The organism is Streptomyces sp. NPDC037126 (genome assembly GCF_055605965.1).
On sequence record NZ_JBVJTD010000038.1, the window covers coordinates 1 to 51,229 of the forward strand.

A 51,229-nucleotide genomic window follows, 5' to 3' on the forward strand; every position below is an offset into this window, starting at 1 on the left:
TCCTTGCCACCGGAGAACAGGATCACCGGGTTCTCGAACTCGCCCGCCACCTCGCGGAAGATGTGCACCGCCTCGGACTCCAGCGCGTCCAGGTGAACCGCTGACACCTTTACCGGCATGCATACGGTCACTCGACCAGCCGCCTTCGCTTGAGCAGGTCAGTCAACATCGCCGTCGACTCGTCGACCGACTGGCCGTGGCCCTGAATGATCAGGTCAGGGGCTTCCGGTGCCTCGTACGGGTCGTCGACGCCGGTGAGCCCGGTCAGCTCGCCGGTGGCTTGCTTGGCGTACAGCCCCTTCACGTCGCGCACGCTGCACACCTCGACTGGGGTCGCCACGTGTACTTCCAGGAAGGGGGTGCCGCTTTGGCGGTGCCGCTCGCGTACGCTCTGCCGGCTGTCCTGGAAAGGTGCGATGACCGGCATCAGTACCAGGACGCCGTTGCGAGCGAGTACCTCGGCGACCATGCCTACGCGCCGAACGTGGGCGTCTCGGTCGGCACGCCCGAAACCGAGCCCTTCGGAGAGGGTCGCACGCATGACGTCTCCGTCCAGCACCTCCACGCGTCGACCGAGGGACTTCAATTGGAGTGCCAGTTCGTTGGCGATGGTCGTTTTACCTGCGCTGGGGAGTCCAGTGAGCAGGACCGTCGCTCCCGGCCAACACGTACAGAATTTGGACGTCATTGCGTTCATCCCCCTTCTCGGCGTCGAAATTATCGATACGAATCAAGGTAGTAAGGGCCCGGTGACCCGACTCCGGTCGTGTCGTCGAAACCGGTGAGGGCCTGCAGCTTGGCTGCTCCTTCACCGTCTCGTCCCGTCGTCACGACGTAGGTGGTCGTCGGCCCGCTTCCGTTACGTTGGTTCACATATCTCTTCACCGCCCAGGCCACCGGTTGATCAGCTCCCAGCGGGGCATCGGTCACGTCGTGATAGGCGGAAGTCCCGTAACGGCGATAGATCGCGGGATTGGCGAATCCAAGGGGCTTTCCGCTGGCCTGCTGAGCCAGTGCCTGAATCCCTGCGAAGAGCGGACATGAGAGGCTGGTTCCGCCCGAGCGGCTTTCGGCGTACTTCACGGTCTTGCCGTCCGGCATGGTGACGGTCTCTCCGACGAGCATTCCGGTGACCGGATCAGCATCAAGGGCGACGTCCGGGACGACACGCATGGACCGGGAGCTTTCTGTGCCGTCGGGCAGGTGACGGCTGAGCGTGGAAGGGACCACCGATTGCTGGTACCAGGGTTGCGGATAGAGAACGCTCGTTCCGCCGCCTGTTCCTCCCGACCAGTTCTGTGGGTAACTGCCGGGGAGCGACGCCGACCTGGATGTGTCCCCGTTCTTCAAGGGCAGTCTGTACTGTCCCCAACTGGTCTCGTATGCGTAGGTGTTGTCTGCGTTGAGCATGAGGGAGGTACCGCCGACTGCGGTGATCAGAGGATCTGAGGCCGGGTAGTCGACCTGGAGGCGTTGGGAACCACTGCTCCGCCCGGCGGAGGAAGAGGGGTCGTCGTAGCCGGCGTCCCCTGAGGAGAAGTAGAAGCCGATGCCTTCGGCCACGCCTTGCTCGAAGATGCGGTGGGACACGAGCTGGTCCTGCACGGCATAGCTGTCAGTCGGTTGGCCCCAGGAGGCGCTGACGATGTCGCTCAGGTGTAGATCCACGATCTGCAGCAGAGCGTCGTTGAATGACGCAGGGGAGCAGTCACGTGCTCCGAGGTAGACGATGCCGGCGTCCGGAGCCATGGCGTGAACTGCTTCCACGTCCTTGGTTTCTTCGCCATACCAAGTCCGAGGACCGCAGGTTTTTACTTGGCTCCATTCCGAGCTGAGTATCTCGCGGTATTGTTGGGCTCGGAGCGGTTCTTGATGCAGTTTCGAGTATTGGCTGAGATCCGATTTCATTGTCGGTGAAGCGTATGCACCGACCACCGCCACCGTGACTCCCTTACCGGTCAGGCGCGAGGTTCCCGCTCCATAGGCCGTCCGCAACTGTTGGGGTGCGTAGCCGCACGGAGCCCAAGGCAGTTGGTGACCGTTTTGACCGATGATTTTGGAGTCGAGCTTTGTCTCGGGGGAGTTACAAGGCTTGGGCCACCAATTCTCTTTCGGAGGCGTCATCAGGGAGGGGTCTGGCGAGGTGTCGTCCACCTGGTCGAGGCCTGTGATGGTCAGGACCGATTTTTCGAGCGATGCAGGAATCCTGGGCTGTTCCACGGGGGCGAATCCGCGCATCATGCCGCCGGCATAGGAGTGAAAGGACACCGAGAAGGCCTTCTCGGCAGCGCTCACGGGTCCGCTGGCCGTCACATAGTGATCGGTCTGGTTCGTGATCTTCATTCCTGCTGACGTGAGCCACGACGTGACGGCGGACGTCTGTGCGGCGGTTGGGCCGAAGCGCTGCTCGAAGGCTGCCGGTGACAGAAAGTGCCGGTAGAGCGGATCCTCGGGGCTTGAGACCGATCGCTCGTACTGATCCAGCTCGCTCTGCTGACGACCCGAAAGCCAGATCCGGGCCTGCACCGACTGATTCTTCGGGGCTGGCCCGTGGTCGTTCCGGTGTGCTGCCCAGGCGGCTCGCGCGAAGGGCACCGGCTGGCTTCCCGTTCCAACGTCGGCCAGACCGCCTGGCCCCAGCACCAAGGACGCGGCGACAACCGGCAGGGCTATGGCGCCGGCCAGCCGAGCGGACCTCCACCACTTCTCACGCACGCTCATTCATCCCTTCGGCCATAGCCTCATGGCCGCGTCCGAACATCGCGGTGTAAATTCCCCCGCGAGTCACGAGGTCCTCGTGTTTGCCACGCTCGCTGATCTTTCCTCGATCCAGAACGATGATCTCGTCCGCGTTCTGAGTGGTGGACAGGCGGTGAGCGATCGTGATGACGGTCCGTCCGGCAGCGAGGGTGTCGAGCGCTTGCTGCACGGATCGCTCGGTCTGGGTGTCGAGGGCACTGGTCGCCTCGTCCAGGATCAGCACTCTGGGATTACGAAGCAGGGTGCGTGCGATCGCAATACGTTGTCGCTCGCCACCCGACATCCGCATGCCACGCTCTCCGACCATGGTGTCGTAGCCCTTTGGCAGCCCGACGATCAAGTCGTGGATCTGAGCCGCCCTGGCCGCCTCGATCAGTTCGGTGTCCGTGGCCTCCGGCTTGGCAAAGCGGAGGTTTTCCGCAACGGAGGCGTGAAACAGGTACGTGTCCTGGGCTACGATTCCGATGTTTGTGGCCAAGGTGTCGAGACTGAGGCTCCGGATGTCAACGCCGTCCAGCAGTACGCGGCCGGCGGAAACGTCATACAGTCTCGCGGCCAGGTATCCGATGGTCGTCTTGCCGGCGCCGGTCTCTCCGACTATGGCAAGGCTGTTGCCCGCCTCGACGGTGAAGTTGAGGCCGCTGAGTGCCAACTCGCCTCCGGCGTAGCCGAAGTCGACGCCCTCAAAAACCATGGTGCCGCGCACCTCGTCCAGGTGCACAGGCTGAACTGGATCAACGATCGTGGCCGGCAGGTCCAAGTATTCAAAGATGCGCTCGAACAAGGCGAGCGACCCCTGCAGGCTGACCCCGATGCCCAGCAGCGACAGCGCCGGGTTGAACAGTCCCTGTTGAAGTGAAACGAAGGCGATGAGGGTGCCGAGGGAGATCGCGGCATGCCCGCGGGCAGCTGTCATGCCGCTGGACCAGTAGATGAACACGGGCATCATCGCCATGATGGTCTGGATGATCGACTGCCGCCAGCGTCCGGCCATGTTGGACTCAACCTGCAGATCGCTGAGGGTCTTGGACTCCACGGCAAATGCTTCGGTCAGTTCCTTTGACCGCCCCATAGTCCGCGCCAACAGCACGCCACTGACGGACAGCTGCTCCTCCAACATGGACGACATCAGAGACATCTGCTGCTGACGCCGGCGCGTGTAGGCCCTGCGCAGCTCCCCTACCCGTCGGCTGATGAGCACGAAGAGTGGCAGAACCGACAGGGAGAGGAGTGCAAGGCGCCAGTCCATGACCAAAAGGGCGATGAGGCTGGCGACTACTGTGGTGACACTGGAAACCAGCGAACTTGCTGTGCTTGTCACCGTCGCCTGCATGGACCCAATGTCATTGGCGATCCGCGACTGTACCTCGCCGGTGCGCGTGCGAGTGAAGAACTCCAGCGGTAGTTCCTGCAGGTGGGAATAGACCGCTGTGCGGAGGTCATGCATAACCCGCTGCCCCACGAACGTGGAGATAAATGACTCAAGCACCGATATGGCACTCCCAGTAATGGAGGCGAGTGCCATACCGAGCGACAACGCGGAGAGCAGACCTACACGCCCCTGGGGCAGGGCTACATCAAAGAGCTCCCGCACCATGAGGGGCACCGTAAGAGCGATGAGAGAGGCGCTGCCTATGAGCAGAGTAATGACGAGCAGCCGTCCACGGTAAGGGCGAAACAAGCCCAGGATTCGCCGCAACGGGACCTTGTGAGGACTCTGCCCTGCGCCCGCGTCTATCACCGCGCGATACTCCGTCCTGCATCTCCGAGTTTCTCTTGGGCAAATTGCCAGATAAGTCGGTTGAATTCATAGCGCCCAGGGCTCCGCATCTCGACCAGGCTCGCTTCAACCAGCCAGTCCAGCGCTTCGGCGAGAATCTCGTCATCAATCTCGGCGCGCGTTCGGGATCTGACTATCTCCGCTGCCTCAGCAAAGGTGACATTTCGGCGCGGCGCACCCCCGAGCGCGGCGAAGACTCGGGCGGCCTGCGCGGGAAGTGCCTCATAGGACGCAGACAAAATCCCACGCATGCTGGACCGCGGGTCGCCGGGTGTCTCGAAAATGCTGAGCAAGCTCCGCGTCCCGACCAGTCGTGCCGCTACTTCTCCTATTGAGCTGTGTGGCTGGCTTCGGACACGCTCTGCCAGTACTCGCACAGTCAGAGGAAGGTGGTCACTCAGATCGAGCAGCGAAGCCGTCACCTCGGGCTCTCGTTCGATCCTTTCCTCTCCCACCACAGCCGCGAAGAGTTCGTACGATTCCGAGGCGCTTAAAGAACTCACGTGGAAGCTGCGTACTCCGTCACGCACCAGGAGCCCTGTCATCGCATTCCTGCTGGTCACCAGAACCAGGCTCTCCGATGCTCCGGCGAGGAAAGGGCGAACGTGGTCCGGCGTTGCGGCGTTGTCAAGGATGATCAGCGCCCGCCTCTTCGCCAGAGTCGTCCTGTAGAGGGCAGAGCAATCCTCATAGGCCAGCGGTACCGCGTGGTCTGGCACACCCAAAGAGCAAAGGACACGCCGCAGCTCTGGTTGCTGATAGGGCTCGTGCAGCCCCGGCTCTACGTAGACGACTCCGTCCGGGAACTGAGTTGCTACGCGGTGAGCCCACGTCAGAGCCAGGGCTGTCTTTCCGACCCCGGGAGCCCCGGTGAGAAGAGCTGCACTCGAGTTTCGGCGTTTGAGCAACTCGTCCAGTCCGCGGATGTTGTCGGCGCGGCCTACGAAGGTTGCCGGCGCGGCTGGTATGTATCTGGCTTGCTGCTGCACGGCATCGCGTTCTGTACGATCAGTTCCGAGTCTATCCGTGGGACTGCTGTGTTCTGCATCCGAGCGGACGTAGACGGCTCTGATCAGGTCGTTGGACTCCGCTTCGCTCAACCGCATCGCCGCTGCAATACTCTCCAGCGAATGACGGTACGGGCGAAGCGTGAACCCCCGTTCAATGTCCCGAATGGCTCGCACACTGAGTCCTGACACGTCGGCCAGAACTTCCTGCGTCATGCCCGTTGCCGTTCGGAACGATTTTATCTTTTCTCCAACGTTCCCCACGAGACCGAATTTACATGGACGTGACCTTTGACTTGGCGATGTCTTGGCAAAGTTAGGGGCGGGAACTGGTCAAGACTGAGGTATTAAGGGTTGGCGACTGAACTGTCGCTCAGTTTCCTCAACTTACCCTCAAGCTCGGAGGCGAGGTCCTCAATGCGCTTTTCAACGGCACTGTCCATCGTTCTCGCCGGGATCTCCGTTTGGAACGGCTTTTTCCTGCTCGGGTCCTTCGAGTAATACTGCCCGACCTGGGTGGCTTTTTCCATTTCGGCATCGGTCAGTGCCGCACCGAAGTGCCGCGTAACTTCCCGGAGCGACGCGCCGAGGTCAGCCCGAATGCGGTCATAGGGCAGGACGAAGGCGCCCCTCTCCCCCAGTTCAACGCCCTTTGCCGCGGTCGTCAGCCAGGCAGCAAGGCTTACCGCTTGCGGGGTCGGCAGATCCGTGAGGCCGGCTTCCAACATCAGTCTCCGCCCTGGGGCGAACATGTCGTGGTTCACACGGCCCTTGCCGTTGGCCCAGAGTGGAGGCGCCGCAATCTCCGACGCCATCACCTCGAGGCAGGGCCGCCAGAGAAACACTTGCGCTGCCTGGGGGAAGCTCTTCGCCCAGAGCGGCTCTGCGAGAATGTTCCAGCTCGCGAACTTCCAGACCTGGTGCTTCTGTTCGGAGGCTGTCGGCGGCAGGCAACTGCGCTGCAAGGCTCGTACCAACTGCTCGCTGTCGGTGTCGGCCACGTCCCCAGACAGGGCTTTGGCTGCCGTCGCAGACAGAAAGGGGGACTCCTTCAGGACCATGAATTGGGGCAGTGCCGACAGAGCATTGGCAATCAACGTCGACCCGCAACGCCCGGTGTGGAAGATCATCCCTTTCACAGGCAGCGACGGTTGGTCACGCAGAAGGTCGCAAATGTCCTTCCATTCACCGGCCATCGCAAGCGGACGTGGACGTTCGCGCAGTCTGCGTTCGATGGTGTCGATCATGAACGGCTCCGTGAACTGCTCCCCCGACATGTCGAGGCACCCCACGGTTGAACTGTTCGTGTCGAAGTCGTACATGACCATCGAGCGCCTGTTGAGAGGTGGCATGCGACCTTCCGGCAGATGTTGTGGGAGCCCGTTCACTATCCTGTCGCTGCTCTTTAGAAGGTGAGGAGTCCCTCACGAAGGAACGTCTGGGCCAGTAGCAGGCGCCCGGGGAGATCGAGGCGCCCGGGGATCTCGGAGGGACGGAAGCTTGTCCGTGCCTCGGCTGCGAGCCATTCAACCTGCTCCGCCACCTGTGCGGGCAGCTCGATCACCTTGTTATGGAAGTGCACCTTCACGGTGGATCCGGCTACCGCTACGTGGCAGAGAACATCCGGCCGCCGGCGCAGCACCGACTCAGGAGTCAGCCCCCTCATGCTTTCCAGGTCCCTGAGGTGCCCCGAGAGGTTCGGTGCGTTCACCGACATCGCCTGGGCGGCCGCACTGTCGATGATCCGCTTGGGCGACAGCTTCTCCTGCAGGTCGGCCAACAGGCCGCTCAAGGTCTCCGCGGCAGTGCGTTGCAGATCTGCATTGCGAGCGAAGCCGGCAGGGAGCGCGCGGCGGTACCGCACATCCTCGTCGAACAGCTCGACCATGGCACTCTGGAGTACGGAGGCCCAGTGAGCCTGGTGCGCACCGATGGTGAGGTGGATCGATGCCTCGTCGTTCGACGAGGCCGCGTGGACGACGCCGCGAGGCAGGTAGAGGAAGTCACCAGTCCGCATGGTGATTTCCTGTTCCGGCGTCTCATCCCCTTCAAACTTCTTCCCGAACTTGGGACGGTCGGCCAGGGGCAGCTCGTAGGGTGCTCCGTACAGGCGCCACTGCTTGGAGCCGTGAACCTGGGCGATGAGGACGTCGTGGGTGTCATAGTGCGGCTTGAAGCCCCGTGCCTTGCCCGCAGGGGTCAGGTACACGTTCACCTGGAAGCCGGCACTGACCTCGGCGCCCAGCGCCTGGACCAGATGCTGCAGGGGCTCCCACCGGTCATCGAGTGAGTTGAGGACGACAGTCGAGCCCTGGCGATAATGGTCGTAAATGGCCTCCAGGGTGTTTGTGCGTCCCAGGGGGCCACGCTTCGCGATCTCGGTTATCGGGGTCTCGTTACCGTCGACGACCACGCGAATCGTGTCGAAACTCGGTCCCGCCAGTGTGAGCAACCGGTCTACGTCGTCGAGGGTGAGCAAGTCCGCGTAGTAAGCGGGTTCCTGACGTTCGATGTGAAGCGGCTTCTGTTCCCAGTACTCATTGAGGAACCGCTTGACCTCTACCGGGTGGATCAAGCGCTCCATGTCGAAGACGGTGTCCAGCGAATCGCGCTCGTGAGCCACGAGATCTTGCCCTTCTAACGCCTAAAACGGTTGTTATTTACCGGTGCCCCGCACAGTAAGGCCGAGGTATGCGCGAGGCCGATCGCCTGATAATCAATGGACCATTATTCAGGCGATCGACCTCGGAAGCCGGCCTGCGCACGCCCTTTCAGGATGAGAAATTCAGCCCGATTTGGACATTCTTAGCAGGCCTTTCCGTATGCCATACGGCTACTTCAGTCGCCGACCGCCGACTTACCAGTCGCGGTCGTCCTTGTGGTCCTCGTTCCAGCTGGCCAGGGCGAAGTCCTTGTCACCCTTGTTGGCGTCGTTCGGCGTGACAACGCCGGCCGGGTACGAGATGTTGATGCTTGCCGCGTCGAGCGAGTACTCGTCAGCCATTTTTAGCTCCTTATCGGTGCCACTGGTCACAAGGTCTTCGTGACCACTCCCAAGAGCATCTTTCGAACGGCTGGAAAGCACCAGGCAGTACGACCGGCGGAGTTTGTGGCGCAGACCGGCACAGTTGACCGGCAGAGTACCGGCGGCCCCCAACAGTCGTGGGCGACTGAACGCAAAAAGGCCCAGACGAAAGTCTGGGCCATGTGAGACTGCGACGTTCCACCACCTGTACAGGCGATGGACGAATTAACTATGCCTTTGCCGGAGCGTCAGCGTCCAGCTCGGCGAAGAACGCATCGGTGATTTCCCGCGCCCGACGTTCGTCCGCGATCGGCTCGCCGAGGATTCGTTCGGCCAGATCCGTGGCCAACTTGAAGACATCCTCACGCAGTGCCGCCTCGGCGACGATACGATCGGCTTCCAGCTGGGTCGTGGCCGCAGCCACGAGCTCCTCGCGCTGTCGCTGGCCCTCGGCACGAACCTCCTGGATCAGGAGACTGCCTTCCTCGGCCGCGGCCTGCCGGATACGGGCAGCCTCGTGGCGTGCCTCGGAAAGCTCCGCCTGATACTCAGCATGAATCTGTCGTGCCTGCGCGTAGACGGCTTCAGAGCGCTCGATGGTGCCCTCGATGGCATCTTGCCGGGCCTCAAGGACCTTGGTAATACGCGGTACCAAGAACCTTGCGAATGCGAAAAAAACCACTGGGAAACAGATAACCGCAGTGATGAGGTCGTTTACCTTTGGATCCAAGGGTCCCATAGGAAGATCTTAACAGCGGCCCACGGCGGCGGCCAAGCGCGCCTGTTATTCACCATCGCCTTACCGTCACATCTTTCGCCTAAAATGCCATCTTTCCGACCGTGTCCCCGATGAAATCAAGCCACCTGGGTGGCCGGGGGGCAGAGGTGCCGGTCCGTCATGGAGCAGTGCCCAACCGAGCGCGCGCCTGTTGGCGGCCCGGGCCAGCGATGACCCCGCGATGCTCACAGCCCTCGCTCGGCTCGACTTTCGGCCTGTTCCCGGATGATCCCGCTCCGTGCTGACAGGGAAAATATGCGGCGCAGACGGCAGCTACAGCGCTCGAGACAGTACCGGTTGCCGGTACGCGGCGGAATCCCGCGGAGCCGGCGGCAGCTCAGCCGCCGACGCTAGGTGACCGTCGTCGATTCAGGCCGACTAACCGCCAGCGGCCGCCTTCCTCGAGCTTGTGGGCAAAGCCGCCTGGCTTCGCTCACTCCAAGCGCCACGTTCGGCAATCGGCTCCGCGGGGGGCCGCCGCCTCATCCACGGGAATCAGCCTTCAGCGGACGCGGGCTGCGGCTGGGCCCATGACAGAGCTGCGGACTCCGGGATATGGAAGCGACCGCCTGCCAGCACGAGTCGCACGGCCCGCAGGGCATCCAGGCTGGCCAGAGGGTCACCGTCGACGACCAGGATGTCAGCTCGGCACCCCGCGGCGAGGCGGCCGGTCTGTTCGCTCACCCTGAGAGCGGAAGCGGCGTTGACGGTGGCCATGTCGAGGATGCGGTGCCGTGGAACACCCAAGTGCTCCAGGAACTCAAGGCTGGAGATGAGTCCGCCGAAGAAGGCTCGTGGAATGCCGGCATCTGTCCCCGCCACGAGCCGGACCCCGCTCTCGGCCATCCGGCGTGTGGGGGCGAACAGCTCAGCGGCCTTTTCGGGGCCGACCCGGTCGGCGAAGGCCCGCCAGTTCGGGTGGTTGGCAAGGCAGACGTGAATCTCTTTGGCGATGATCTGCGCGAGGAGGTCCTCCCGCAAGTCGGACGTGCCGTCCTCGGTCATCCAGCTGCAGTGCTCGATCGTGTCGACTCCTGCGGTGATCGCGGCAGCGATGCCCTGTACACCGTGCGCGTGGGCTGCCACCGGCAGACCGAGCTGATGCGCTTCCTCCACCGCGGCGGAGAGTTCTTCGGTGGTGAACTGGGGCTGCCAGATCGAAGGGCCGCCGCGGGTCAGACCTCCGCCTGTCGCCATGACTTTGATGACGTCCGCGCCGTCCTCGGCGTTCTGGCGCACCTTCTGGCGTATCTCTTTCTCGCCCTCAACCTCGCCGCCGAGGAACCAGCAGTGGCCCTTGGGAGGTGTCAGCGGCGCGGTGGCGGCCAGAATCCGCGGCCCGGCAATGGCGCCTTCGCTGATGGCATCCCGGAGCCGGACGGACAGGCCTCCCCGGTCGCCCAGGTCACGGGTGGTGGTGATGCCGGCGTCGAGCAGCTGCCGGGCGCGGCCGGCCATGGCCAAGAGCAGCGTCGCATCGTCGCTGTCGGTGAGCGTGGCGACCGGGTCCGGTCCTGCGTCGAATGCCAGGTGGACATGGCAGTCGATCAGTCCGGGCAGCACGGTGGCATCGGGAAACGCCATCACCTGGCAGCCCGGCTCTGCGTGAGCGAGCACGTCGTTACGTGCCCCGGCTGCAACGATGGTGTCACCGGAGACGAGGACCGCGCCGTCGTCGATGTGGGTGCTGCTGGGACCGAGCAGGATGCGTCCTGCGGTGATGAGTAGCTGGTTCACGACGTCTCGCTTTCTCATGTGGTGTGTTTGGCCCTGCCGAGGACGCCTCGTCGTCTCACCGCGTCCGACAGTTGGGCGAGTTGCAGCACGTCGTCTTCCAGGCTTTGCGTCAGCGGCATCGCGACGGCTTGGGCGGGCGCCGCTTGGGGCTGTTCGCTGCGTAGTGCTGTGTAGAGCTGGTCGGCCAGGTCGTCGGCCCATCTCTGCTGGCCCTCCCCCGGCCCTGCGGGGGGTGTTAGGAGGGGGCTGATCCGTACCAGGCCGTCACGGCACTCGATCACTCTGCGGTAGTAGCGGCGGTGCACGCCGAGCGGGAGCAGGAGGTCGCGCCACGGTGTGGCCGGCATCCGGTAGAGGGCGTGCTCGGGGTACGCGTCGTTGAGCATCTGCCACAGCGGTCCCAATCGGCGGTACATGCGGCGGTGCTGACGGCGTATCCGCACTGCTGCGATCCGAGTTGCGGCTCCCGGATAGCTGACTCCGATGAGGAACAGTGGCACCGCCAGCGCGATGATCACGCTTGAGGCAAAGGTGACGGCGTGGGGCACGGTGCCCCCCTGCCAGAGGACCACGGTCAGCACGGTGCGGATCGTGCACGAGGCAGCCATGGCGCCGATAGCCACTGCCGCCAGCCATAGGCCGGTTGCCAGCGGTCGCTGTGAGGCCCGGGCGTAGGCGCAGGTCCATCGCAGGGCCATGGCCAGGGCGTAGACGAGGTACACATCCGCGATGAGGTAGAAGCTCACCAGAGCCGGATCGTGCAGGTTGGATTCCCCGAAGTTCGCGCCGTGATCATGAACCCCTGTCGCGGCGGTCGCCGTGACGAGGCCGATCGCGGCAAGAGTCAGGAAGAGTGCCTCGCGGCGTGCGCGTCTGTTGCCCTCGGTCGTGTCGGGGGCGGCCGAATACAGGTAAAAGCACATCAGCCAGTAGGCCATGCTGAGCACGAGCAGGTTCTGCACCAGCCGAGGGGCTTCCGGGCCGCCCACGGAAACGATCCAGTTGGCAAATGGCGGTCTGGCCAGTACGAAGGAGCAGGCGGCACTGATCAGGCACAGCGTGACCGCGCGCAGGGCCGTGTCTCGGGGAGCCTTGATCAGCTGAAATATCTTCCATCCCAGCGCCGCGGCGAACGCCAGGCTCAGGCCCACCATGATGACGGAGACGATCACAGCCATCCCTGCCTGTCGCCCAGCGCCGTCTGGACTCGCCCGACCGACGCGTCGGTGGGTGGTGCTGGTGCGACCCGGTCCAAGACCGAGGCCCACTCCAGGATGATGGTGGCGACGAGTTCCGCCTCTCGCTCGTGCTCCTGGTCGTAGGACGTGCGACGCAGTGCCCGGCGGATCGCTTCAGGCGCGATATCGGGCATCATCAGGCCCAACAGCTCCTCGTCGCCGTCGTCACTGTCATGGTCGGCCAGGATGTGGCCCACCTCGTGCAAGATGATGTGATCCTGGTGGGCTTTCGTCGTCTCACGCTGGTAGACGATGAAGTCGCTGGCGCCTGTGGCAATCCAGACCCCGAAGGGGCCCGGCACGGGCAGGGAGTAGGGCACCAGATGGATCGGCCGGCCGCGGCGCTCGCCCAATGCGTGGCACAGGGCCTCCACCTTCAGAGGCGGTTGAACGTCCAGGGCTTGGAGCTCCCGTTTGCAGCGGCGACGAAGCTGTCGCTCCTTCAACCATTCCCCCTAGATCAAGGCCGAACTTCATGTAGGTGACGACGGCTCATGCCTTAGGGGACATCCGTGCTGGTTGGCCGCCACAGGCCGGATCGCACCGGGCCTGGGCACTGCGCGGCACGACTCGTTCAGAAACCGTCTGCGACGGAACATTAGCGAAGGGCTGACAAGGGGTTGGCAAAGTCCGCCGGCGCGGGAGCCCGGGGCGCAAAGCTGCGGCTATGCGCATCCGCCCGCGAAGGTGTGCGGCCCGGACATGGCGGTGGGTGCGCCTCTGCGTGGTCGTGTTGCGGGTGCGCGGATGTGACGGTCAGGCATCGCCGTTCTGTGCGCCCGCCTCTTCTCCCAGGCCTTCCAGCTTCCGCAGCTGACTCACGACTCCGGCCAGGGTCTGACGGCTCGAGTCGGAAAGGCCATGTGCCCGAAGAGCAATGTTGCGCACGTCGCTCTCCTTGAGCGCTTGCAGCAGGGCGAGTTGCTCATCGATACGCCGTGCCTGCTCGTTGTCGAGGAAGTAGGCAGGGCTGACACCGAAGTAGCCGGCCAGAGCCTCGAGGTGCTTCATGGTCGGATTCGTCTTCCGGCCGGTTCGCAGCTGCCAGATGTAGGTGCCGCTGATCGCCCGTTCCCCCGCGGCGATGTTGATGGCCGTGGCGACGTCCTCATGGGACGGTGCCTTCTGACCCTTCGGCGCCGCAGTTTCGAACAGGTGATCGAGCTTCTGCGCAAGAGTGCGGCTCACCTCACCCCCAGCATCGTGCTCGGTCGTGCTGCTCATCCCCCGACTCCTTGCTAGTTCATGGACGCCCGGACCCGAGTGTACTGAACAACCCTCAACTACCGGCATACCGCGACGAGTTTGCTGGTCATGAAGTCGATCTCATGTCTATTATCCACCTGAGTCATGAACTGACGTTAATGGGGGAGCGATGGCATGGCAACAGACGCCCGTCCCACGGGACACAGCCGAAAACGGAAATGCCCACACCCCGCTCACCCCGACTGACCAGCGGAGATCGGCAGGCGACTCCCCTGCCGCCGCGGGCCAGCCACAGCACCAGACACACCCCCACTCAGTAGGTGCAGCGCAGTGAGCACACACGTACCCGACGATCCGACAGCTCTCGATCACACGCTGGAGGTTTCTCTCGGCCGGCGCGCCCCCTTCACCCAGGTTGGCGACTGGGTTCTGCTCTCCGGTGCAGACTCCGACGCCCGAACCCTGTACTGGGCGCTGTCCGCCCACCTCAACGCTTCGCGGGACGACAACGAGGTCTGGCCGGGCCTGCTCACACTCGCCCGCATCCTGGGACTGAAGAAGCCCGAAAACGTCTCCAAGTACATGCTGCAGCTGGAAGTGATCGGTGCCGTCGAGGTCATCCGCTCCACCACAGGCCTGGTGCGTCGCAACCGCTACATCGTCCACCAGACCCCACCCGTCGGCTACTGCGGACCGCGGTCCATGGCCGACTGGTACGCCCTTAACCGCGCCACTCCCGACGAGACCCCCGAAGAGCGCGAGGCCCGCGAGGCCGCCTTCGACTCCTGGCTCACGGCCACACGCCAGAGTCTCAAGGAACACTGCCAGCAGACCGCCCACGCCCGAGCGCTGGCGAGGCGAAGCCGCTCGCCTCTGCCGCCGGCCGCGTCCTTCCTCGGCCTGAACTCCCGTACCCCCGCAGCAGGTGGTACGGGCCCGGCTGGAGTTTCCGTCAAATCAGCAGGCCAGACCGTACCCCTTGCTGTGGGGGTACGTACCCCCACCACAAAGGCCTTCGCACCCCCGCAGCAAGGGGTTGAAGTAGACCAAGAAGAACAACACCAAGAAACCGCGCCTGCGGCGCGAAGCGTCGCCACCGGCCGAAGGCCTGATACAGCAAGTAGTAAGCGCCCCCGCCCCAGCAATGCCACCGAGAGACCGCCCACACTGCCGGCACAGCCACAAGTGCGCCCGCCCCGCCCTGCCGGCCAGCGGATGAGCCGAGCCCAAGCGCAGGCCGTTCAAGCCGTCGAGGCCGGACTTCCCCAGGAACTACGTGCTCTGCTCCCCCAGTGGCGCCCCGCAGCTCTGCGGGACACCATCCTCCGCGAGCACCAACACCGCACTGCCGAAGAACTGATCGCACGAGCCGACCGCCGCTGGTACGCCTGGGGCTTCGCCTCGACCGCCGACATCTCCACCGGCGGAGCAGGCTTCGCCCGTCCCGTCGGCGTCGCGGTACGGCTCATAGCTTCGCACCGGTGTCCCATCGGCAAGTGCGGCCGCGAATGCCCTGACCCACGGTGCGAAGACGGCGTCATCGTCGACAGCGACAAGTCATGCCCCCGGTGCATCGAACACCGCAGCGATCACCGCAACCGGGCAGCCATCCAACCGAATACCCCCGCTCACCGGAGCAAGAGACGGCTGCGGCCTGAATGTGACGAATGCGGCCGGCCCATGGTCGGTGCAGCGCACCCCGACGGCATCTGTCGGGACTGCCGACAGACTAAGGAAGGCACGCCAGGCAGTATCCGACGTGCCGTGTGAAACAGCACATCGGCGGTCGAAGCTACCTCCGACAAGGACGGAGCGACACTCTGGGGGTCGCACTGGGCATCGGAGCTGCGCTACTCATCGGCGGAGTTGCTGCGACGGTTACCGCAGGGAAACGTCGCCACTGAGCGGCACAAGTGCGGTTGCTAGCCTGGCAGGCACACGCCAACCGAGGTGTAACGGGGAGAGGCTTATGTCCGAGTCGGCAGGAGATCGGCACATGGCGCACGATCATGCCGCACACCCAGTGGGTATGCGGCTCAATCACCTGCAGGACATCCCGAGCGGTGGTATGCCCGACCTTGCCCACTCTCCGGACGAGAAGAAGACAGCAGCGGACGCTCTCCGCAAGCACATCGAACCGGATACCAAAAAGGCCGGGCAGCGGGCGGACGACGAGACAGGCGCCGTGGTAAAGGCGTTCGATGCGAAGGACGGACACGGCTGGCTCACGTCCACTTCCGTCAGCAAGGCGCACAAGATCTGGGGCGAACAGGTCCAGAACTTTCTGATCCGGCTGGCGGGGGATGAATCGGCCCTCCGGAACAGCAACATCGTGTTGACCGGAACGGATACAGGAGTGGCCGGTACGGCGCGCAAGGTGTCCGTGTTCGACACGTACTCATCGCCGCCGGAGCACTGACAGACAGCCGAGTTGTCTCGCACGCCACCGAATTCACTGCCTTCGACGGGATCCATGCCGACCTACCACGAGATCCTGACGACCGACCTGTCCACGCTCACCACAGCCGCCGAGCGCTGGGACGACATGGCAAAGGACTTCAACAAGCAGGAGACCGCGTACCGGCGGGACGTCCACGGCATCACCCTGCTACCGACGTTCGCGGGCGAGAGCCGGCAGGCCGCCAACGCACGATTCGGCGTCAGGCTCACGGAGTTTCAGAGCGCCCAGACCGAGGCCAAGGCGATCGCCTCGCTCCTCCGTGAAACGCACACTCAGTTCGTGGACCTGCGCAAGAAGCTGGAGTCCGCCCGCGACGACGCGATCGCCAAGGGCATGAAGGTGTCGGACCAGGGCGTGGTCTCGTACGACACCGAGAAGATGAGCCAGGGCGAGCGGATGGCTTACGTACACGACCCGGACTACCAGGACAGCATCCGAAAGGACGTCTCCTCCTGGCAGGCCCGCATCGACCAATGTGTGAAGGACGTGGACGACGCCGACAAAGGCGTCGAGGTGGCTTTTACCGCCGTCGTGAAAGGTCCCGACATGGGCGACGGCACGACCCCCGGCTTCAACGGCAAGGCCCAAGGCGACATCGACAAATATGAGGCCCAGGAAGCGGACGACATCGCCCGACGGGTCGCCAAGGGCGAGAAGGTATCCGCCGCCGACCTCACCGAACTACGCCGCACTTTCCGGGACAACAAGGACGACAAGACATTCAGTCAGACCTTCCTGGACGGGCTGGGGCCGGAGGGAACACTCAAGTTCACGAACAAGCTCGAAGACCTGGCGTACTTCGACGACACCAAGAACAAGAGCACCTACATCGAAATCAATGGCGGCCTTGCGGACTCCCTGGCGGCGGCCACACGGGTGCCGGACTTCAAGGACTCCGAGGGCAGACACCTGCGCTTCGGGACCGCCGCGTACAACGAGGCGTTCCAGGCCTGGACGAAGACCGACGACGCCCGGTTCTACAACAAATGGCGTGCGGCGCTACGTGAACACGGCGACGACAAATATGCCCTCGAAGCTGCCGGAAAGAAGACCGAGGTCGGGTACGGGAGCGGTCAGAAGATCCGCGGCTACCAGAGCCTCGCCACGCTCATGCATCAGGGGCACGGCTACTCGCCCCAGTTTGTCGCAGACATCACTGACGACATGATCGGCATGGAGAAGAAGGACCCCGGTATCTGGGATCTCTACGGCAAGTTCAGCGACAAGGACGGCGATGGCTGGTTCGCGAACGACCCTGTCGACGGCGCCCTTGAGGTCATGTCACGCAATCCGGAAGGGGCGACCGGCTATCTCGACCCCGGCACTGCCACCGGCCAGGAGCGCCTGGACTACCTCCTCGGCCACGGACACGACAGCCGGAACTGGAACATCGTCCACACCACGCACGAAGGCGCCAAGACCGACTACGTGGGACCCGACGTGGAGGACAGTGACGCCCGCAAGGGCCTCGGCGATGCCCTGGAGGCCGCGACGACCGGCCAGGCACCGGGCGGCTATCATCCGGTCGGTCAGCACACCGAGCCGCAGGCCCGCATCCTGCAACACACCATCGACACACTGAACTCGGACAACCAGGCGAAGAAACTGCCGAACAACCTTACGCTTCCGCTGGCGCACATCCTGACGGCATACACGCCGGACACCCATGAGATCAACGCGCAGTCGGATTCCCGTTTTGAACTCCCTCCAGGCAACACAGGCTCGGTCTGGAGCGACAAGAACGGAGCACACATCACTGTTGCGCGGGACTCCCTTACCAAGCTCATGCGCGGCATAGCCAATGATCCCACGGCGTTCGGCCACGTCTACGCTGCGGAGCAGCACCACGCTCACGACCTATTGGCCGCTCTTCCGCAGGACGCCGACAAGACGGTGATCAGTAATCGCATCACCGACTGTTCGCGGGCCATGGGCGCGTATGACGGAGTCCGCGCCGACATCATCTTCGGTGAACGCTTCAACAAGACGCAGTGGGCCGCCGACTTCAACCACGGCCTTGGCAGCTCGCTCAGTACCGCGCTGATGTTCAAGCCGAAGAACGCCGAATTCCTCGGCCCAGCCGGAGACGTGGCTTCCAGAGCCCTTGACCTGTACACGTACGAATCGAACAAGGAGCACGTTGCCGAAGCGAACCTCAAGGCCACGCAAGACAACGTCAAGCTCTACGCAGCCGGACAGCACGACGTGGAGAACATGGTCAGAATGTGGGGCCAGAGCCGCGGCCACGACATCAACAGCGACTGGACGAAGCAATATGTCCACGTCGGTCAGCAGGACTACAACTACGGCCGCGACCGGGCCCTCGATGTTCTCCGAGCCGACCGGTGACGCCGAAGGGTGACACCGCCCGAACGGGAAGAGCACGATGAAGATCTTTGCAAGCCGCAGGCAGCGCTTGGTCGGCTGGTTGGTGGGCGGCATCCTGCTGACGCTGTACATCGTGGCGCAGTCGCTCTACAGCACTGGCGTCTACGCGTCCTGGCGGGATCAGCGGTCCCTGGACTCGGCATGCGGCGGCACCCTGGCTCAGGGGGGCCTCGGCGATGCGCTGAATTCCTCGCATGTGCGTGCCAGAGCCGCCGACGACTCGGAGTACCTGGCGGCCTGCCTGATCAACAGGCCCGACACAGGTCGGCATGGCGGCGCTCTCCAGCTCATGCTCCGCTGGAGCGATCAGTCGGCCCCATCCGAGGCTCTCGCCCCGTTCAGCAGGAACGCCAACGGACTCCAGGGACAGGCGGCGCCGCTCGGCAACAGCTGGCCGGGCTTCGTCCGGTACGACGGGTCTGCGCAAGTCGTGGTCGCCCTTGACTGCCAGAACCACAAGGGCAGGGCCCTGGTGGCATACGGCGACCTCATCCAGTGGCCGGAGGACGCCAAGACGAGGGAACCCGTGCTCACCGGGCTCGGCAGAGTGACGACGGAAACAGCGCAGAAGGCGGCTGCCAAGTACGGGTGCCAGGCGCAGGGCGGCAGACAGCTGACCCACGTTTCACTCCCGTCCCCGAACGGGAAGACAGCCCCTCAGCAACTTACGCAGGCCCAGGGCTCCTGCGTCGCGCTCCGAGGACTCGCCGGCCAGGCGTCCGACGCCGGGACGCCCCAATTCGTCGACTACCCCGCGGACTCACATACGCCGCAGGTTAACTGCTACCTGTTCACACCTGCAGGGAAGCCAGGCTACGGGCTGTACGCGTACTACGGTGCCGTCGCCAAGGACTTCGAGTCGGTCAACTTGACCAACCGCAGTGACGACTACGCCTTGGCCACCGCCAGGTGCCCTCAATCGGATCAGGAGGCCGTATTTGTGCTCGACCACCTCTACGACCGGGACACCGACAGCTACCCCGTCCCCCATTACTCAGCGTCGTTCGCCACATCCGCATTGAAAGCATTCGCCGAGCACGAGGCAAAGCAGCGCGGCTGTACCGACGTGAGCATGATGTCCCGATCATGAGGCGCAGCCAGGCCCTCACAGGTGGCTGATCTGAAGGGTCTTTTCGATGTGCTTGCCGGCCTGCTCGTGGTGCCGGTGGGGCGGCCCACTTCGTGCAATCGAACATGCGAACGACCTTGCTCCCGTGTCCCGCCTCGAGGTGAGCAGGCCCGGCCCCCGTACCGGACTGGACACTGGAGCTCGGCTCAATCGTGATGCGCCCGCGGTGTACGTCCACGAGGGCAGCTGCTGGAACCGGACAGCGCGCCAAAGGAGTCGACCGGACGACCGCACTGCGGGCACTCACCGAAGGCGTGCCGGCCTGCCCGCACTGCCGGCCCGACAGCGGGCTCGGCTTCCTGGACGGATGAGCGGCCTCGTCAGGCCTGGAACAGTGGCACCTCGTTTACGCCCAGGTCGGTGCGGATGCGGACGTTTCGCACGGGGTGGCGCCACCGGCCGTCGTCGACGGCGGTGTCGGCGAGGAACTCCGCGGCGAGCTCGGGCTGCACCGGCGTGAAGTCGAGGTAGCCGCGGCCCCAGCCGGCGGAGAAGCGGATACCGCGCCAGGGGTGGTCGACGCCACCCGGATGGAGCCGGGCCCCGACGTCCCGGCGGGCTGCGGTCGGCAAGGGTGCCGTGCGAGCGACGAGCCGGAGACGGCCGGCACGGTCGTAGCGACCCAGCAACAAGGCTGTCGGCGCTTGCACGCTTGCCCGTGATCCCGCCGATGACGCCCTCCGCCGTCTCCTTGGCGCGTACCTTGATCCAGCCTCTGCGGCCGCGCCAGTACGGCTGAGCGAGGCCTTTCACCACGGCCCCCTCGATCCCGGCCGCACCCCAGGCGGGGTCCAGCCAGTCTTCGCCGACGGCCCGATCCGTCGTGGCCGGGCACAAGGTGAACGGCGCGACCAGGACGCCGTCAGCGAAAAGGCCCTCGAGGATCGCGCGGCGCTCCCGGTACGAACGTTCGGCACCGTCGGCCTTCAGGACGTCGAACACGATCAGGTAGGCCGTCCGCTCGACAGCGGCTGCGTGGCCTCGCGGCCGCGGCGGCGCGCCCGCGTCTGCAGCGCGCCGAAGTGCAGCCGGCCGTCCTGGACGACGACAAGTTCGCCGTCCAGGACGAGAGACCGGCCGAGGGCCAGCGCGGCGACGGCCAGGTCGGGGAAGGCGGAGGTGAGGTCGGCGCCGTTGCGGGACTGCAAGTAGGCGTGATGGGGCCGCGCGAAGAGGATCGCCCGGTACCCGGCCCTGTTCTCCCGAAGCTCCCGCGAAGTGACAAGTAGCTCTCCGTGATCAACGTGACGTTCGGTCACTGGGCAGGGTGCGGGAGCCCCCGATTTTCCTCACCAAAGGGTGTTGCGAGGTTCTTGAAGGGTCCGGGTTTTTGAGGGAGTTGTTGAGGGTCCTGGAGCCCGTTTCGGAGATCCTCGGCCGATCCTCAGAAAACGATGGTTAGTTGACGGCACACTGCTGTACGTGACCGCTCCCACCGACCTGGCTGTCCCGTCTCGCGAGACCTTGCCTCCGTCTCACCTGACCTTCTCCGGTTCGCATTCCAAGGACAAGGTATGAACGTTCGCTGCCCCTTCATGGGGCTCTCAGCGTTCACGGAGGATGACGCAGAGTTCTTCTACGGCCGCGACGGCGACATCGCGCGCATGCACGAGGCCGTGAGCACAAGGCCGGTAACGGTAGTGGCGGGCTCTTCGGGCTGCGGAAAGTCGTCCCTCATAAGGGCAGGGGTGCTGCCCCGGCTGCGGGCTGAGGGCATGAGTATTTCCGAGCTGCGGCCCACGTCCGGGTTGTCAGCGGCCGCCGTGCTCGCCCGGGCGCTGACGGAGGTCCTGGAGCTGGGACTCGGTGACTCCGACCGCCTCACTGGGACCCTGGAGCTGCTTGAGCTCCTGAAGATCGACCGTATCGACTCTGTGGCAGACGAACTGCGGGCCAGGGTCCTCGTCTTTGGCGGGAGCGCCGGACACGTCCTCTTCGTCGACCAACTGGAGGAGTACGCGAGCTCCGAACCGGAGGCTGCGCGTGACCTGCTCGGGCTGCTCGCCGCCCTAGCTGGCGAAGACGGAACAGCCGCATTGCGGATTGTCGCCACCGCACGGCCCAGCTCCCTCAATGCGCTCGTCAGCGCCCGCACCGTAGGTCTCATCAGCGAGGGTGTGTACTTCCTCGCTCCGCTGGCCCGCGCTGACCTGGCGCGGGCGGTGACCGGACCCGTCGACGCGATGCCAGGACTGTCGTTCGAGCCGGGACTGCCGGATCGGATCCTCGCGGATGTGCGCGACGAGCCCGGGCGGATGGCCCTGGTCCAGATCATCCTGCGGGAGCTGTGGATGCACCGCACCCACTCGACGCTCACCCACGCCACCTACGCCGCCATGGGCGGTGCCGCGGGCCAGATCGTCGAGTATGTGGAACGCTCCTTGCCGTTGCTGTCACAGGCCCAACGGGACTGCGTCCCTCGGCTGTTCGTACAGCTGGCCCGGCCCGGCGACGGTGACACCTATTCCCGAAGGCCCGCTCGCGCCGCCGAACTCGCCCCAGAACTCCTCGATCTGGCACAGGAGCTGGCTGCCCGCAGGCTCGTGGTTCTCTCTCACACCCCAGGCGGTGCAGACGGCGAGGAGACAGTCGGTCTGCCGCACGAGGCTCTGATCCAACTGTGGCCACGCCTGAGGCAATGGCTTGTCGACTACCGGGACTTCCGCGTCTGGCAGGAGCAACTACGCGCCGACCTGCGCCGCTGGCAAACACAATTCCAGGATCCCGGTCGCTTGCTCAGAGGATCCGACCTGGCGGAGGCCCTGCACAGACTTGCTGAACATCCCGAGGACATCTCAGCCGACGAGCGCGGCTACATCCTGCTCAGCCGCCGGCGCGCCACCGGGAGCATCGGCAGGGCCGTACAGACTGCATCCGGAGTAATAGCAAAGGCGGCTGTGTCAATGAGGCAGGTCAAAGACTCGGGAAGCCGGCCGCACTGGCAGGTTCTGACAGTTGTCGGTCTGTGGGTCGCCGTCTTACTGACTGCCGCGTCGATCAGTGTGCATGAAGTGCTCAGTAGCTTCCGGCTGCACGGACAGCTGGGGCCCTCCGACACACCCGCGGTGGTCACGTCGATCGTCGCCCTGGGCACCGCCACCGGAACTTTGATCGGTGTCGTTCTGACCGCTTACGCCAAGTACGTGCAGGCCCGGGGGCAGGCCGAGGCAGATCTCATCCGAGCAAGGGCCGAGCTGATGCGTGCGGAAGCCGATGTCACCAGAGCCCGCGCAGGGCTCCCTCCGCACACCCCCTCCGCCAACGGCGATCCATCAGCTCTCGCGGCTCCCGCTTCAACTGCCGAGCCTGACGCTAGCCAGCCTCCAACATCGGTGGGGTCACCTGATGCGCCCTGAACGTGTCCGGGCTGGTACCCGCGCTACGGATCCCCTCGGCGCCTTCCCGCTCCACCCAACCGAGATCCGTATCGGCTACGCCCGGGTGTCCAGCAGCGGGCAAAAGCTGGACCGGCAGATCGACGCGCTCACCGAGGCGAAGTGCCGACGCATCTTCGCCGAGAAGGCCCTGTTCTCCCGAAGCTACGGCGAAGTGACAAGTAGCTCTCTGTAATCAGAGTGACGCTCGGTCGGGGACAGTGGAGCGGGGTCCGGGGACTTCACCGGCGTGGAGGGCGGCGAAGTCGGCGTGGGCGGCCTCGACGGCTTCCGGGTACGCCTCGCGCTTGGCGTGCTCGGCGAGCGCCCGGTAGATGCTGGCGACAGAGGGGTTCTGTCCCTTGCGCTTGCCGGTGGGGATGATCAGGTCGGGCTGGATCTGCTCGACGGACTCGCCGCCTGCGCGGCGACGGAGCACGGTGTGGAGCATGTCGTCGGTGATGACCGGGGGCCTGCCGCCGTGCTTGCCCTTGCGGGCCGCGGTGTCGAGCCCTTCGAGCGTGGACTCGCGGATGTTCTCCCGCTCGGTCTCCGCCATCGCGGCGAAGAACGCGAACAGCAGCTTCCCCGGGCCAGTCGGGTCGTAGATGCCGGGCAGGGGCCCGGCGAGCATCTCCAGGACCAGGCCGTGGACGGTGAGGTGGTCGGCGAGTGCGGTGAGTTCGGCGGCGTCGCGGCCGAGACGCTTCATCTCGTACACGGTGAAGATGACCCGGCAGTGCGGGGCGTGCGCCTTGACCTCCCGCGCGGTCCGCAGCGCCTCCTCGAACCTCGGCCGTACGCGGACCCGGGTGCTGATCTTCTCGCTGAAGATCTTGTCCCTGGGGATGCCGTGCTTGCTGAGCGCGTCGAGCTGGGAGTCGAGTTCCTGCCCGAGGGTCGAGCACCTCGCGTACCCGATGCGGATGTCCGCGCTCGGCAGGTCCGGGTCGATAGGCGCCGGCGGCGGGGTGCCGGGCCGCCACGGCCGGCCCGGGCCGCGGTCGGCCGGGGTCGGCACCCGCAGCGCCTTCTTCAGCCGGGGCACCATGGTGAAGCGGCGGGTGTGGTAGGCGGAGGCGACCGCGCCGCCGCGCGAGCGGCACGGTGAGCCGGGCTGCGCGTCGCACTTCGGACAGACGTGCTGTTCGACCTCGTCGGCGTCCGACCGATCGGTTGCGGAGGGCTGCTGAGGATCCGTCACGGGCCCGGATTCTCGCACAATGCAAGTCTCAGAAGGGGGTCCGTTCCGCTTTTGAGTGAGAACGTGTTCTGAGAACCAATCCGGGATTGACGGGGGTTCGGCGACTCATAATTGATCTTGCTCGCGCAAAGGATCGTTTGCGAGAGCCCACGGTCCGCGATCGCGTCCTGCGGCCCGAGGGTTTGGTTGCGGGAGGCGCCGCGGGTTCGAGCTCGGTGACGCCGGGGTTTGGAGCCCGCCGTGCGGAGGTGGAACGCCTCGGGTGGCTGCGGCCGGGTATGGCGTTGGGTTACTGGGCGGTGTAACCGCCGTCGACGGGGAGGGCGACGCCGACGACGAAGCTGGCGCCCGGGCTGCACAGCCACAGGACGGCCTGGGCCATCTCCTCGGCGGTGCCCAGACGGCCGATGGGCTGGGTGCCTTCGGCTTCGGCGCGGTCGAGTTCTCCCTTGGCGATCATGTCGCGGACCATGGGGGTGTCGATGGTGCCGGGGCAGATGGCGTTGATGCGGATGCCGCGCGGGGCGTATTCGAGGGCGGCGCTGGTGGTCAGGCCGATCACGCCGTGCTTGGAGGAGTGGTAGGAGGCCCGTCCGGGGATGCCGACCAGGCCTCCGAGGGAGGAGCAGTTGACGATGGCTCCGCTGCCATGTGCGCGCATGTGGCGCAGTTCATGCTTCATCGCGGCCCAGACGCCGCGCAGGTTGATGGCGTGGACCTTCTCGAACTGGTCGAGGGGTTCGTCGGCGGCGTCGGTCGGCGGGATCTGGATGCCGGCGTTGTTGTAGGCCATGTCGAGGCGGCCGAAGGTGTCGACCGTGCGGTCGACGGCGGCGGCGACCTGGTCCTCGTCGGAGACATCGCAGACCAGGGCGAGGGCCTTGTGACCTGCGTTGGTGAGGTTCTTCGCCACGTCGGTCACCGCGGCCTCGTCGACGTCGGCGAGGGCGACCGCAGCGCCGGAGGCGGCGAAGGCACGGGCGGTGGCCAGGCCCATGCCGGAGCTGGCGCCGGTGATGAAGGCGACCTGGCCGGTGAAGTTGTAGGTGGGGTTCATGAGTTACTCCTTGCGGGTCGTGCGGGGAGGTGGTGGTTCAGGAGTGCAGTGACGTCGCTTCAGCCCTGTCTTGCGGTGCTGGGGCCCCTGTGTCGACGGCCCCCCGGGCGACGACGCGGGTCGTGCCGCGTTTGGCGGAGGGGGCCAGGGCGGTCAGCGGCAGCAGGGTCAGGGCCGCGAAGAGCGCGCCGACGAGGGCAGGTCCGGTGACGCCGAGGGAGGAGGCGAGGGCTTGGCCGGCGAGCGCGGAGCCGGCGGCGATGCCGGTGTTGTAGGCGGACGTGGTCAGTGCCGAGGTCAGGGTGGGGGCGTCGCCGGCGAAGCGGACGGCGAGGGCGGTGACGACAGGGTTGATCGTGAACCCGGCCAGCGCCATGAGGAAGATCAGGGCGACGGCGGACGCCGGAGTCGTGGAGAGCGGGATGAGGGCGAGCAGGGCCAGCGCGGTCGCCGCGGCGGCCGGAATCGTCGTGGCCATCGGTCGGCGGTCGCCGAACCGGCCGCCGATCGCGGTGCCGCCCAGCGCGCCGGCGCCGAAGGCGACCAGGACCAGCGGCACGGCACTGGCCGGGATGCCGGCCCGCTCGGTCAGGAGGGGGGTGATGTACGTGTAGGTCGCGAGGACGCCGCCCATGATCAGGACGGCGGCGGCCAGCGCCAGCCACAGCCGGCCCTGCCGCAGCGCACGAATTTCGCGGCGCACGGAAATCCGGGCGTGCTGCTCCATGCGGGGGATGAACCGGCCGATCACCATGGCGCCGAGCGCGGCCAGGATGGCCAGCGCCCAGAACAGGGCGCGCCAGCCGGTGATGTGCCCGGCCAGCGAGCCGACGGGGACGCCGACGACGTTGGCGAGGGTCAGACCGCCCATCATCACGCTCACGGCCCGGGTTGCGTTCGCCGGCCCGGCGGCGGTGGTGGCGATGACGAAGCCGACGGCCCAGAACGCGCCGGTGGCCAGGGCGGTGACGAACCGGGCGGCCAGGACGACGGTGAAGGAACTGGTGAGGGCCGCGACGACGTGACCGGCCGCGAAGACCGCCAGAGCGAGAACGAGGGTCAGGCGCTGGGGCATGCGCAAGGTGGCCAGGGCCATGGCCGGTCCGCCGACGATCATGCCGACGGCGAAGGCGGTGATCAGCAGTCCGGCGTGGGAGACGCTGGTGCCGAGGTCGGGGGCGATGTCCGGGAGGATCCCGGCGATCACGAACTCGGTGGTGCCCATCAGGAAGGTGCCGGCGGCGAGCACCCACACGACGAAAGGCAGCTTGCCCGACGCGGAAGCGGCGGGGTGGGGCATGAGAAAAGCCTCTTTCCGTACTCGGGGGTGTGGTTCACGCGGCGGGCGCGAGGGTGATCCGCTCGGCCCGGGCCAGCTGTTCGGCGGGGATGTCGAGGTGGCCGAGAATCAGCAGGTCCGAGGAAGGGGCGGGGCCGTCGTGGTAGAAGAGGGCCAGGTTCCCCCAGGGCGCGTAGTAGGCGAGGTCTCCCGCCTTGGCCGCGGAGGGTGGGGGGCCCCGTCGGTGGTGAGCTTGCGCGGCGGGTAGCCGATGCGCTCGGTGCCGTGGAAGTCCTCCAGCTTCACGGTGAGCGGGAGCAAGCTCGCCAGGTCGCGGGCGGCGGGGCTGTCGTTCAAGGTGGCGTGAGTTTCATGGCCGTCGATGGTCAGGCGAATGCGCATGGAGTTGGCCCTGTCGGATGGCGCGGAGGTCTCGTGCGTCGACGCCGGCTGACGCGAAGAGGGAGAAGGCGCCGACGACGGGTGATCGCTGCAGGCCGTCACGGCCAGGACAAGCAGGGGGAGGCAGCTGCAGATACGCAGAAGGGCGCGAAGCACGGTCCTGCCTTCCTTGATGGGGCGAACGAGCCGCCCGCGTGTACCCGGGTCCGGGACGTGGCGGCATGGCGCGGGTTCAGCTGGTCGCCGGGGCGGCGGTGTATTCCTCGTCGGTGACGGGGGTCAGCCACTGCACGACGGCGTGGTCGGCGTCGCCCTCGTTGATGGCCAGGTGGACCATCAGCCGGTTCGGTGCGGCGCCGTGCCAGTGCTCCTCGTCGGCCTCGAACAGGACGCGGTCACCGGGCCGGATGACCTCCACCGGTCCGCCGCGGCGCTGGCACAGACCGACGCCCCCGGTGACGAAGACGGTCTGCCCGAGCGGGTGGCGGTGCCAGTGGGTGCGGGCGCCGGGCATGAAGTGCACCAGGGCGGCGGTGACCCGGGACGGCTCGGGCGCGGCGGCGACGGCGTCGATGTACACGTCACCGGTGAACCAGTCGGCCGGGCCCTTGACGGTGTCGATCGAGCTACGGGTGATCTGCACGAAAGCTCCTTGTACGGGTGGCGGGGGTAAAGGGCGTGAGTCAGGGCTTGAGGAGGGTCTTGATGGCGCGGCGCTCGTCCATCGCCTTGTAGCCCGCGGCGACCTGGTCCAGGGGCAGGGTGAGGTCGAACACCTTGCCCGGGTCGATCGCGCCGGTCAGGACCCGGTCGATGAGGTCGGGCAGGTAGCGACGTACGGGGGCGGGGCCGCCGCGCAGGCCGACGTGGGAGAAGAACAGCTCCTGCCCGTCGATCGCGACCTCATGGGGTACACCGACAAAGCCGACGTTGCCACCGGGCCGGGCCGAGTGCAGGGCCTGGCTCATGGCCTCGGCGGTGCCGACGCACTCCAGGACGGAGTCGGCGCCGATCCCGTCGGTCATCTCCTTGATCCTCGCGACACCCTCCTCACCGCGCTCGGTGACGATGTCGGTAGCGCCGAACTCCCGGGCGAGCTTCTGCCGTGTCTCGTGCCGCGACATGGCGATGATCCGCTCCGCGCCCATCTCCTTGGCCGCGATCACACCGCACAAGCCGACCGCCCCGTCGCCGACGACCACGGCGGTCGCACCGGGCTTCACCTCGGCGGCGTCGGCAGCCCACCAGCCGGTGCCCATGACGTCGGACACGGCCAGCAGACCGGGCCAGAACTCCTCGTCCGGCACCTCGTCGGTGGCGACCAGGGTTCCCTGGGCGTTGGGGATGCGGACGTATTCGGCCTGGCAGGTGGACATGAACTCGCGGTGCAGGCAGCTCGACTGGAAGCCGTTCTTGCAGTTCGCGCAGGTGTTGTCGGAGGTCGCGAAGGAGCCGACGACGAACTGGCCCGGCTTCACCGAGGTGACCGCGGAGCCGACCTCCTCCACGAAGCCGACGTACTCGTGGCCCATGGGGTGCGGGTCACCGATCGGCTCGGCACCGCGGTAGGGCCACAGGTCCGAGCCGCACACGCAGGTCACGGCCGTACGGATGACGGCGTCGGTCGACTTGAGGATCTTCGCGTCCTCTACGGTCTCAAACCGGACGTCGCCGGGGGCGTAGATCATTGCTCCGCGCATGGGAAAGGTTCCTTTGCTTGCCGAGGCGTGCGATCCCGGATGCCGGGGCCGTCGCCGAGTGCAGGGCCAGATGCAAGATCCAGTCGTGATGACCGGGCGGAAAGCACCACGTCATCCAGGTAACCCGCTTCCCGCACCCGTAGCGAGACACCATCAAGGGGTGTACTGCCAGTACATCCCTGTGGACACGGGCGGGACGTACCGTCGAAAGCGTGGACAACCAAGCAGAGGTCCGCGAGTTCCTCACCTCGCGGCGAGCGAAGATCACCCCCGAACAGGCCGGCCTGCCCTCCGGCACCCGCCGGCGCGTGCCGGGCCTGCGCCGCAGCGAGGTCGCCGCCCTGGCCGACGTGAGCGTGGAGTACTACGCCAAGCTGGAGCGCGGCAACCTCGCCGGCGTCTCCCCGGCCGTCCTCGAAGCCGTCGCCCGCGCCCCCCAGCTCGACGACGCCGAGCGCGCCCACCTGCTGAACCTCGCCCAGGCTGCCGACGGATCCGACACTCTCACCCGGCCCCGCCGCCGCACCGCACGTCCGTGGACAGCGCACCGCAGCCTGCAATGGGTCCTCGACGCCGTCACCGCCGGGCCCGCCTTCGTCCGCAACGGCCGCATGGATCTGCTGGCCGTCAACCGGCTCGCCCGCGCGTTCTACGCCGACGTCTACGCCACGGCCGCGAACCAGACGAACCTGGCCCGCTTCCAGTTCCTCGACCCCGCCTCGCGCCGCTTCTACCCGGACTGGGACCAGGCCGCCGACGTCGTCGTCGCCATCCTGCGCACTGAGGCCGGACGCAACCCCCACGACAAGGACCTTCACGACCTCGTCGGCGAGCTGTCCACCCGCAGCGACGACTTCCGCACCCGCTGGGGCGCCCACAACGTCCGCCACCACGGCACCGGCACCAAGCGCTTCCACCACCCGGCCGTCGGAGACCTCACCCTCGCCTACGAAGGACTGGAGATGGCCGCCGAACCCGGCCTCACCCTCACCATCTACACCGCCGAACCCGGCTCACCCTCCGATGAGGGCCTGCGACTGCTCGCCTCCTGGGCAGCCACTCAGGAGGCCGGCACTGCTGTGGGACAAGCCGCCGACTGACCGATGCCAAACGCACTGCCCACGGCCGACAGGAAGAACCCGGGCCGCCCGCGCCAGCCGCCGCAGCCGCCCCTGCGGACTTCAGCCCCAGCCGGCTCTGCCGCCCGCAGGCTGGGCCGTGGAGGCTCCCGGCGCCGTGCGGGGGGCAGGCACCATGGAGGCCGGGGCGGCAAGGTCGAGATGAGAGTTCATGTCCAGCTCGAACCGGCCGTAGGGGTTCACGTGTGTCCAGAACAGCGGGGACAGGGCCCGCCGGTCGGCGTCGGTGAGGCGCTTCTGCCACTTCTCCTCGCTCAGGATCTCCTGGAGGAGCAGGGTGTTGACGTGCACCAGCGCCGACTGGAGCAGGTGCAGCGCGAGCATCGAGACCTCCTGGGACTCCTTGTCGGAGCCGGTCAGGTCGCCGTCCTTGCCGTAGAACAGGTCGTGGTTGGCACTGTTCCAGTTCTCCACGACCTGGAGACCGTCGTTGATCTCGCGCCGCAGCTCGGCGTCGGCGAGGTAGTCGCAGATGAACGCCGTGCGCACCGCCCGCCCGAGTTCCTCGATCGCCCGGTAGGTGGGGTGCTTCGGGCCGCCGCGGGTGAAGCGCCGCAGGACCTGCTCGGCCTCGGCGGTGCCCAGGCGCAGGGCGGTGGTGTACTTCACGATCTGGTCGTACTGCTGGCGGATCAGGTTCCAGTCGATCGTCTTGGTCGACAGCACCGGCGACAGGTTCGGCCACTTCTCGTCCTCCCCTGCCGCCGGCCGGTACAGCCGTGCGGAGCCGACGTTCTTCAGCCGGGGCAGCAGGTTGAAGCCGAGCATGTGGGCGAAGGCGAAGCCGACGATGGAGGCGCCGTGCGTGTCGGTGTACTGCCGGTCGATCTCCACGTCCGTGCAGTGCCGCAGCACGCCCTCGATCATCGCGGCGACCTCGGAGGCCGAGCAGGACTTGAGCTGGCTGTAGACGCACAGCGACTTCTTCTCGACGTGCCAGTAGATCATCACGCCGGGCCCGCGGTACCGCTGGTGCCACTCGGTCATGAAGTTGCTGGACCAGGAGCCGAACTTCTTGCTGTCGCTCGCGCAGGCGGTGCCCTCTCCCCACCACGCCGCGTCGCGGGCGGCGAAGGTGGCGTTGACCAGTCGCACCAGCGCCGCGCGCAGGTTGGTCCGGTTGAACGAACAGGTGCCGCACCCGACGCAGGACGGCCTCGCTCTCGCCGTGCTTGCCGGTGACCGCGACCCGCTTGATGCCCATGTTCGTGCCCAGCGCGAACAGCACCAGCAGCAGCCGGCGCCGCAGCACCGCCTTCGGCACCGCCTCCCTGGTGGCCACCGAGATGAACTCGGAGGTGAAGCCGGTGGCGAACTCGGCCTCCTTGAGGATGTCGATCAGGTCGATGGTGCCCCAGCGGCGTTCGATCTCCGCCTTCGGTGCGACGAGGTTCTCCGGTTCCTCCTGCTTGCCCAGCGGCGAGACCTTGATCCACGGCTCGCCGTGCCGCTTGACGATGTCCACCCCACCCGTGGTGCCCAGCTCCAGTGCGGTGTCGAAGCGGGTCAGGGCCTCGCGGAGCTTCTTCTGCAGGGCCTCGATGAACTTCTCCGGGGCCTGCGGCTGGCGGATCGCGTCGTAGTGCACGTCGCGGTTGTCCTCGAAGTCCGGCGGGAGGTCGTCTTCCGGGTTCTGCCACCGGTTCGCGCCCGGCACCCAGATCTCCCGGCGCCGCAGCGCGTCCCGCAGCGAGACGAGCACGCACAGCTCGTACGGGATGCGCTCGACCCGGCCGCGCTCGTCCACGACCGCCTTGCGCCATTCCTCGCGCACCACGCCGGCGAGCGGGATCTTCTCCGCCTCGTCGAAGAACGCGCCCTCCTTGGCGATGGGCTGGTCCAGGTACCGCTTGAGCAGGTCGATGGCGTCCATCACCGGCCGGTAGGCGGTGTTGTTGCACTTCACGTCCAGCGCGTTCAGCAGCGGCGAGAGCATCCGCCGCCAGTGGTTGGAGTACGACGAGCGCAGCACCGTGCGCACCCGGGCCCGGTAGCGCGCCTCGTTCGCCGCGGCCTCCGCCGCCAGCGCCTTCAGCGTGGACTCCCCGGCCACCGGATAGATCACCTTGCGGACCGTGCCGCCCGGCTCCGCGACCGCCGCCTCCGCCAGCCGCAGCAGGATGCCCTCCTTGCCCCGGACCCGCTTGAGCTCCTTGTTGAACTCGCCCTCGACCTTCTTCTCCGCCCGCGTGTTGATCTTCTGCACGAGCTGGATGAACAGCTCCACCAGCGAGTCGGTGATCTCCGTCTCCCGCACGTGGCACAGCGCGGCCAGCAGCGTGTTCCGCACCGGCCCGGCCGCCGCCCGCAGGTCCGAGGGGTACTCCTTCGCAGCCCGCGCTCGCCAGGCCGCCACCAGCTTCCCCGTCACGTCCGCGAACAGCTCCGGCGGCAACTCCAGCGCCCGCACCCGCTGAAGCTTGTTCACCTCGGCCAGCAGGCTGTCCAGCCCCAACGCCCCGGGATCGGCCTTCAGCTCGGTGAAGAACGTGCCCCCGCCGCCCGCGCTCTCCTCGGTGCCAGCGTCCTCGGCGATCAGGTCGTCCAGCCGCGAGCGGGTTGCGGCCGACAGCCGGCCCACCGTGGCCGCGCAGAACCGTTCCTCGAAGGTGCTGACCGCCCTGCCCACCAGCCGGGCGATCTGGCCCGGGGCCAGCGGCTCCAGCCGGTCCTTGCGGCAGCGGGCCACCACCGCCTCCGCCAGCCGGTCCCGGGACAACTCCACCCCGCACAGCTCGACCGCCAGCCACTCGGCGAGCTGGGCCTGGTCCTCCTCGGTGCACTCACGGAAGCCGAACGCACCCCGGATCTCCACCCGGTGACGCTTGATCGCCCGCCCCGACCAGTCGTAGGCGGCCCACTCCTCCGCAGGCACCCTCACCTGCTGGGCAACGTACGAGACAGCCGGCGCCGGTATCTCCCCGGCGTCCTCCGGGAACCGGGCCTCCACCTCGAAGAACTTCAGCAACAGCGCGAACCCCAACCGGTTCGCCCCCGACTTGTTCCGCGGCCGCCACTGGTCCTCCTCCAGCAGCGTCCAGACCTCGATCAGGTCCTCCGGCTCCCACTCCTGCCGCACCCTGGGCTCCTTCCGGTCGTCACGACCGGACCAACCTCGCCGAGCACGGTCCCCGATGACCCCAGAAGATCAAAAAGGCTGACAAGCGCACCCCAGATCCGCTACAGAGAGCTACTTGTCACTTCGCCGTAGCTTCGGGAGAACAGGGCCTACCCGTCGGGCTTCTGCTCGTACGCGAGGCCGCCCGGCAGCACCCGCTCGGGCGGCAGCACGGACCAGGCCTCGGCAAGCATCGGCTTGACCGGCGGGGTGAGGGCCACAGCCCACATGTACGCCCTGCTCAGCAGGAGCGCACGCGGACAAGGGATGCGGCACACAGGCGACGAATGCATCCGTGAGGGCATGGGTGAAGCGAATGAGGAGTGGTTACTCCGATATGCGCTCCCACGGAACGGAGACCGCCCCATGGTGATCAAGAAGATGCACGACATGGGCGCCCGCAGCGAGCACGCCTACCTCGCCGGCCTGGGCTCGATCAGCCTGAGCCTCGCCTTCTGGCGTACGAGCCTGAAAGCCGAGCAGGCCGGCCCCCTCCCCGCGGGCCACACGGCACCGCTGCTGGCTGACGAACAGGCCACCCGCATCTGATGGCGAAACCATGTCACCACCGCCTTGACCACAACCGGTGGCGTCACAGGCTTACAAAATCCGTGCCGCACGGGCACGCATGCGGCTGTGGCCGAGAACACGTCGTATTGGCCGACCGTAGCCGTAGGAAGATCAGCTGGCGAGGGGATTCGTCACCCTCAGCCCGGGTCATCCGCTCAGCGATCTGTTCCTGTAACACACCTGATTTCGGTCCACTGCGCACAGATCAGGTCGAGATCACCGATTGCGATCCAGGAGAGGTAATCCACTTCACCACAGAGTGCGCTGACCGGCCCCAGCCGGTACGCCTGCAATCTGCTTGGAATGCCGCCAGGAAGACCGACTTGTTCATGGCCGACCTTCAAGTCGACGCTCCTTGGCGTCGGATCTCGCGGTTGCCGATTCTTGGCAAAAGTAGCCAGCCAGCGGTAAGCGAACGAAGGGTCGACATGCAAGGTTGTTGTGCCGACTCCTATTCCACGTCCATCGATATCATACTTAATGAAGAAAGTTTCGTATATTCCATTTTCCTCTTGACTGAGCGTCCCCGTGGGGTCCTGCCCGCGGAGGCCGAACATCACCCCGTCAAAATCTCTCGCAGCCATCCCGATTTCTTTCTCCATGGCCTGCCGACGGTTTGACGGGGTGATGTTCATTTTCCCTCACTCATCGAAGTGTGCGGTCAGTCCTTGTAGTAGTACGTTGTGTCCCACGGGGTCCCGGAGTGGCACTCCTCGCCGTCGATCAGGACGACGTAGCTTCCGCCTTCCACCTGTGCGGTAGCGTCTCCGGCGCCTCCCGAGTGCGTGAGGAAATGCATTTCATGATTCGGCCCGGTGGCCCACCCGCTGTCGCGGAGCTTACCGACACCGAACCTGTCCGTGACGTCTACGGTCCAACCGTAGCGAATGACGTCGTGGTCAACCTTGTAGCCGGTGTTGACCTCTCCCTCGTAGTTGCCGCCGGTTGCGTAGAAGTGGACGTACGATTCCCCACAGTCGCCGTGCACTACAGGAATCGACTGCGGGGCGACGTGTTCGTGCTTCGGCACGGAGGCCTGCTGACCGTCCGGTAACGTGACGATCTTGTAGCCGTGCTGTTCTGCTACTGCCGCGTCGAATCCGACTACCTTCATCGGTGTCGTGACAGTCACCTCGCGCCCTTTGTGCGCCGCAGGGGCGGCAGAAGCTGCATTTGCGCCAGTCAGCGCAATGGCAGCCGACAGCGTGGAGACCACGCCTATTACCCTTACCGAGTTTCGCATGATTCCCCCTGGATGGGATGTCTTCCCCGTGACTCATGTTGTCTCGGGCCGAAGTGGAAACTACGGGGCCTCATTCCTTCCCTGCAAGGGAAATTTTGCGACGTAAATGGGCCACGCGGATTCCACTTGCTACAGACCGTGATCATGAATAGCGGGCCACCAGCCCATGGTCTAATATCGATCTTGTTCGATAACGCACAGTGATAGGTGTGCTGTCTCGCGATAGGCGGGGTTGACTCAAACAGGGCCCGCTCTGGTGAAGTTGCCCGCGGCCGCACCGGCCTGCGCCCGTGAGCCGAGCGAGGCCGGCGACGAGCCCTCCTTGGCCAGGAATACAGAAACGACCAGGAACGTCGGGGAGCTACGCCCTTTTCACGGCTTGGGTCGACAGACTGGCCCCAGAGTCACCAATGGGTGTTGGTGTCGCCGACGCAGACGGCGATCCGACCGTGGGCGGCCTCAGGAGAGGGCCGTCGGCTTACGGGGTGGAGGGACAGCGCGGAGCAGCTCCCACTGAGGGCGTGAGCCGGATACCCAGACTCCGAGGGTGCGTCGGTCGACCACATGCAGGCGCTGCTGCTTGGCGAAGTTCACGGCGGGTGCGGTGACTCGTCCGTTGGTCACGATGACCGCTGCGTCGGGGGCCTGGACTTGGCGGGCCGCACGGGGCCATCCCCGCGGCCGCGGGGAGCAGGCATCACCCGGGTGGTCCCCGGGCGCGACGCCGGGACCATCCCCGCGGGCGCGGGGAGCAGACCGCCAAATTCCCGCGCTCGTCGGGGTCGGCGGGACCATCCACGCGGGCGCGGGGAGCAGCAGTACGGCCGCCAGGCCTCCGCCTTGGCGGGGGGACCATCCCCGCGGGCGTGGGGAGCAGCAGGCCGAGCACCTGTGGGCCCAGATGGCCGAGGGACCATCCCCGCGGGCGCGGGGATGGTCCCAACCGCCTTCGGGGTCCCGCCCGCCGCAAACAGTGCTCCCCGCAGGCGCAGGGATGGTCCCACCGTCCGATCCTCTGCGGCCCTCGTACCACGCTGCTCCCCGCACGCGCGGGGATGGTCCCTCGGTTCTCCCAGAACCCGAAGCACCGCCTCACTGCTCCCCGCACGCGCGGGGATGGTCCCCCGGACGCTCTTGCGGGCTTCCGCCTCCGGGACACCTTGGCCCACAAGTGTCTGGACCTCGCGCCGCCACTGCTGGTGCGCGGCCACCTTCATCCCGAGCGCGTGGTTGAACGCCCACCGCGCCGCACCCGCATGCCGGGTTAATGCCTCCGCCTGCACGGGGGTGGGATCCAACGCGAACTGGAACGCCTGGAGAACTTCCTGCCGCACTCGCCCACCCCCTAACTCACCCGGACTATGACTGGGTTGGATCGTAGAGAGCACGACTGACAATGCGACCGACCTGCGCATTCACGCCGTGCGCTGCACGACCGGCGCCTGCGCGACTGCTGTCTCGCAGGCGGCCCTCTGAGCGCGTTCGGCCCGGGCCCGCCAAAGCGCAGCCGCTTCGGTGACTGCGGCCTGGCGGCGGCGCTGTGCCCGGGTCGCCTCGATCGAGGCCGGTGCGTCGTCTGGAACAACGTCCGGCTGGGGGAACGCGCGGCGGCTCAGCTCCCGCATCGCGGCGGTCTGCCGCTCCACCGCTTTCGCGATGGCCGGGTCCATCGTCGACGGCCGGACGGCCTGGCGGTGCGCCTCGATGGCGCGGCGGTAGCCGTCCGGCGGGGTCCGTCGCTGCACCGGCGCGGCGGGCACGGTCGGCGGGGTCGGGTCGGCGGCCACCGTGGCGGGGCCGGCCTTCACGGGTGCGGGCGCCAGGACGTGCAGCGTGCGGACGTTCGCGCCGCGCATCTTCTCGTTGGCGGCCGCGACCAGCTTTGACGCGCTCCAGCGCAGCTTCGTGCCGTACGCGGGGGCGTCGGGGGCGACGTCCAGGCGGCCGGTGTCCGCGTCGAAGCCGATGGCCTGGACGTGCCCGGTGAGCTCGGGCGCGGCTGCGGCGAGGACGGCGTCGAACTGGGCGAGGACGCTGCCGCTGGCGGCCGGGCGACCATGCTGCGCTCGGTCATCATCATGCCGATCGCCGCACCGAGCCCGAGCGGCTCGCGGCCGTCACGGCGTACGACGGGGCCGTTGCGCCGCTTCGGCCTGTTCGTCTGGGTGCCGCCGTTCTTCTTCGCCGCCTCCCGGGCCGCGACCAGGGCCTGGCGCGCGAGGTCGACCCCGCTCAGCTCGGCATTCACACGATCACCGCCCCGGCAGCCTCGCCGTCCAGCGAACGCGCGGCGAGCTCCGGCAGTCGGTTCGCCCACGGTGCGGCCGCGGCCCGCTCGGTGCGGGCGGCGGCCTGCTCGCGCAGCTGCTCCAGCCGTACCGCGAGCAGGTGCTCGGCAGTGCGCTCACGGGCGTCCTCCGCCTCCTGTGTCGCGGCGGCGACTGCGTCCGCGCCGTTCGGGTTGTGCCGGTACCAGTGGCGGCCCTGCTCCACCTTGTACGCCCGCCGGGCCTCGGCCTCGGCCTCGTCGGTCCGGCCCAGCATCGCCAGGGCGTTGCGCCGGTACTCGGCGACCGCCTGCTGGGCGGTGTGCAGGGCACCGTACGCGAGCACGGCAGCGGAGGCCCCCGGTTCGGCTTCCTGGTCAGCCGGGTCCATGGCGCGCAGGTACTCAGCACGGACGGCCGCAATGTCGCGCTCCATCGTGGAGCGCACCTCAGCGGTGACGGCCGCGACGTCGCCCGAGTCGGTCAGGCCGGCCGACCAGGCGGCCGCCACCAGCCCGGCCTCCACGATCGCCGCCTCGGTCCGGCGCCGGTAGCCGCATGCCTCGCACAGCCCGGCCGACCGCTGGAGCCCGCACTCCTCACACGGCAGGGCCCGGCGCACCGCATCGGCGGCCGCCGCCTCCTGGCGCTCGCGCTCCGCCCGCTCCCGGGCAGCCGCATCGCGGCGGGCCTGCTCCACGCGGGCCCGCTCCTGACGCCACTCGAGGTCCTCCGCCTCGATGGCGACCCGCTCGCGCAGCCGCTCCTCGAGGAGTCGGCGGCGCTCGCTGCCACTCAGGCCGGGCAGCTCCCGGTCGATCTCAGCAGCGGTCTTCGCGCGGCGGGCGCGGCGAATGTGGATCACGTTGCCGCACATCTCGCAGTCAGCGCCGGTGTCCAGCCGGATCCCGTCGTCGCAGCGCCGGTCCGTGCACGCCTGGCGCTGCACCAGGCCCCGCCGGATCAGCCACCCGTACGGCTTGTCGACCAGGGCCTCGCCGCCGGTCTCCTTCAGCCGGTCGGTGAGCCGGTCGGCCAGCAGCCGCGGCCCGCAGCCCTGGTGCTCCAGCAGGCCCTCCAACCGCTTGATCTCCGCCTCCGCGGCCGCCTGGACCTGGTCCTGCTGCCAGCCGGAAAGCTGCGCCCAAAGCCCCGCAACCGGCCCCAGCGCCACCTGCAGAGCAGAACGAGCCGGAAGGCCCACCCTCCGCTGCTGCCGCGCCTTTTCCCAGCCCACAGCCTTCGGCCGGCCACCGGCACCAGCCCCGGTAGCACGCTGCCCACCCCGCTCATCGACCGGGGACTCCTTCGGCTTTTCCCCGCGAAGCGGGCCGTCCTCAGCCACCGGCGATGCCGAAGCGGCAGCGGCGTTCTCGCCGTCGGCGGCCTGGTCCTCGCGCACGCACGCGCGCTCCGGCCGACGGCCTTCACCCCCGCGGCCTTCGCCGGAAAAGCCACTAGAGAGCACGAGAGACCCACCGTGAGTAACCCCAGAAGCGTGGAGAGCGTGGTGCTGTGCAGTTGCGGCGAGGTCTGCCGATCCGGCCATCTCGCCCCGCCCGGCACCCTCGATCCCAGTCGCCACAAGGGACTCGCCGGTCTCGCCGGACTCAAGATCTCCGGATGCAGCACCGGCGAGGTCTGAAAACACGGACTTCGCGACCCGGCGGGCCTCCCGCACGGCCATGCCGTGGGCCTTGGCGACCGGCACCAGGCGCACCCGCGACTGCGCGTTCAGGCCCGAGCCGGTCTCCTTGCGCACCACCTCCGCGACGCCCCGCTCCTGGAGTCGCTTGAGAACCTTCGCCCCGGCCGCCGCCGTGCAGCCCAGCAGCCGCGCGACCGTCGCCGCCGGACGCCCCCGGGACGTGTCCACCGACCCGGGGCACAGCTGCAGCCAGCCCGCCGAACCCGTCGTCAGCACCATCAGCAGCAGCCCGAGGCGGTCCGTCGCAGCCCCCCGGCCCGTACGCCCGGCGAGCAGCCCGGCCGGGACCACCGGCTTGTCCTTCGGTGCCCACCCCGGACCGAACAGCACCTCGCACAGGCTCAGCAGCACCGCCAGCTCCGAACGGGACAGCGCCAGAGCGTGCCGCCGGTCGCCGGCCTGCTGCGCCCGGTACATCGGGATCACCCAGCACTCCAGGCCCGTCGCCCACCCGAGAGCGTTCGTCGCGACGTTCGAGCCCAGGAACCCGGCAGCGCGCAGCTCGGGCAGCACCGTGTGTGCGACCGTCGACTGCGACATCCCCAGCCACCGCCCGAGTTCCGCGGCCCAGATCGACGTCTCGAAGTCCTTGCGCGCATCCGCCTTCGCGGTCAGCACCACCGACGCCAGCCGTGTGCTGTCCGACGCATCGGCCAGCGCCGGAGACGTCACCAGCGCGCGCACCGCGGCGAGCAGCCGGGCCCGCATCGTCTTCGTCAGCTGGAGCGGGTTGCCCAGCTCCAGCGCCACCACGGAGCTGGCCTCGACCGGAACAGCTCGCAGGGCGCGACGCCGCGCACCCCGGTCCGGCACATTCGGCGCAGCAGCGGCCGACGCCGACACCGCACTCACCAACCCACCCGGAAAAACCTGAGGACATGATTCATCTCCGGCGACCCTGACTCAGGTCACCTGTGGATAGATTCCGACGAGTGACAGCGGACCCATGAACGACGTGCGAGCCAGCGGCGGCTCGGATGCTGGGGACGAAGAGACCGCCCACAGGGACACCAGATCGTGTGATGTCGGCCACACCGGGCGGACTTTGTGGCCGCTCCGGCGGATGGAACGGCACTACACGAAGCCGCCAAAGCTGGCGACCCCGAACGAGGTCATGCACAATGACTCCAGTCGTAGGGCTCCCGCCTCGCGGCACGACGAAGCCCCTCGTGGTGCTTCTGGTTTCTAGCCGAAACCTGATTTCGAACTGTTCGACCGGCTCCCAACCGGACGAACAATCCCTTCGAAGGGCCTCCCAAAGGCCCTTCGGTGGCAGATGGGCGCTGAGCCAAGGTGACTCCCAATCACCTGATGGCTGAGCGACCAGGGGCGGCATGAAGACCTGTACGGGCGCCGCCCCCGAAGACCTAGGTCATCCCGGCCCCCTCACCCGAGGGGCGAACCGGGGTGCGCGAAGACAGCACGAACACCCCGCCGACGGACCAGCAACCGGCATGGCTGCTGACCCCACGGCGGGGTGCGGTGTGTCGGGTGACGGGTACGGGTACCCTGATCACGTCGGCACGTCCTTTCTCGCGAAAAGGGTGCTCGGCAGGCTTCCGGACCCCTCCTACAAGGTCCGTCGGCCACGTGGCCCCTCCCGGCTTGTCCAAGGCCGGTCGACGGGGCCACTTTTCTTTTTGATCAACGCTGGGGATCACCCTACCGTTCCCGCCGAACTCTGCGCGGCCCCGGGGCACACGTGTCGCAAAGCGCGACGCCCCCTGACGTCCGCTCACAACCTCGTACCTCCCTGCTGGATTCGCCCTGCAAATTCTCAACTGCGCTGCTCACGCGGCACATGCTTGTGATCCGAACAGGAATCGGTCCGGAATTCCAGAGTCTTTGCACGAACACCCTCGCGGATCCCGCGCGGCGGGCAACCACCTGCTTGGAGAGCCCGCTCCACGGGACGGCGACCGGTGCGAGAACGGATCGACGTAGCCACCTGTCAGTCCGCACCTCCGTGTTGCCCATCAGGTCTCTCACGCCCCGAAGGTCAGCAGGGGCACGTCGTAGAGGCTGGGGTTCTTGGGGCGTGTCATCACCGGCGCGGTGACCTCGACTACGAGCATCTCGACAAGGAACTGGACGCGGGCACTGAGCAGATGGCTGGTGTGGCCGGTGGCGGACCGGGCCTTCTCCCCGAGTGACGTGTGGATGTGTGGCAGGACCGAGTCTGTCTCCGGGGCGTAGGCGAGCGTTCCGCACCCCATGGCTTCCACCCCGGTCAGATGAACCTTGCTCCAGACCGGTGCTTCGGGGTCCTCGAGCTTTTCGCACGCACCGACGATCTCAGCCTCTGCGAAGCCGGCGATGAACATCGGGATGTAGCCGTGCCGGACGTCGTTCTGGCGACAGAACTCGGCAAGGGTGGGGAAGAAGTCGTCTCCATGGTCGAAATTCACGGCGAAGGTGCGCCCAGTGGTCAGTTCGTAGCTGCGCAAGACGGGTCCTTGAGGCTGGTGGGGACGGTTACGAAAGGGCACTGAAGGCCTGGGCGACCTGGTCGGTGTCGGCTGCGGTCATCAGGAGCAGTTGCAGCAGGATGCGGGCCTTGACGGGGTCCAGCGTGCTGCCGGAGATCAGACCGCGTTCGAGCAGGTCGGATTCGGAGCCGGCGAAACCGTAGGTGTGCCGGAGCACGGGGCCTGATCCGGTGCGCGTGGCGAGGACGACGGGCATGCTTTTCGCTAGATCGTTGAGCGCGTCCACGCATGCCATCGGGACATGGCCGGCTCCGAAGGCCGCGACCACCAGGCCGTCGACGTGGTCGCACAGGGCGTGCAAGAGAGTTCCGTCGTCGCCGAGGCCGACGGTGTAGACCGCGGTGCGCGCGGCAGCGATGGCACTGCGGGGATCGAACGTCAGAGAGGGAGCGGGGCGTGCCGTGATCCGCACACGGTCCTCTGCGACGTAGCCGATCGGCCCGGGATACGAGGTGAAAGCTGTGGGACTTGTTGCGTGGGTCTTGCGGATCCAGCGGGCCGCGTGGATCTCCTCAGCGAACACCACCACACAACCCGTGCCGCGTGCTTCGGTGCTGGTCGCGACACGGAGGGCGGCCAGCACGTTCGCGGGACCGTCGGCCCCGGCCATGCTGGCATTGCGCATGGCGCCGGTCACCACGACCGGTGTGTCTCCAGTAGTGAGGAGGTCCAGCAAAAACGCGGTTTCCTCGATCGTGTCAGTTCCCTGGGTGATGACTACGCCGTCGATTCCGTCGGATGCGAGCGTCTCCACCAAGACGGCGAGCTCAAGCAGGTCGGCGAAGGACAGCGAGGCACCAGGGAGTCGGCGGAAGTCGTGAACCTCCACCGCGATGCCCGTTTCGGCAAGGTCCGGTACGGCTGCCACGAGGTCGTCGGCTGACAGCGTCGGCGTTGCCCCGCCGTCTGTCTGGGCGGTCATCGCGATGGTGCCGCCAAGAGAGATCACTGCGCCGCGTGGGGCGTTGTCGGCCATGGTCTGCTTCCCCTTCGTCGACAGTAGGTGTGGTTGCGGTCAGTGGTCGGCGCGGAGAGAACCCACGTACGCGCACGCGGCATCGATGCCAGCCGCTGAGACGAGCCGGCTGCGGGACTGGACCAGTCCGGACGAGCCGTACCGGGCGAGCTGGCCGCACCGCTCGATTAGCCAGGACCACGGCAGATCGAGATAGTGGGCGAGAGCACGAAGCCGTCCGGCAGGCGTGGGTGCAGCGGTGAACGAGTCCGCGTTGACGTCGCGCGCCGCGATCGTGAATTCCCTGACCACCGAGGACCGGGCCGTCACATCGACATGCCACATTCCGTCCCCGCGAACCCAGTTGGCGATCACCGCTTCCCTGTCGGGAGCAACTACGAAGCCTTCGACGGCTTCGTATGCGGGATCAGCTGTGAATTGGGCGTGGATCCCCAACGACTCCATCAGCGCCACGGCCAAGAACAGCAGGATCCGTTCGTAGCGAGGCGAGGAACGGACGACGTCCTCCGGGGTGCAGAACGCTCGGGTGCTCGTAGCGCCGAGCGCCCTGGTGGTCTCCCGCAGGTATGGGAACTTGTGATCGAAGATCAGCCATGCACTGGCCTCCTCCCCTCGCTGCTCCCGGGTCCAGAACGCGGGCAGCGCTGGCAGGTCAGGGAGTGCACGAAGGATGTGGCGGGCGCAGAAGTCACTGCCAAGCCACATGTGGGCCACGGTGTTCAGCCCGGGCGCGGCTTCCCGGCTGACCGCCGAAGCGGACAGCCGCTCGTAGGCCTTGAGATCGCTGCGTGTCTCGGCAAGAGCCTGGTCATCGGCCTGTAGGGCGTCGTCGTAGTTGCTTACGGCCCACAGGAGGCTGTAGGTGAGGTCATCCAGCTCGTAGGCGGTGGGAGCGGTGACTTCGTACGCACCGCCAGTCCTTGTGATCTTGGTACGGGCTGCGCGACCGTCGAGAGCGTAGAACCTTGAGACGTCACCGGTGTCGACCGCCCCGACCAGCAGACCGCGATGAGGTCGTGACAGGAACTCCTCCACGCGTTGCTGGTCAGGAATGGACACGATCACCCGGCTCCCCTCGATGCGGGCGGGGTGCACCTGCAGCGAGAGCTGGGAGCCGAGCATGGCACGCCCTCCGGGCAGGAGGGCGTGCCAGTCGACACCGAACTCGGGAGCCGGGCGGGACAGTCGAAGGCCGGACCAGTTCGCGGTCACGCTTCTGGCGAACCCGAATGGGTCATCTGCGACTGTCGCGGACACCGGCAGAGGGAAGCCGGTCATCGCCACTGCACCGATTCCCGCCCCGGCGCGCAGCAGCGCGCGTCGGTTGAGTGCCACGAGCACCACCGTTCCATCGTCTAGACGTCGAGGGACGAAGATCCCCGCATCGTCCGACGGTGCCGCCTCCGACAAGACCGTGGCCAGCTCCAACGGTGTATCGGATACATGGGATGCCACATCGGATACATGGCCCGGCCCGGAGACACTCCGGTTGATCTCGTGCCACAACTCGATTAGGAACCCGTCAGCGCCAAGCGCCTGGTCGATGAGTTCTATCGTGCCCAGGTCCTTCGGGGGGCGGTCGCCGTTCTCCCATCGCTGCACCGTGGAGTGGGAGACGTAGGTCTTGGTGGCCAACTCCCGCATGGACATACCGCGCGCGTCGCGCAGCTCCCGGATCGTGTAACCAAGACGGTGCTGGGGCGAATGATCCGGCGTCAGCACATTCGGCCGCTGCCCCATTTCGGGCCCCCTCCATGTATCCAAGTCCGTGTATCCGGCCGACGGATACACGGCAACCGTAGAAGTCACCACAGATCACGCCTACACCTGGAGTGACGGCTCCACCAGCCGCAATCCACAACTGCCTCTCCAAGAAGGCGAGATGACCCAACTTCGCCATGCCCACAACACGCCACACGGTCTGGCCGATGCGCATGGTCGGACCGTCGACTTCATGCGGACAGAGCTGGGCTCGACTCACGCCTGCCACTGCACGAGAGCTGCCACAGGCTCCCGACCGCGCGGCAAGCCTGGCGCCATCGTCATACGCGTTGCCACAGTTCTGGCCGCTGGTCTGGTCGCGTCGGTGCTGCTCATAGTCATCCGCGACATCGTCACCACCATGGCCAGCACCGGTGTCACGGGTCTGATAGTGCGAGCCCTGCTGACACCCACCAACCGACGAGAGCGGTGAGCATGGTGTCCCGCCAACCGCACCGAGCGCGCTTGGTGCGGTTCCGCTCAAATGCTGGGCTAACGGCTTCACGCGCCGAACTCGTATTCAAGAACGTACGCCGCCGAGTCCATGGTCATCTCGTTGATTTCCACGGCTCGTCCCTCAGCGTCGAACGCTGTGCGGGCCAGCTTGATGACGGTCCGGTCAGTTGGGATAGCCAGACGAACTGCCTCTTCGGCAGACGGCATACGTACGCGAATCTCTTCGCGGAAGCGCGCTGGAGCATGGCCGAGGTCGGCAAGACGGGCGTAAATGCCGCCCGGACCCGTGTCGGCCTGCGTGATAGGCGAGCCGGCCACCAGTGGCTGAGGGAGGTAGGACTCAGCGACCATGACCGGGCGTCCTTCCACGACGTACCGACGGCTACGCACGCAAACCGTCTCGCCGGGTGCCAGACCAAGTGCATCAGCGATGTGCTGAGGCGCGATTACGTCCTCCTGCACCGTGATTTTGTCGACATCTGGAGAGCGCTGGTCGTCTGCAGACCAGACCGTCTGCCCACTTCCCCACAGGCCACGGTCCAGCCGCTGGATGCCGCGGCGCCGAATGGGATGGAAGGAGATAACGCGAGCGCCAGCGCCCTTCTTGGTTTCGATGAGACCTTCGGTCTGCAAGATCTTCAGTGCCCTGCGGGCTGTGAGCGTGGCGACGTCGTACTGCGTGGCCAGCGTGTTTTCTCCTGGCAGCCGATCGCCGGGGTTGTACTCGCCCCGCTCAATCGCCGTTCTCAGAGTGTCAGCGATCTGCTGAGCCTTGGTGCGCTGTGCGCCCGTCTCGTCTGCCATGCGTCTCCCTACCTCGGTAGCGATCCTAGGGCGGCTTACTACCGACGCACCTCGAGGGACCCGCCAATCTGGCCTGGAATCGCCCACGGAGCCTACATCGATACCGCAGTTGTTGACATCGGTACCGAGGGTGGTTGTACTGAAAGCGCCACCTCGGTACCGAGGTGGCCGAGGCGCCGTCTCGTGACTGCTTCGCCCTGCCCAGCCGCCATCGGGACGCCTCCCGAGACCCTCCACCTCCGAGAGGAGCACCACCACATGAACCCGATCTCCGCCCCCGCCGCTGGCCTCTCCGAGCAGTTCGACAGCGAGACCCTCGCTCTGCTGGACGCCATTGAGGTGCCGCTACCCAAGTTCGGCGACGTGGACCTGGACGTCGTGTTTGGTACGCCGCTGGAGATGCACGAGTTCGTGACCCCGGGTGAGCTGGTCCGTTTCGACGCCGCGGCCGACCTGCGGGGCGGCCGCACCAAGGCGCAGGACGAGGTCGGACTCGAGTTCGCGGCCCGCAGGGACGCAGCCCGGGACATCGTCGCGGCCGACCCGTCAATCACCGAGCGCGTCCGCGAGCGCCTACTGGAGGCCCTGGAGCCGTCGATCGCCGCATGGATTCGAGAGGAGCTGATGGGCGCGGCCCGGTCGCTCGGCACGCAGTTGCTGCGCCCCCTCCCCACCTTGCCGCTGCCGGTCGCGGCCTGATCCCTCCCCGCCGGGTCCCTCACGGACCCGGCTTCCCCACCCGGAACCGCCCCCAGGGCGGCGCCGGATGAGGGAGCCGGACCCACGGTCCCCTACACCGCAGGAAGTCGTCCGCCCTTCGGGGCGGCCGGAGTAGTCCTCAGCTCGCTGAGGGCGCGAGAGCACCACCGCAGCAGATCGCCACCTCGGTGGCCGGAGTCCAAAGCCCTAGCCACCCCGGTGGCCGGAGCCCGAGGCACCTCTAACTCCTCCGCCCATGGTCTGCAGCGAGTACCACCCCGCAGCGCTGATGCGTTGTCTGTCCTTCAGGACGCCGGTTCGCCGTGCGGCCTGGAGGGCGGAGAGAGCACCTGCGATGCACTCCTGCCACTTCGTAGAAGGAGCCCTCATGCCTACGCGACCCCGTGACCTCACCGCTCAGAAGCGTCCGCGCCGAGCCCGGTCCCGCGCCATCAGCACCCTCCCCCCGCTGGTCGTCTCCACCCTCAAGCCGCACGAAGTCGACCTCGCCTACTCCACGATGGTCTGCCCCACCTGCCGCACCTGGGTGCCGATCAGCACGCCGCACAGCGCGCGACCCAAGCTGGTCCCCCACCACACGGAGAAGGCCGGCACCGAAGACCCGATCCGCTGCCCCGGCAGCCACCGCTTGGTCACCATCAACCTCACCGTCGACCAGTGGTTCCGGCGGCTGGAAGAGGGCCTCACCCAGACAGCTGGCCGCCGCTCCACCCGCGTGATCCGCAAGCCGAAGGCCGGTGCGGCCCCCGCCGTCATGCAGATCGTCGGCGGCACCGTCGACGACAAGACGGCCCGCAAGCTGGACGAAGCCCACGTCCGCGGCTGCTCCACCTGCTCCATCAAGGACGACAACGGGAACATCCTGCGCGCCGCCGACCTCACCTCCCGGTGCACGGACGGCCGCCGCCTCGCCCAGCTCGCCGCGCACACCAAGCGCCTCGCCCCCGCCCGCCGCAAAGCACAGATGGACCGCGAGGACTGGAACGACCGCCGCGCGTGGGGCCTGCGCCTGCTGCACGAGCAGCAGTGGCAGAACGTCTCGGAGTCGGTCGCCGACGCCGACCTCCGGCGCGTCCGCGACACCTTGGCCGCGCTGATCCAGACGCTCAACCCGCGCAAGGTTGACGCCCCGCAGCTCACCGACTGGGAGCGCGCCGACCTGATGAGCGCGATCACTCTCCTGGCGATGCAGGAAGAGCAGCTCACCCGGTAGGACTGCACGACGAACGACCGTGGCCCCGGCCATCCCGAGTGATCGGGGAGGCCGGGGCCGCGGCTGCTCGTACGAACAGCCTGAACAGCACGACAGCCCCGGCGACTTGGAACCCCCGGGGCTGTCCAGGACCTGACTTGGAGGACCTGATGCACAGCATGACACGAACCATCCCCGCCTCATCGAACGGCCTCTACGACGCCATGGAGGCCGAGGACAACCGCCGGGGCCCGAAGCCGGACGAGACCGAGGTCTTCCACCGGCTGGTCCGTCACCTGGTGGCCGACGGCGACGCGCGGGCCGCGCTGGCCGGCCGCCGCGCCCGCCGCACGCTCTTCGAGATGGAGACGGTCCGGTGAACGCCGTCCTCAGCCTGACCGACGCGGAGCGCGCTGAGCTCTCGCGCAAGAACGCTGAGCAGAACAAGCGGTCGGAGAACAACCGCCGTTGACTTCCCCGGCATGCCCGTCGGCCCCGCCCCTTCCCGTGCGGGGTCGGCGGAGAGCGCCGGAAGCTCACCCCCGCTCCGGCCGTCTGGCCGCAGACATGCGAACAGCCCCAGGGATTGCGCCCCTGGGGCTGTCTCGTACGGACCTTCTGGGAGGCCCTGATGAACCGCTCCATCGTACGTACGACCTACGCGCCCTCCGCCGACCTGCCGGTCAACACCGACTGGCGGGTCGCCTCGGCCTGCAAGGACGAAGACCCCGAGCTGTTCTTCCCGATCGGCAACACCGGGCCCGCCCTGCTCCAAGATCGAGGAAGCGAAGGCCGTGTGCCGTCGCTGCCCGGTCATGGAGCGCTGCCAGCAGTGGGCGCTGAAGAGCGGCCAGGAGCACGGCGTGTGGGGCGGCACCGATGAGGACGACCGGCACCGGATGAAGCGCCGCGCCGCCCGCAAGCGTGCCGACGCCTGACCGCCGGACGGGAGCGGCGGGCAACTTCTGACCCTCCCCGCAGCACTGCCACCTACCGGCCGCCCGTACCGCGGGCGGCCGGTCTTTCGCACGTCTCCAGCCCGGGAAAGCCTCGGGCTCCCTTCCCCCCGGGAGAGTTCATGGACTGCACCACCCCGACCGTCACCGGTATGGCCCGGCGGTTGCCGACATCGCTGTGCACGCACACGCCGAAGTGCCCGTTGGCCACCAGCTCGGACCGCGAGGCCGCCCGCGTCGTGGCCGGCCACCCGGAGCAGGGCTGGAGCCTGCTGTGCAACGGCGTCCTGCTCTTCGAGGACACCGGCGAGCTGCTCCCCGACGGCCAAGTCGTCGCCCCGCACCGGCTCCTCGCGGTCGTGGCCTGACGGTTGCCTGATCTGCCCGTACCGACCGCTGAAGCTGGCGGCCGGTACGGGCGGTGACTGGGAGCCGGACAGTCCGGACCGCGTGACCCGTTAAGGAGTTGCCGTGCGCGACAGCGCTCAGAGCACCATCCCCGCGATCAAGTTCGAGCGGGGCCAGTTCGTCCTGTACCGCGACCCGGAGAAGTTCTGGACCGGACAGACCGGCCACACCTTCGTCTGCCGCGTCGACCGGGTCTGCCTGGGCGACACCTACGACCTGACCCCGCTGCCCAACGGCCGCCCGATCTACTACGCGAACCCCGACTACATGCGACTGCTGCCGGCCGTCGACGCGATGCGCGACATCGACACTGCGCCGCTGAACACCGACGGCGCGGCCGACGACATGACCGCGGCCGCCCTCGCCTGGCTCACCCAGCAGCACGCGACCGCCAACCAGCGGCCGGAGCTGCCCGCCCAGCGCGACTGACCGAACCACCCGTGAACCGCCGCCCCGGCCGGGGCGGCATCGACCTGGAAGGAGGCGGCGTGGCCGCCACTCGAACCCGCAACAAGAGGCCCACCGCCCGCAAAAAGCCGGCGGCGCAGTCCCGTCCGGCTCCGCAGCCCACCGCCTCCACCACCCCCGACGCTCCCCCGGCCCCGGCCGGAACGATGGAGACGGAGATGGACTTCGAGGCGCTGGCCCGTGTCGCGGACGCCCGGGACCGGGCCGCCGACATCATCGACACCGCGCGCGAGCACGGAGCCGCCCTCCAGGCGGAAGCCGAGATGGCGGCCGCGCGCACCGTCTCCGACACGCACGAGCAGGTCACCGCGCTGATGACCGAGGCGCAGAGCCGCGCCGCGAGCATCACCGCTGACGCCGACCAGGAGGCCACCGCCCAGCGCGCGGCGGCGAAGAACGACCTGGAGGCGGCGCGCGACGAGGCCGACCGGCTCCTGGCCGACGCGCGCGACCGTGCGGAGACCCTCGTCAAGGAGGCCCGCGCGCAGGTCGCCGACCTGACCGAGCTGGCCGCCACCGACCGTGAGGCGACCGCCAAGGCGGTTGCCGAGCTGCGGCGCCTGGCGGAGGCCGATCTCACCGAGATCAGCGCCCTGGTCGACCAGCGCCGCACCGAGGCCGGGCAGATCCTCGCCCGCGCCCAGGAGCAGGCCGACGAACTGGTGGCCGCGGCGCAACGGGAGGTCGAGCAGGCCCGCGAGCGGTTCGCCCGGCTCGCGGCGACAGCGGCTGAGCAGTACGACGGCCGCCGCGCTGAGGCGGAAGCGCTGTACGCGGACGCGGTCAAGGCCGCCGACGACCGGCGCCGCGAGGCCGACCAGCACGTCGCCGCCGCGCACACCGAGGCGGAGCAGGCCCGCACCGAGCTGCGCGAGCAGCTGCGCAAGCTCACCGACCAGTTCGACGCGGAGGCCGCCATCCGGCGCAAGGCCCTCGCCGACGAGCTCGCCGGGCTCAAGGCCGCCTGCGACAAGCAGCGCGAGCGGCTGCGGGAGGAAGCCAAGACCGTCGCCGCGCAGTTGCGGGAGGCCGCGCAGAAGGAGGCCGACCGCATCACCACGGAAGCGCAGCGCAAGGCCAAGGGCATCACCGACCGGGCACAGGCTGACGAGGCCCGCGCCCGCCGGCTGCTCGATGAGGCCCGCGAGGCCAAGCGGGCCAACTCCCGCTGGCGCGGCTGGCACCAGAAGCTCAGCCGCAAGGCGTGGAAGACGGCTCCGTGGATCGCGCTCGCCGCCGGCGTCGGGCTCGCCGCTTCCGGTGAGTACGAGCTGGCCCGCATGGTCGGCATCCACCCGTACGTCGCCCCGCTGCTGCCGGTGTCCATCGACGTCTACTGCGTCACCGCGTTCCGCACCAAGAAGGACATCGGGGCGGCGCTCGCGCTGATGGCGTCGGCCAACGTCGTCTTCCACCTGTCGGAGCAGGCGCACCTCGTACCCGAAGGCGCCTCGGCTCCGTGGTGGCTGACGACGTTCGTCGTGCTGATCTTCGTAGCCGTCATCTGGCGCGTCCACTCGCTCATGCACGACGCCGGTACGGACGGACACGGTGGTACGGACACGGCAACCGGAACGGACGGACGTACAGGTACGGCCGCTCGTACGGACGGCGCGGCCGGTACGCAGCACGCCCGTACAAGCCCCTCCGGTACGGACTCGTACGGCGCGTCAGCCGATACGGTCCCCGCTCGTACGGCCCACGGCACCGCTCGTACGGAACCTGTACACGGCACCCTGCACCACCCCGCCCCGGCGGAAACGAATGCGGGCCTGAACAGCGCGTACAGCGGCCGTACAGGCGGCGTACAGGCTGCCTCGATCGGGGCGGCGCGTACTAGTACGGAGCACTCCGGCCGTACCAGCGCCGCCGTGTACGAGGGCGGAGGGCGTACCAGTACGGTCACCGCCCGTACGACCTCGGCTGACGGCGCTCCCGTCGCGCGTACCAGTACGACGGACGCCCGCACTCGTACAAGCGGAACGGCCATCGCCGGGCGTACCGGTACGGCCACGCCCGCCCGTACGGACGCCGAACTGCTCCCGCTCGTACAGGAGCTGCCACGTGAGACGGACGGCTTCGTCAACATCAGCCGCGTCCGTACCGAGCTGTCCGTCAACCAGCCCCGCGCGATCCGGCTGCTGAAGGAGGCCGGCCTGCTGCGTCCCGAGGACGCGGACAAGTACCTGACCTGATCAACCGTCCGGCACACACCAGTGAGGGCCAGCCCGCTCGAATCGGGCTGGCCCTCGCTGCGACTGCCGGAAGCAGTCGACAGCCCCACCAGTACACCAGGAGGGAATCCCCGCCGTGAACAGCAACAACGACCCGAACTACTCCCCACTGCGCGACGTCGCGCAGAGCCCGGAGGCAACCGCCCGGTACCTGGCCGACGTTCAGCGGGTCCTGCTGGACATCGGCAAGAACCT

General features: G+C 67.2%; 45 protein-coding genes and 5 pseudogenes. 18 read left to right on the forward strand and 32 right to left on the reverse strand.

Going from position 1 to position 51,229, the window contains the following annotated elements; translation table 11 throughout:
* Positions 1-127: 127 nt before the first annotated feature.
* The 12 genes from cysC to ACZ7FF_RS41355 all read right to left on the reverse strand — a co-directional run bounded on the left by cysC (position 128) and on the right by ACZ7FF_RS41355 (position 13,549).
* Complete coding sequence (cysC, locus tag ACZ7FF_RS41300) at positions 128-688, reverse strand: adenylyl-sulfate kinase (RefSeq protein WP_470819450.1); 561 nt, start codon at positions 686-688, stop codon at positions 128-130.
* A 29-nt stretch (positions 689-717) separates the two neighbouring features.
* On the reverse strand, positions 718-2,715 hold the full coding sequence (locus ACZ7FF_RS41305; protein WP_470819452.1) for a S53 family peptidase: 1,998 nt from the start codon (positions 2,713-2,715) through the stop codon (positions 718-720).
* Entirely contained in the window at positions 2,708-4,459 is a 1,752-nt protein-coding gene (locus ACZ7FF_RS41310; protein WP_470819515.1) for an ABC transporter ATP-binding protein, read from the reverse strand. Before ACZ7FF_RS41310 ends, ACZ7FF_RS41305 begins: the two co-directional genes overlap by 8 nt.
* Before the next feature lie 38 nt (positions 4,460-4,497).
* A complete protein-coding gene (locus tag ACZ7FF_RS41315) occupies positions 4,498-5,811 on the reverse strand; it encodes an NB-ARC domain-containing protein (RefSeq protein ID WP_470819454.1) in 1,314 nt (437 codons plus the stop codon).
* An 83-nt stretch (positions 5,812-5,894) separates the two neighbouring features.
* On the reverse strand, positions 5,895-6,869 hold the full coding sequence (locus tag ACZ7FF_RS41320) for a hypothetical protein (RefSeq protein ID WP_470819455.1): 975 nt from the start codon (positions 6,867-6,869) through the stop codon (positions 5,895-5,897).
* Between the two features lie 83 nt (positions 6,870-6,952).
* Complete coding sequence (locus ACZ7FF_RS41325; RefSeq protein ID WP_470819457.1) at positions 6,953-8,170, reverse strand: cupin domain-containing protein; 1,218 nt, start codon at positions 8,168-8,170, stop codon at positions 6,953-6,955.
* A gap of 234 nt (positions 8,171-8,404) precedes the next feature.
* On the reverse strand, positions 8,405-8,551 hold the full coding sequence (locus tag ACZ7FF_RS41330; RefSeq protein ID WP_470819458.1) for a hypothetical protein: 147 nt from the start codon (positions 8,549-8,551) through the stop codon (positions 8,405-8,407).
* A 250-nt stretch (positions 8,552-8,801) separates the two neighbouring features.
* Positions 8,802-9,311: a F0F1 ATP synthase subunit B gene (locus ACZ7FF_RS41335; protein ID WP_470819459.1), complete on the reverse strand. Its 510-nt coding sequence runs from the start codon at positions 9,309-9,311 to the stop codon at positions 8,802-8,804.
* Positions 9,312-9,845: 534 nt separating this feature from the next.
* Complete coding sequence (locus tag ACZ7FF_RS41340) at positions 9,846-11,087, reverse strand: amidohydrolase family protein (RefSeq protein ID WP_470819461.1); 1,242 nt, start codon at positions 11,085-11,087, stop codon at positions 9,846-9,848.
* A 14-nt stretch (positions 11,088-11,101) separates the two neighbouring features.
* Positions 11,102-12,259 (reverse strand): MAB_1171c family putative transporter, encoded by a 1,158-nt coding sequence (locus ACZ7FF_RS41345; protein WP_470819463.1) that lies wholly within the window; start codon positions 12,257-12,259, stop codon positions 11,102-11,104.
* Positions 12,256-12,771, reverse strand: coding sequence for a hypothetical protein (locus ACZ7FF_RS41350; protein WP_470819465.1), 516 nt, complete (start codon positions 12,769-12,771; stop codon positions 12,256-12,258). The genes ACZ7FF_RS41345 and ACZ7FF_RS41350 overlap by 4 nt, the downstream gene beginning before the upstream one ends.
* Before the next feature lie 310 nt (positions 12,772-13,081).
* Complete coding sequence (locus ACZ7FF_RS41355) at positions 13,082-13,549, reverse strand: helix-turn-helix domain-containing protein (RefSeq protein WP_470819467.1); 468 nt, start codon at positions 13,547-13,549, stop codon at positions 13,082-13,084.
* A 312-nt stretch (positions 13,550-13,861) separates the two neighbouring features.
* Between ACZ7FF_RS41355 and ACZ7FF_RS41360 the strand changes: the two genes are divergently transcribed.
* From ACZ7FF_RS41360 to ACZ7FF_RS41380, 5 genes are all read left to right on the forward strand, one after another.
* A complete protein-coding gene (locus ACZ7FF_RS41360; RefSeq protein ID WP_470819469.1) occupies positions 13,862-15,301 on the forward strand; it encodes a hypothetical protein in 1,440 nt (479 codons plus the stop codon).
* Positions 15,302-15,527: 226 nt separating this feature from the next.
* Positions 15,528-15,950, forward strand: a complete 423-nt coding sequence (locus ACZ7FF_RS41365) for a hypothetical protein (RefSeq protein WP_470819471.1) — start codon at positions 15,528-15,530, stop codon at positions 15,948-15,950.
* A 54-nt stretch (positions 15,951-16,004) separates the two neighbouring features.
* A complete protein-coding gene (locus tag ACZ7FF_RS41370) occupies positions 16,005-18,341 on the forward strand; it encodes a hypothetical protein (protein ID WP_470819473.1) in 2,337 nt (778 codons plus the stop codon).
* A gap of 37 nt (positions 18,342-18,378) precedes the next feature.
* The gene (locus ACZ7FF_RS41375; protein ID WP_470819474.1) at positions 18,379-19,470 is read left to right on the forward strand and encodes a hypothetical protein; all 1,092 of its coding nucleotides are present in this window, start codon (positions 18,379-18,381) and stop codon (positions 19,468-19,470) included.
* A gap of 194 nt (positions 19,471-19,664) precedes the next feature.
* Entirely contained in the window at positions 19,665-19,820 is a 156-nt protein-coding gene (locus ACZ7FF_RS41380) for a DUF6233 domain-containing protein (protein WP_470819517.1), read from the forward strand.
* 9 nt (positions 19,821-19,829) lie between these two features.
* Here the strand turns inward: ACZ7FF_RS41380 and ACZ7FF_RS41385 are convergent, their stop codons facing one another.
* The 3 genes and pseudogenes from ACZ7FF_RS41385 to ACZ7FF_RS41395 form a co-directional block, all read right to left on the reverse strand.
* Positions 19,830-20,081 (reverse strand): hypothetical protein, encoded by a 252-nt coding sequence (locus ACZ7FF_RS41385; RefSeq protein WP_470819520.1) that lies wholly within the window; start codon positions 20,079-20,081, stop codon positions 19,830-19,832.
* A 187-nt stretch (positions 20,082-20,268) separates the two neighbouring features.
* Positions 20,269-20,451, reverse strand: a pseudogene (locus tag ACZ7FF_RS41390) (ATP-dependent DNA ligase); the annotation flags it as partial.
* A 2-nt stretch (positions 20,452-20,453) separates the two neighbouring features.
* Entirely contained in the window at positions 20,454-20,768 is a 315-nt protein-coding gene (locus tag ACZ7FF_RS41395) for an ATP-dependent DNA ligase (RefSeq protein ID WP_470819476.1), read from the reverse strand.
* A 255-nt stretch (positions 20,769-21,023) separates the two neighbouring features.
* On the opposite strand from ACZ7FF_RS41395, the gene ACZ7FF_RS41400 reads away from it, so the two are divergent.
* Positions 21,024-22,865, forward strand: coding sequence for an nSTAND1 domain-containing NTPase (locus tag ACZ7FF_RS41400; protein WP_470819478.1), 1,842 nt, complete (start codon positions 21,024-21,026; stop codon positions 22,863-22,865).
* Positions 22,855-23,079 (forward strand): recombinase family protein, encoded by a 225-nt coding sequence (locus ACZ7FF_RS41405; protein ID WP_470819480.1) that lies wholly within the window; start codon positions 22,855-22,857, stop codon positions 23,077-23,079. Before ACZ7FF_RS41400 ends, ACZ7FF_RS41405 begins: the two co-directional genes overlap by 11 nt.
* On the opposite strand, the gene ACZ7FF_RS41410 is transcribed toward ACZ7FF_RS41405, so the two are convergent.
* The 6 genes and pseudogenes from ACZ7FF_RS41410 to ACZ7FF_RS41435 all read right to left on the reverse strand — a co-directional run bounded on the left by ACZ7FF_RS41410 (position 23,080) and on the right by ACZ7FF_RS41435 (position 28,525).
* Positions 23,080-24,087, reverse strand: a complete 1,008-nt coding sequence (locus ACZ7FF_RS41410; RefSeq protein WP_470819482.1) for a recombinase family protein — start codon at positions 24,085-24,087, stop codon at positions 23,080-23,082. It abuts the gene before it with no gap.
* Between the two features lie 289 nt (positions 24,088-24,376).
* A complete protein-coding gene (locus tag ACZ7FF_RS41415; protein WP_470819483.1) occupies positions 24,377-25,144 on the reverse strand; it encodes a glucose 1-dehydrogenase in 768 nt (255 codons plus the stop codon).
* 37 nt (positions 25,145-25,181) lie between these two features.
* Positions 25,182-26,444 carry an MFS transporter gene (locus ACZ7FF_RS41420; protein WP_389523030.1) on the reverse strand — a complete coding sequence of 421 codons (1,263 nt, stop codon included), beginning with the start codon at positions 26,442-26,444 and terminating at the stop codon, positions 25,182-25,184.
* A 34-nt stretch (positions 26,445-26,478) separates the two neighbouring features.
* Positions 26,479-26,825 (reverse strand): annotated as a pseudogene (locus tag ACZ7FF_RS41425) (cyclophilin-like fold protein).
* Between the two features lie 232 nt (positions 26,826-27,057).
* A complete protein-coding gene (locus tag ACZ7FF_RS41430; RefSeq protein ID WP_470819485.1) occupies positions 27,058-27,468 on the reverse strand; it encodes a (R)-mandelonitrile lyase in 411 nt (136 codons plus the stop codon).
* A gap of 40 nt (positions 27,469-27,508) precedes the next feature.
* On the reverse strand, positions 27,509-28,525 hold the full coding sequence (locus ACZ7FF_RS41435) for a zinc-dependent alcohol dehydrogenase family protein (RefSeq protein WP_079115395.1): 1,017 nt from the start codon (positions 28,523-28,525) through the stop codon (positions 27,509-27,511).
* Between the two features lie 212 nt (positions 28,526-28,737).
* On the opposite strand from ACZ7FF_RS41435, the gene ACZ7FF_RS41440 reads away from it, so the two are divergent.
* A complete protein-coding gene (locus ACZ7FF_RS41440) occupies positions 28,738-29,625 on the forward strand; it encodes a helix-turn-helix transcriptional regulator (RefSeq protein ID WP_470819487.1) in 888 nt (295 codons plus the stop codon).
* An 81-nt stretch (positions 29,626-29,706) separates the two neighbouring features.
* Here the strand turns inward: ACZ7FF_RS41440 and ACZ7FF_RS41445 are convergent, their stop codons facing one another.
* Both ACZ7FF_RS41445 and ACZ7FF_RS41450 read right to left on the reverse strand, forming a co-directional pair.
* Positions 29,707-30,759: a transposase gene (locus tag ACZ7FF_RS41445; RefSeq protein WP_470819488.1), complete on the reverse strand. Its 1,053-nt coding sequence runs from the start codon at positions 30,757-30,759 to the stop codon at positions 29,707-29,709.
* A gap of 73 nt (positions 30,760-30,832) precedes the next feature.
* Positions 30,833-31,600: pseudogene (locus ACZ7FF_RS41450) on the reverse strand (Tn3 family transposase); the annotation flags it as partial.
* Positions 31,601-31,808: 208 nt separating this feature from the next.
* Between ACZ7FF_RS41450 and ACZ7FF_RS41455 the strand changes: the two are divergent.
* Positions 31,809-32,081: a hypothetical protein gene (locus ACZ7FF_RS41455; RefSeq protein ID WP_470819489.1), complete on the forward strand. Its 273-nt coding sequence runs from the start codon at positions 31,809-31,811 to the stop codon at positions 32,079-32,081.
* Between the two features lie 260 nt (positions 32,082-32,341).
* Here the strand turns inward: ACZ7FF_RS41455 and ACZ7FF_RS41460 are convergent.
* Positions 32,342-32,743 (reverse strand): annotated as a pseudogene (locus ACZ7FF_RS41460) (DUF4158 domain-containing protein); the annotation flags it as partial.
* 405 nt (positions 32,744-33,148) lie between these two features.
* On the opposite strand from ACZ7FF_RS41460, the gene ACZ7FF_RS41465 reads away from it, so the two are divergent.
* A complete protein-coding gene (locus tag ACZ7FF_RS41465; RefSeq protein WP_470819490.1) occupies positions 33,149-33,331 on the forward strand; it encodes a hypothetical protein in 183 nt (60 codons plus the stop codon).
* Between the two features lie 176 nt (positions 33,332-33,507).
* On the opposite strand, the gene ACZ7FF_RS41470 is transcribed toward ACZ7FF_RS41465, so the two are convergent.
* The 7 genes from ACZ7FF_RS41470 to ACZ7FF_RS41500 form a co-directional block, all read right to left on the reverse strand.
* Positions 33,508-33,987 (reverse strand): hypothetical protein, encoded by a 480-nt coding sequence (locus ACZ7FF_RS41470; RefSeq protein WP_470819492.1) that lies wholly within the window; start codon positions 33,985-33,987, stop codon positions 33,508-33,510.
* A 26-nt stretch (positions 33,988-34,013) separates the two neighbouring features.
* Complete coding sequence (locus ACZ7FF_RS41475; protein ID WP_470819494.1) at positions 34,014-34,568, reverse strand: hypothetical protein; 555 nt, start codon at positions 34,566-34,568, stop codon at positions 34,014-34,016.
* Positions 34,569-36,010: 1,442 nt separating this feature from the next.
* Entirely contained in the window at positions 36,011-36,451 is a 441-nt protein-coding gene (locus ACZ7FF_RS41480; protein ID WP_470819496.1) for a hypothetical protein, read from the reverse strand.
* A 388-nt stretch (positions 36,452-36,839) separates the two neighbouring features.
* Positions 36,840-39,323, reverse strand: coding sequence for a hypothetical protein (locus ACZ7FF_RS41485; protein ID WP_470819497.1), 2,484 nt, complete (start codon positions 39,321-39,323; stop codon positions 36,840-36,842).
* A 1,232-nt stretch (positions 39,324-40,555) separates the two neighbouring features.
* Entirely contained in the window at positions 40,556-41,017 is a 462-nt protein-coding gene (locus ACZ7FF_RS41490; protein ID WP_470819498.1) for a PPC domain-containing DNA-binding protein, read from the reverse strand.
* Between the two features lie 28 nt (positions 41,018-41,045).
* Positions 41,046-42,035, reverse strand: coding sequence for an asparaginase (locus tag ACZ7FF_RS41495; protein WP_470819499.1), 990 nt, complete (start codon positions 42,033-42,035; stop codon positions 41,046-41,048).
* 39 nt (positions 42,036-42,074) lie between these two features.
* Complete coding sequence (locus tag ACZ7FF_RS41500) at positions 42,075-43,775, reverse strand: helix-turn-helix domain-containing protein (RefSeq protein ID WP_470819501.1); 1,701 nt, start codon at positions 43,773-43,775, stop codon at positions 42,075-42,077.
* Between the two features lie 28 nt (positions 43,776-43,803).
* Here ACZ7FF_RS41500 and ACZ7FF_RS41505 point away from each other — a divergent pair, with 28 nt between their 5' ends.
* Positions 43,804-44,229, forward strand: a complete 426-nt coding sequence (locus tag ACZ7FF_RS41505; RefSeq protein WP_470819503.1) for a hypothetical protein — start codon at positions 43,804-43,806, stop codon at positions 44,227-44,229.
* A 68-nt stretch (positions 44,230-44,297) separates the two neighbouring features.
* On the opposite strand, the gene ACZ7FF_RS41510 is transcribed toward ACZ7FF_RS41505, so the two are convergent.
* Positions 44,298-45,056, reverse strand: a complete 759-nt coding sequence (locus tag ACZ7FF_RS41510) for a GntR family transcriptional regulator (protein ID WP_470819505.1) — start codon at positions 45,054-45,056, stop codon at positions 44,298-44,300.
* Positions 45,057-45,314: 258 nt separating this feature from the next.
* On the opposite strand from ACZ7FF_RS41510, the gene ACZ7FF_RS41515 reads away from it, so the two are divergent.
* The 7 genes and pseudogenes from ACZ7FF_RS41515 to ACZ7FF_RS41545 all read left to right on the forward strand — a co-directional run bounded on the left by ACZ7FF_RS41515 (position 45,315) and on the right by ACZ7FF_RS41545 (position 50,995).
* Positions 45,315-45,755 carry a hypothetical protein gene (locus tag ACZ7FF_RS41515; protein ID WP_470819506.1) on the forward strand — a complete coding sequence of 147 codons (441 nt, stop codon included), beginning with the start codon at positions 45,315-45,317 and terminating at the stop codon, positions 45,753-45,755.
* Positions 45,756-46,143: 388 nt separating this feature from the next.
* A complete protein-coding gene (locus ACZ7FF_RS41520) occupies positions 46,144-46,989 on the forward strand; it encodes a hypothetical protein (RefSeq protein ID WP_470819508.1) in 846 nt (281 codons plus the stop codon).
* A gap of 158 nt (positions 46,990-47,147) precedes the next feature.
* A complete protein-coding gene (locus tag ACZ7FF_RS41525) occupies positions 47,148-47,348 on the forward strand; it encodes a hypothetical protein (RefSeq protein WP_470819510.1) in 201 nt (66 codons plus the stop codon).
* A gap of 251 nt (positions 47,349-47,599) precedes the next feature.
* Positions 47,600-47,906: pseudogene (locus ACZ7FF_RS41530) on the forward strand (WhiB family transcriptional regulator).
* A 194-nt stretch (positions 47,907-48,100) separates the two neighbouring features.
* The gene (locus ACZ7FF_RS41535; protein ID WP_470819518.1) at positions 48,101-48,292 is read left to right on the forward strand and encodes a DUF5999 family protein; all 192 of its coding nucleotides are present in this window, start codon (positions 48,101-48,103) and stop codon (positions 48,290-48,292) included.
* 103 nt (positions 48,293-48,395) lie between these two features.
* Positions 48,396-48,761: a hypothetical protein gene (locus ACZ7FF_RS41540; RefSeq protein WP_470819512.1), complete on the forward strand. Its 366-nt coding sequence runs from the start codon at positions 48,396-48,398 to the stop codon at positions 48,759-48,761.
* Between the two features lie 59 nt (positions 48,762-48,820).
* On the forward strand, positions 48,821-50,995 hold the full coding sequence (locus ACZ7FF_RS41545) for a hypothetical protein (RefSeq protein ID WP_470819513.1): 2,175 nt from the start codon (positions 48,821-48,823) through the stop codon (positions 50,993-50,995).
* The last annotated feature ends 234 nt before the right edge of the window (positions 50,996-51,229 follow it).

Bases quoted from the DNA above. Each gene is read 5' to 3' on its own strand.
- ACZ7FF_RS41375 (WP_470819474.1), top strand. From the start codon at position 18,379: ATGAAGATCTTTGCAAGCCGCAGGCAGCGCTTGGTCGGCTGGTTGGTG.
- ACZ7FF_RS41365 (WP_470819471.1), top strand. From the start codon at position 15,528: ATGGCGCACGATCATGCCGCACACCCAGTGGGTATGCGGCTCAATCAC.
- ACZ7FF_RS41405 (WP_470819480.1), top strand. From the start codon at position 22,855: ATGCGCCCTGAACGTGTCCGGGCTGGTACCCGCGCTACGGATCCCCTC.
- ACZ7FF_RS41320 (WP_470819455.1), bottom strand. From the start codon at position 6,869: ATGTACGACTTCGACACGAACAGTTCAACCGTGGGGTGCCTCGACATG.
- ACZ7FF_RS41355 (WP_470819467.1), bottom strand. From the start codon at position 13,549: ATGAGCAGCACGACCGAGCACGATGCTGGGGGTGAGGTGAGCCGCACT.
- ACZ7FF_RS41330 (WP_470819458.1), bottom strand. From the start codon at position 8,551: ATGGCTGACGAGTACTCGCTCGACGCGGCAAGCATCAACATCTCGTAC.
- ACZ7FF_RS41435 (WP_079115395.1), bottom strand. From the start codon at position 28,525: ATGCGCGGAGCAATGATCTACGCCCCCGGCGACGTCCGGTTTGAGACC.
- ACZ7FF_RS41515 (WP_470819506.1), top strand. From the start codon at position 45,315: ATGAACCCGATCTCCGCCCCCGCCGCTGGCCTCTCCGAGCAGTTCGAC.
- ACZ7FF_RS41400 (WP_470819478.1), top strand. From the start codon at position 21,024: ATGAACGTTCGCTGCCCCTTCATGGGGCTCTCAGCGTTCACGGAGGAT.
- ACZ7FF_RS41500 (WP_470819501.1), bottom strand. From the start codon at position 43,775: ATGGGGCAGCGGCCGAATGTGCTGACGCCGGATCATTCGCCCCAGCAC.
- ACZ7FF_RS41470 (WP_470819492.1), bottom strand. From the start codon at position 33,987: ATGAACATCACCCCGTCAAACCGTCGGCAGGCCATGGAGAAAGAAATC.
- ACZ7FF_RS41525 (WP_470819510.1), top strand. From the start codon at position 47,148: ATGACACGAACCATCCCCGCCTCATCGAACGGCCTCTACGACGCCATG.
- ACZ7FF_RS41520 (WP_470819508.1), top strand. From the start codon at position 46,144: ATGCCTACGCGACCCCGTGACCTCACCGCTCAGAAGCGTCCGCGCCGA.
- ACZ7FF_RS41380 (WP_470819517.1), top strand. From the start codon at position 19,665: ATGCGCCCGCGGTGTACGTCCACGAGGGCAGCTGCTGGAACCGGACAG.
- ACZ7FF_RS41495 (WP_470819499.1), bottom strand. From the start codon at position 42,035: ATGGCCGACAACGCCCCACGCGGCGCAGTGATCTCTCTTGGCGGCACC.
- ACZ7FF_RS41335 (WP_470819459.1), bottom strand. From the start codon at position 9,311: ATGGGACCCTTGGATCCAAAGGTAAACGACCTCATCACTGCGGTTATC.
- ACZ7FF_RS41465 (WP_470819490.1), top strand. From the start codon at position 33,149: ATGGTGATCAAGAAGATGCACGACATGGGCGCCCGCAGCGAGCACGCC.
- ACZ7FF_RS41480 (WP_470819496.1), bottom strand. From the start codon at position 36,451: ATGCGCGGCGCGAACGTCCGCACGCTGCACGTCCTGGCGCCCGCACCC.
- ACZ7FF_RS41370 (WP_470819473.1), top strand. From the start codon at position 16,005: ATGCCGACCTACCACGAGATCCTGACGACCGACCTGTCCACGCTCACC.
- ACZ7FF_RS41420 (WP_389523030.1), bottom strand. From the start codon at position 26,444: ATGCCCCACCCCGCCGCTTCCGCGTCGGGCAAGCTGCCTTTCGTCGTG.
- cysC (WP_470819450.1), bottom strand. From the start codon at position 688: ATGACGTCCAAATTCTGTACGTGTTGGCCGGGAGCGACGGTCCTGCTC.
- ACZ7FF_RS41510 (WP_470819505.1), bottom strand. From the start codon at position 45,056: ATGGCAGACGAGACGGGCGCACAGCGCACCAAGGCTCAGCAGATCGCT.
- ACZ7FF_RS41415 (WP_470819483.1), bottom strand. From the start codon at position 25,144: ATGAACCCCACCTACAACTTCACCGGCCAGGTCGCCTTCATCACCGGC.